Here is a 57,671-nt window from a genome sequence, read left to right as displayed (position 1 = left end):
GGCAAGCACGGGCATGATCACGTTCATCACTGCAATACCCGCACTGCCCACGATGGTACCCACGATCAGCCCAACCTCACCCAGCCCGCGGACGCTACAGCCAACGCTTAACAATATCAGCGCGAAAAACAGTGCACGTTCCTCTCCCAGCCATTGTCGCAGTCTCACGCCGGCCATGGAGAAAATGCCCAGTAGCGCCAGCGGCAAGGTCGTCACCAATAGGGTGGAAGTAAAGCCCAGTTGCAGGTTCTCCAGCAATGGCCCGACAGTTGTGAAGATCAGCCGCAGGTTCAGCGACACCAAGATAAAACCTGCCCACAGCAGCCATGATTGCGCAGCGGTGGCATTGACCTGTGGAGAAGCAATTGAAGTGTCCATGACTATTCCAGCTCCACCAGTACCAGACTCTTGAGGTGGCCCGCACAGGCTTCTTGCAACGCCAGCGGGGCCTGGTCCAGGCCTTTGACCATTGTGTGGGTAGTACGAATGCCCCCTTCGCGCTGCCAATCCGCCAGTTGCCGTATCCAGGCGTCGAACATTTCTGGCGCCTCTTCATCGGCGCTGAAACCACGCATCGTCACCCCCCTGAGAATAAGCTGGAAGGTGTCCAGTTCGACCAGCGCCTTCAAGGTGGCGTTGTGCGGGTTCAGCTCCGCCGACACGGCACCGAGTAGCACGCAGCGCGCACCATGTCGGGCGATCTCGAGCGCTGCGGCCAGTTGCTCGCCGCCCACCATGTCGACGATTACGTCGATGCCATCTGGCGCAACCTTGGCGAGTTGTTCACGGACCGAACCACCGTCGCGCGTGACCACTGCGTCATAACCCAGTTCAGCCTGCATCCACCGAGCTTTCTCCTGGTTACTGGTGGTGCCGATGACTCTCGTTGCCCCCAGTAGACGTGCGATCTGCCCAGCCATGGAGCCAATGGCGCCTGCGCCACTGGTGACGAAGGCAGTATCGCCTGGGCGCACTTGGATGGCTTTGACCAACGCGGCGTAGGCGGTCCAGCCATGCCCGAGCCAGGCGGCGGGATCAACGACGGGGCTGTCGATGAGCCTGCACTGTTCGGCCGGCACCACCGCATAATCCCTCCACCCCAGCGGATGCATTACAACGCTGCCTACGCTCAGGCCGGCCCCGGGGCCGGCTCGTACCACCTCGCCAATAGCTCCATCGGCCAGTGTGTCGCCAGGGTTGAGCGGCGGGAATGGAATACCTTTCACATCTTCGGTGCCCGCTTCGGCCATCAAACGGGTGGAGATAGATACTCGAAACCAGCGGTTGCGTACCAGCACTTGCCCTGGGCCGGGCTCTGCGCCTGCGGTTTCGACAACAGCGAAATGCTCGGCCTTGAGTTTGCCCGAGTTGTAACCGAGCAGTTTGACCTCGCGCACAATGCGTGTTTGTTCCGTCATGACCGGACTCCTGCTGTATTCATCTGGATGGTTCTTAGTCGGCATGTCTGTTCACTGCCGCTGAAGGCTGTAAATTGAAGTGATGCCGGGAGTTATGGGGGCTGTGCGAAGCAGATAAATCGCGGTGTTCAGGCGTCGCGAATTAAACGTTACGCTCCGCCTGCCCGAAGGAATTAAACCTATCAGGCACTGAGCCCAACCATGCGTCGTATCAGACCTGTACTTTCGCGGTAGTCGTAGTCCAGCACCAGGCGATCACGCAGCAGTGGTTCGCTGAGTGCGTGTTGCTCCTCGAACACCAATGCGCGTGTGGAGTGTTCACTGGCCGCCACATCCCATACCAGATTCATCAACAGGTTTTTTTGTTTGGCCCCAACGTTTTGCGTGTCAAGGAACCACGAGAATTTCTGGCCAAACGCAGCGTCGGCATCGAGATCTTTTTCATTGAACCTCAGGATCAAGCCCTGCCCACACAACTCTCTGAGTAAATGCAGTACGCGAGGCAATTTCTCCATGGCAAATACCCGCCCGGCCGCCAGTGCGTTGGGCCCCGGGAGCAATATATCGCCGTCAGACATCTCGGCCGTTTCGATAGAGGCGGTACACATGCCTTTCAGTATTTCTGAAAACTGCACGATCTCGCTGACCCGCTGGCGTACCACCGGAATACCTTCAAGCCCCAAGACTTCCATTATCACTTTAGCAAGTCCGGCATACAGGTCGGCCTTGGTTTCCAGGCGCACGAGGGTGTACCAATGGCTGTATGAGGTCCACAGGTTGAAGAAACCGGCGTTGGCCAGTTCCGGCGCGTTCGCCGCCATGATCCGCCAACGCGGGATGAACACGTTGTCGAACACGACCATCGCCTCTGCCTCTTCACCTTTGGAGGTGAGTGGGTGGTCGTAGGCAGAAGCCTGTGGCCGGGAGACGATCTCTCTGCAAAATATCTTCACGCCCCGTGCATTGGCCGGCACGTAAGCCCAAAAGGCCTCGTCAGGCACTGCGGGGTGCAAGCTGCCGACAAATATTTCATTGGACTGCGGCGCTACCGTGCCCACGCCTTTGATGCCGCTGATCCAGATGCCGTCTGCATTTTGCTTGTTAATTCTCATCACTGCACGGTCGGGCGGCGGCAGGTGGATGTCGGTACCATGAGTACGTGCCCTATAGCCCTGTGGATCGACGATGGCCTCAGATAAGTACAAACTGTTGCGCTCGGCGTAGTCATGGTAGTCAGCAATGTTTTCAGCATGCTCAGGGCATTTTTTTCTAAACGTTGGGAGATGTCCCAGCATGCCGACTGCGAAGCTGGCGATCATGTCCAGACTGCGACAGTGGGTACCCCAGGTTTTTTGCGCAACGTACTTGATCGCACGCCGCCGCCGCGCCAGATCTTCTTTGTTTCTGGGCGGCATATAGGCAGAAGAGGCTAGGTAACCGTCGGGACGAAGGTAAGTCAGAATGTCGTCGTGCTCACCCTTGAATTGCTCGTCATAGATTTCTGCAACTTGCGATATCCCGCCGGCAGTTGAAAAGTGCGTGGTAACGTCTTCAACCACCTCGCCCTGATAAATAACAGTACGGTCATCGCGCAGTGAAGCCTTGAAGGCCTCTGCACTTTTCAGATATTTACGCTTGTTTTGCAGATCTAGCATGATAGCGACCTCAATAATGTCTGACTCTTGCTGTAAGTATTGGCCTGTTGTCTTCTGTTGGATCAAGGACAACGCTCTATAGTCAGTATAAGATTCGGATAGGAACTAATCTCGTTACAGGCTTTGGTAATCCGGATTCTCTGTTTGGCGTTTCGGATGCGAGCTCTTTACCACTCGGTCTCTTCTCGTTTTGGTTGTGATCTATGGCCTCGCGAGTTACTGTTGAGGTCTCAACGCTGGAGCGAGCAAGGAACGTCGGAGCAAATGCATAGCCGTTTGCGACGCCGTCTCTACGGCTGCAACCTCCGGTGTCTCCATCCCTCTGCACTGCGGTCATAGCGCAACCGCTCATGCAACCGCTCGCTGCCGTTGGCCCAGAATTCAACTGACTCCAGGCACAGCTCGAATAGGCAGTAGCTCGGCGGACGCGGTAGCGGGCCGCCGCTTTCTGCCAGACGATGAGCTTCCGTACGTAGGGACTGGATGTCGGTGAGTTCTTCGCTCTGCCGCGAGGCAACCGACATGGGGTGGGTTGCGTACGGGCGGCTCAACCACTGGGCGTCGGCGCGCTCTTCCGGGAGGCGCTCGGCGATACCATTGAGAATGATCTGCTGGCTGGTTTCGCGCCAATACAGCACCCCCGAAGCCCAAGGGTTTTGCGTCAGTTCACGGCCTTTCTGGCTGTCGGCATGGGTGGCAAACACAACACCACGCTCGCTGATCTCACTGATCACCACGATCCGCGTAGAGGGCCGGCCCTGGCTGTCGGCTGTGGCGAGCGCCAGCGCCTTGGGCTCGCGAATGCCTACGCGGCGTGCGCGCTCCAGCCAGTTGCGCAGCACGGTCATGGGTTCGTCGGGCAGTGATTGGTATTCGGGAAACGGCGCATCCAGAGTGCCGGTGAGGGATTCCGACATGCCTTTACCCAGCAGCGGCTTGCCTTGTACTGAACTGTTCATAGAACGATGGTCCCCCGTCCGAACGTGACGCCATTGCCGGAGACTTCGACCCGCGTCAGTTGATCGGCGCGGCCCTCGGCCCTGGCGAACATCAGCGAAGGACGTCCGATTTCCACACCCTGGAGAATCTCGACCTGCTGGCCGAACTCGACCTGGCCATGGCGCGCCAGATGAATCGCCAAGGGCCCGGCAGCGGAGCCCGTGGCTGCATCCTCGACCACGCCATAGGCCGGCGAGAACATCCGGCTGCGCCAACGCCGTCCCGAGCCGGCAAAACAATTGATGGCCATGTCGTGGAAGCTGGACAGGGCGCGATGGTCAGGGTGCAGGGCCGACAATGCGGCGATGCTTGGCAGGCCGACAAACACATGGCGCGGGCCGTTGTGATAGATCTCGATGGGAAAGGTCGAGTCGCTGATACCCAGGGCCTTGAGCAATTCGGCGTCGCGCCCCAAGGCCGTCCAGGTCGGTATCGGCTGGTCCATGCTGGCGGCGATGACGCTGCCGTTCTGGCGCTCCAGTTCAAAGGCGATGGTGCCCATCTGGGTTTCCAGGTACAGCCGGTGATTGTCGGTGTGAGCGCCCAGGGCAATGGCCGTGCCCAGTAGCGGGTGCCCGGCGAAGGGCAACTCGTTGACCGGGGTGAAGATCCGGATCAGTGCATCACCGCCGTTACGTGGCTTGAGCACGAAGGTGGTTTCCGACAGGTTCATCTCCCGGGCGATGCGTTGCATTTGTATGGCCGGCAAGTCATCGGCGTCAAAGAACACCGCGACCGGATTGCCTTCCAGCGGGACGCTGGCAAAGGCGTCGATGATGACGTATTTGTGCATGGTTATCTCCCGGCGGCCGAAGCGTTGCTGTCGACAGGTGTGTGGATGAGGGCGTGGCGCAGCAGGTCGGCGATGATGCGCGGGCCTTCCTGGGTCAGTAGTGACTCGGCGTGAAACTGCATGGAGGCAAACGACGGCCCACGCAGGGCATGTACCTCGCCGGTCGCGCTGTCGCGGCTGATCTCGACGGTGCCGATACCGTTGATGTCCAGGCGGTCACTTGAGCTCTGGGCGGCGAAGGTGTTGTAGAAACCCACCCGTTCGGCGCTGCCAAACAGGTCGATTTGTTTTTGTACGCCCTGGTTGGGAATGGCCTTGCGTTGCAGCTCCAGGCCCAGGCACAGGCTCAACACCTGATGACTCAGGCACACCGCGAGGAACGGCCGCTGCTGGCTGAGCAAGGAACGGATGGCAACGTGCAGATGGTCGATTTTCGGCAGTTGGATACTGCTCGGGTTACCGGGACCGGGGCCCATGATCACCAGGTCGTAGCCATCAAAGCTGTAGTCGTCGCTGAAACTGCACACCGTCACCACCAGGCCCAGGGCCCGCAGTTGCTTGGCGATCATTGAGGTGAAGGTGTCTTCGGCGTCGACGATCAGCACCTGGCGCCCACTGAAGTCGGCCTGGGTCTGTTGCCGCTGCTGGCTGTCCATCAGCCAGAAGTCCGAGACGTAGGCATTGCGGCTGGCCAATGCCGCACGCACTTGCAGGTGGCTGCCGAAGCGCGAGGGCTGCTGGTTTTTCAGTGCGGCAATCAGGCCGGCGGCTTTGGCCCGGCTTTCGGCGGCCTCGGTCATCGGTTCGGAGTGACGTACGATGGTCGAGCCCACACTGATCCGCACCTGGCCGCTGTTATCGATGTCGGCGGTGCGAATCAGGATCGCCGAGTCCAGGGAGCGTCCGCCTTTGCCATCGCTGCCGATCAGTGCAGCCATGCCGCTGTAGTACGCGCGGCCTTGCGGCTCATAGCGCTGAATCACCCGGCAGGCGCTCTCCAGTGGGCTGCCGGTGACGGTGGGGGCGAACAGGGTTTCTCGTAGGATTTCCCGTACATCACGACGGGTCTTGCCTTCGATGAAGTACTCGGTGTGGGCCAGGTGTGCCATTTCCTTGAGGTAAGGGCCGAGGACGTGGCCGCCGTCTTCACAAATGCGCGCCATCATTTTCAGCTCTTCATCGACCACCATATACAGCTCGTCGGCCTCTTTGCGGTCGGCCAGAAAGTCCATGACTTCTGTTAGGTTAGGCCCGGCGGGCGGATAGCGGTAAGTGCCACTGATGGGGTTCATCACCGCGAGCCCATCCTTGACGCTGATGTGGCGCTCGGGGGACGCACCGACGAAGGTGCGGCTGCCGGTGTGGATGATGAAGGTCCAGTAGACGCCTTTTTCCCGCTCCAGCAGATGGCGAAAGAACGACAGCGCACTGGCCGGGCCGTACTCGCTAATCTCGGCCAGGAAGGTACGCTTGATCACGAAGTTTGCGCCTTCTCCTGAGCCGATTTCGTCAGCAATCACCTGGCTGACGATCTCGGCGTAGCTCGCGTCGCTGAGGTCGAAGCGTTCGCTGTTCAACTGGATCGGCACGTTGGGCAGCAACCCCAGCAACTGTTCGATACCGATGGATTGCTGCTCGGTGATTTTCATCGCCAGCAGCGGCGACTGATCGTCCACTGCCTCGAAGCCCCGTTCGGCAATCTGGCGGTAGGGAATCAGCGTAAGCACATCCAGGCGAGGTGCGCCGATCGAGGTGGCAGGCAAGTCGATATCGGCCAGGACCTGTGGCTCAGACATTTTCCCTATCAGCACATCCAGCAGGCCGGGTCCGTTGGATTCCGGGCGGTACAATAGGGCAAACGGCTCGGGGGCCGGTTGCAGGATACGCTCCATGAGGCGGGCGGCAGTTTGGCTCATGACACCACCTCGTCGGTGGTGATGACCATAGCGCAACGGCTGGCAGCGTATTCAATAGCCATCCAGTGGTGCGCCTTGCTGAAGTCGGCGATGGCGTCGGCAACGAGGAAGGGCTGGATATCGTTGGAGTAGGCATCCACGGTAGAAATCAGCACTCCGACATGGGCGTACACCCCGCACAGGATCAACTGATCGCGCTCGTTGGTGCGCATGTGCTCCAGCAAGTCGGAGTTGAAGAACGCGCTGTAGCGCCACTTGGTCAACAGCCAGTCACCGGGCTTGGGTGTCAGGGCGTCGACCACCTCGCGGTCGGTGGGGCTGGCCTTCATGCCTGGGCCCCAGAAGTCCTTGAGCAGCCCGCGTTGCTCCTCGCTCATGCTGCCGGGTTGGGCGGTGTAGGCCACCGGCACGCCGTTGTCGGCAGCCCACTGGCGAATGCGTGCGGCATTGCTCACCACTTCTTCACGCAAGGCGTCGGGCAAGGGCCGCAGAAAGTAGCGCTGCATGTCATGCACCAGTAGCACGGCGCGTTCAGGGTCGATGCGCCATTGTGCGAGGTTGGGGGGCAGGTCGCGGGAAGTAGGCAGCGCGTAAGGGACGATCGATGGAATGCCGGTCATGGCGACAAACTCCAGTCAAAGGGAGGCAAGGGTGGAGGAGGGCAGGTTTTTCCAGGCCATCACCGCAGTAATGGCCTGCCACGGATTCAGACGCGGGTCGCACAGGCTTTTGTAGTGGCTGGCGACCTGGCTAAGGCCGGCGGCATCGGAGGCGCACTCGCTGACGTCGTCAGGGGTGGTTTCCAGGTGCAGGCCAGCGGCCACGCCCCCGGCCGTGTTCACGGCGTGCTTGAAGGCGGTGATTTCCTCGGTGATGGTCTGCACCATGCGGGTTTTGTTGCCGCAGGGCGCGACGATGGTGTTGCCGTGCATCGGGTCGCTCAGCCAGATGATCTTGTGGCCGGCGTGGCGCACCGCTTCAACCAGAGGTGGCAGGCGATCGGCGACCTTGTGGGCGCCCATGCGGGCAATCAGGGTCAGCCGGCCAGGTTCGCGTTTGGGGTCCAGGCGCTCGCACAGGCTCAGCAACTGGTCTTGGGTGATGTCCGGGCCAACCTTGCACGCTACCGGATTGAGGACTTCACTGAGCAGTGCCACATGGGCACCCGTCAGTTGACGGGTACGCTCGCCGATCCATGGCCAATGCGTCGAACCGAGAAACACCCGGCCTTGTTCATCCCGGCGCAGTTGTGGCAGTTCGTAGTCGAGCACCAGCATTTCGTGGCTGGTCCAGGCGGGAGAGCCGTTGAGTTGCTCCTGGCCTGCCGGTTCTTTCCAGCCCAGGTGTTGCATGATGTCCTGCGCGGCGCGATAGCCTCGAACCAGGCGTTGCGCATCATGCTGGCGATGGCCGCAGACGGCCTCGCGGCCGTTGACCATGTCGCCGCGATATACTGGCAACTCGACATCGCCAATGCGTTCGCTGTTGTTGGAACGGGGCTTGGCAAACTGCCCGGCAATCCGCCCCACCCGTACCACCGGTTGCTGGGTCACCAGCCGGAACGCACCGGCCAGGATGTCCAGTACCGCGGCTTTGCAGGCTACATGGCTGGGAGCGCTTTCATCCATGTCCTCGGCGCAGTCACCGGACTGGATGATCATTGCTTCGCCTGCCGCTACACGCGCCAATGTGGCGCGCAGCACCAGGATGTCCTCTACTCGAATCAGTGACGCGCTGTCCCTGAGGTAGGCCTGCGCGTCATGCAGTTGTGAGGGCTCGCTCCATTGAGGCTGTTGGAACGCTTCACAACTTAGAACCCGTTTCAGTATATCTTCCATGATGCGATCACTTTCCTGAGTGATTAAGTAGGAATGCCTTCGCGCTTGATTTGGGGTACCGGAATACTCAGCGCGCGCAACTGTTGGAAAACATTCATGAATTCGCGATTGCGCTTGATCTTGCCATTATCCAGTTCGAAGGAATGCAGGAAGTGGTTCTCGTAGTACCCCTCGGGGTAGCCGGGAAAGAGGATCTTGCCGTGACCTTTGCACTCGACCCAGAAATAATTGGGGTCGTCGGTACCGAATATCTTGATGTCGTACCATTCCCAGTCGGGAAAACATTTGAGCGACCAGACAGCATGCTCCGCGAGTTTATGTTTGCCGCTGATCACAATCGGTGCGCCGGTATCGGTAGTCCATAAACCACCACTACCGTCCTCGAGGAACAACTCATGTCGACGCAGGCGGTCCTGACCCTTGGTATTCATGTAGGTCTCGACGGTGGTGCGATTCTTCTCGCGAAGTTCGGACGCGTCACTGAAGTCGGGTTGGCTGATTGTGTCAAACATTATCAATACTCCTTTGATGTCTAAGTGGGAATGCCGTCACGCTTTATCTGCGGCATGGGTATTCCTAGTGCATGAAACTTCTGCACCGAGTTCATGAATTCACGGTTGCGCCTGATCCTGCCGTTATCGAGTTCGAAAGAGTGGAGGTAGTGGTTCTCGCAATAGCCTTCCGGATAACCCGGGATAAGCACCTTGCCGCGCCCGTCGGACTCCACCCAAATATGATTCGGGTCGTCGGTCTCGAAGATCCGTACGTTGTGCCATTCCCAGTCGGGGAAGCATTTCTCGAGCCACTCGGCAAGTCGTGCCAAGCTATTCCAGCCCCGGAAAATCAGGGGCACGCCTGTTTCGGTGGTCCAGTTTCCGCCGCAGCCATCCTCACTGAACAAGGTGTGGCGCTGCAGTCTCTCGGCACCCTTCATGCGCATGTAATTCTCGACCGTTGTGCGATTGATCCGACGCAACTCCAGGTTGTCAGCGAACCCTTTCAGTCGTTTGTAGTCCTGCATGGTATGAGCCTCGACATCTACTGGTTCCGTGGGGGGGACCTTGGGGGTGTAATCGTGGACGGTAAGCTATGACCTGTTCGCCAAGACATGCCGGGTATAGCTGATGAAGTTGAAGTCGGGCCGCAACGCAATGTGCGAAGTTAGCGTTTGCACATCACGCCAGCTTTTCTGGATCAGGTTGCTGCTGTAGTGAGCTTGTGCGCCGCTCAAGCGGAAGATACGGTTGACGGCGTCCAGAAGCAGTTGCGCTGCGAAGGCCGCATCGCGGGCGCAACGTCCTATTTGCAGTGGCGGCAATTTGCCTTGGTCAATCGCCTGGCAGCTGTTGTGCAGCAACAGGTCACAAGCCTTCAGTGCACTCTCTGCGCTGGCATAAGCCATGGCCGTTTCGTCCGATGCCTCGGCGGGCAGACTGTCTCGCCACTGTTCGAGGCAATGCCATGCAGCCCCAAGACCACAGGCCAAAAACAACTGGGCGTCGGCGGCAATCGGTGAGGCCTGGTATTGCAGCCCTTGCGCATGGCGAGAACAGCCCCTGAGCAGATCGGCTCTAGCAAAGGTCATGTGGGCCGGTACAATTATCCCGTCCAAGTTGATCGAGCGACTGCCTGTGCCCCGCATACCCAGAGTTTGCCAATTGTCGAGCACCTCCCAGGTGTCGGCGGGAATCGCGGCAAAGAGTTGCTCCCCATCATCGACCTCAATGCACAGCAAGGCCCAATTGGCGAAGTCAATGCCCGACAGGTAATGCCATGTACCCGTCAAGCGCCAGCCACCCTCGACGGCCTCCACCTTACCGGTAGAGCGGAACGAGGCAGAGATGCGCACATCCTGGCTGTTCCCCCAAATCTCTCTTTGCGCCTTTACCGGAAGATACGCTGCCATGCGTCCTGCTACCGCTTGGATTACGGCATACCAGGCAGCGGAAGGGCATGCCTTGGCCAGCGTCATGACCCGATGCGAAAGGTCGGCAAAAGTGCCAGGTTGCCCGCCCTGTTCCCTTGGCACGAAGTAACGTGCAAAACCGGCGACCGTCAATGCATCGACTACTTCCTGGGCCAGCAAGCATTGCTGGTCAGCGTTTAACGCGTGCTGTGCCGCGACCTCACGGACACGCTCAATGGGAGTTAGTTGGGCGATAGCGCCCAGCGTTTCAAGCTGTTGCATCTGGTAGTCTCCTTGAAGAAGTCACGGTGTATTATTCAGCCGGCTGTGTGCGGGGCTTCAGGCTGTCTGGAGCAGCCTGTGCGCGACGGCTCCAGCCGAGCAGGTACGCCAGCATTAGGCCAAGGGAGGCCAATAGGTAGGCGAACATGCTGGAATAGCCCAAATGGTCCAGCAATACGCCGGCCAGTATTGGCAACAAGGTGCGACTCATCACGAACAGACTCGATTGGATGCCGTAATCCATCGCCAACAACCCTGGCCGTACGTGGTACATCATCAGGCCGAATACCAGGCCGTCCGAGGCACCCATTGCGTCAGGGCTCCAGCCCGGCAGCGTGCTTGCCGCCATCATCCCGAGTGCCAGCAGGTTGCAAGCATCAAACAAAGGCAACGCAACGCGTACTTCCCATTTGCACGATATGTAGCCACCAGCCAAACTGGGCACAGCAGCCACTATCCCTCCGCCCACGCCGACCAACTGTGCAATGCGTTCCGGGCTGAAACCCTGGTCGAGCTTCAGTGATTTGAGGAACACCCATACGGTGTCGATCAACGGGAAATAAAATATCAGTAGTACGGTCCAGACGCGGTGCCGGGGCACCTAAGACCACTCCAGCCATTGCCGGGCGCTTGTCCGTGGCATCGACATGTCGTGGCCTTCGGGGGGGAGGGGTGTTGAGGCCGGCTGCATAGAACGGACTGGCCCAGCCCATGTGGTTGTACAAGATCAGCATCAGACCACCGCCGACGATTGCACCCAGACAGGTAGCTGTCGAACGAATCGCACCAGCCTGCATGTGCTGAGTCTGCGGCAGAATTCGGATCGTCAGTGCGTTGACCGGCATATCGACCCAAGTGCCGAACAGGCTGACTGACATGGCGAGCACGAACGGCACCCCCGTCATCTGCATCAAACCTATCTGCGTGCCGCTCCAGTCGTGTTCGCGCATCATCAGCGGAAGGCCGATGAGCTGATAGATCAATGGCACCGTCAGTGCCAGATTGAGCCAATGAGTCAACAATTGTCGTGGCAACCAGGAAGCTGTATTCATCGCCGAGTCTCAGATGTGCCGTTGGTCGCGCCGTCCTGAAAGCTGTCGTAGGTAGTGTGGTTGAAGGCCAGTCCTCCGGTCATTTGCCAGCCGCCGCCGAGTAGACAGTCCAGGTCAAGGTCCACGCCCTTGGACGTGACCTTGGCGGCGCTGGCGGTGTAGATCACGCCCACTGCCGGCTGCATCTGCATGTTGTCGACTTTCATCACGTAGGCGGCGAGCGAGTAACGCAACTGTTTGTCCAGAGCCAAGCCTTTGAGCCCAGTTCTGTAAGACCAGATATCCTCCCGTGAATAAGAGGGGTAGTTCAGACTCGAGACAAAGATGTTGTAGCCAACTGCGCGTACCCCACGGCTAGCACTGATGTACCACTGGTTGGAGGGGGGGATCTGGTAATGCAGACTCAGCCTGGGAGAGACGTACGTCCAGCCTCGGCTACTGTGATCGACGCCGGTGGGGGTTATGTCCGCCGACATACGCTCGATACGCGCGCCTGCCGAGACGCTCCGGTCACCGCTGAGCGGTACGTTCCAGTGAGTGAACAGAGACACCGAATCAATCACCGCAACACTGGCCGGTACCATTTCCAGTGGTCGCTCGATCTTGTCGGCACTCGCGATCACAGAGGGCAGGGCAATGACGGTTGCATTTTCGGTGATATCCGAAGAGGTCTCTACAAACACTACCGCAGGGCAGGCAAGGACAGGCAAGGCAACGAAAACAGTGCAGAGCACCGCCTCGGGGGCATAACTCATGTGATAGCCAAGGCCGAAAGAGGCACTAATTAAGGTCGGGCCACTATAAAATGTCAGTGCGATTAAATCTTGTTACACTTATTTGGTGATCCGGATTATCTGTTTGGCATTTCGGATCCCCTGTGGTGGTCTAATAAAACCGGCACCCATTTCGGCGAGAATGCTCGCCAAGCCGAGGTGTCAGATGACCGCAACGCCGTGTGTTTTCCGCTGAATTCAAACGCGAGGCCGCGACCTCGTACTCAAGCAAAACTACAGTTTCATCGAAGCCAGCCGTTCATTCGATGTCGGCGAATCGGCCTTGCGCCGTTGGGTTGATCAAGTTCAGAAGGAATGCCAAGGCGTTACCCCACAGAGCAAAGCGCTGACACCGGAACAGCAGAAAACCCAGGAGTTGGAAGCCCGGATCGCTCGCCTTGAACGGGAAAAATCGATATTAAAAAAGGCTACCGCGAAGATCACGAGCGTTCGCGCTGATTGACCAGCTGAGCGTCCACGAGCCGGTTGCTTGGCTGTGCAAGGTGTTTGAAGTCACCCGCTTGTGTTCCTACGCCCAGCGTCTCAGACGCCGGACTCCTGATATTGAGCGGCTTGAAAGCTGACAACCTTTATTGGGGCAGTTTTCAATCAGCCCAACATGCTGTGGAAGGCTGGTTCGCGCAACTGGAAAGACGAGCGCTGTACCGGGGCGCTTTCGCCAGCGTTGCGGACCTGAAGGCAGTGACCAACCAATTTATCGAGGCTCACAATGAGCATTCAGCCAAGCCGTTCACATGAAATAAAACGGCTGAGATCATCATTAGCTCGGCGTATAAAGCGAAGCTGAGCGTGATGAAAAATAAATTAATGGATTAATCGCTCAGCTCACTAGGAGTCACTCGGTTCATGCACCTTTCGTCTTGCACTCAGCAATGACTTGGGTGTGAGCTTGTAATACTTTTCGAACGCAGTACTGAAGCTCGATAAGTGCTGAAACCCGACCTTGTATGCCACTGTGGAAACATACATCCCTGCCTCCAGAAGTTCCCAGGCCTTCCTCATCCGGATGTCTGTTAGCATACGGTGCGGGCTGGTACCAAACACCTTACGAAACCCCTCTTTGAGCTTGAATTCGTTGGTGCCCAGCGTAGCGCATAGATAACTCACGGTTAATGGCCGGTCGAATTGGCTCATCAAGATATCCCGCGCACTCAGCATCACGTCCTGATCTTTCGAATTGACCCTGCTCTGGGTGCGAGTTGGTGCAGGTGCAAACGGTCGGATTTGCTCGGACAATAGCCCGAGCGCGGTAATGTGGATATCAAGCAGCCCTCCAGAATGGTCGTGCAGGTGAACCAGCGAGTCGGCCAGCCTTTGCGTGGCCGCGCCATACTTGCCGCAGAATAGTTTTTTGGCCGACAGGTCTTTAACAGTACCGTCGAGCAAGTATTCCAGCCCGTACCGCTGTAGCAGCGGCGTCTTGGCGATCAGACGTAACTGGCGGATAGCCTGTTTGGCCGGATAGCTCCGCTCGCCACGCAAACTACCATAGGTGGAGACGGTGCTATGGCCGCAGATGAAGTCGAAACGCTGCCCGTCTTTGCCGGTACTACTTGATTGTCCCGAAAGAGCAATCGCCACCGTCAAGGAGCGCTCACCCTCAAACGAGCCGGTTTCCACTAAATCATCGTGGGGATTGAAATTGGAGTAGGCTACAGCCAAGCCGTCCTCGAACGTCAGATAGTCAGTAAAACAGGTTCCCAGGCTTTCCGGAAATTGAGAGCGTTGCCAAGGCGATTGACCCAAGCAAGAAGGTGCCTCCCTATCCGTGGAAGAAAATCGATAACTCATTTTCATCATTCCTTGTGTTGCTCTTATCCAAGAACGGGTGGGTGTAGTAGTCAACTAATCACGGACACGACGTTAAGTTTTTTCTCGGCCTGAGCTGGCGCGAGCCCAGCGTTGAATTGATGGGGCCGAATCCAGTTGTACCGATGCATCAAGAAATGACTGGTGTCGCGTTGGGCCTCTTGGGCCGTTCGGTAACCCGTGGTTGGTATCCATTCGGTTTTCAAACTCCGGAACACACGCTCCATCGGCGCATGTCCCAGCAATTTCCTCGCACCTTGAACCGGCTCAGTTGCTCACCGTCGTCACGCATCATCGACAAGATGCTGCGGCTGCCTGCAGCACTGCGACTTTCTGTGAATAATTCATTGACCCGACTGCGCAGCCGGGGCGGCGTTGATTGTGCCAGGGGACTTACGATAGAGGCCGACTGCCAATCCCAAAATGATGATCGCAATTGAAATCAAGTTAGGTGTCGAGATGTGTTCGCCGATAATCAGCATCGAACTGCCGATGCCGAATACCGGAATCAGCAACGATAGCGGTGCCACTGTTGAAACAGGATAAAGCTTCAACAGCGAGTTCCATCCCCAATAGGCAAAGTGTGTGGCCAGATAAACCTGGAAAATAATCGATAGCACAGCCGTCAGGTCGAGACTGCTTTGCAGGTTCTCAAAGGGCGCGGCACCCTGCATGAGCCAGGCGATGAAGAAGAGTGGGATGGGTGGAAACAGACTGGCCCAGACCATAAATGAAAAGATCTCTTTGACACCGGATTTCTTGATAATGACGTTGCCGATGCTCCATGCGACGGCACTCAGCACAATCAGCAGTACTCCAAGTATCGCGTGCTCCCCTTGCTGGGTAGAAATGATGCCTGCCAACCCAACCAATGCCAGCAGCGCACCGAGAAACTGAGCACCGCGAAGCTTCTCTTTGAACAGTAACGCCCCCCAACCCATGGTGAAGAACACGCTGAGCTGGATGATCAGCGAAGCAATACCGGGGCTGACGCCGACCTGAATGCCATAGTTGATCACGCCCCACATACCCAATCCAAAAATGAAGCCGTAGGCGGCGACATAGCTGAACTTGATGGCGGGGCGTTTTATGAAGAACACCAAGGGTATGGCGGCGAGTGCAAAGCGTATACCAGTTAACACAAAGGGATCGATCGAGCGTAATCCCAGCTTGGTGATTGGAAAGTTAACTCCCCACACCAGGGTGACCAATATCGCCAGCACCAAATGTTTTTTCTGCATGTTACTAGCCTCACGTTAAGCGGCATACCGCGGTAGCGGTATGCCGCATTCCAATCAGTTCAATGTGAACCGCTTTTGCATCAGGCAAAGCCCTGTGATTTCCATCAGAAGGTTATCTGCCGATGCACGCTGTGCCGGTGATAGCGAAGGCAGTTTGGCCAGCAGGCCGCGAACCTTGACCGGGTCGAAGAATGGAACCTGGCTCAGTGCCGGGCCGTTGAGTACGTCGTGCATCATTTCATACAGTTTCGACTGCGGGCTCTGGGCGGCAGGTGGTGCACGGAAGTACTGTTTCTTACGGTCATACACGGCCTGAGGAACGTATGGCCGCATAGCCTCACGCAGTGCGTATTTCTCAGTGGCGCCACGGACTTTCATCGAGACTGGGAGACGGCACGCAGCTTCGATCACCCGGTGATCGAGCAGAGGCGGACGACCTTCCAGGCTGCCAGCCATTTCCATGCGATCACCCAGGGAGGTCAGTACCACGTTGGGCAGACTGGATTTGGCGACCATGTACAGCGAACGGTTCACGGGTTCCCAACCATTGAGAGCTCTAGGGCTCAAACGGTCATAGAACTGGCGATAGGCATCCACGTCACAGAAACGCTCACGGAAGTCATCACTGTACAGTTGCGCAAGCGGGCTAAACAGCGCGGCCTGGGTTTCGAGCCAAGACACGCCGTGACCTAGCTCCTTGTGTACCCAGTCAACGCCGCCGGTGCCGCCTTCCAGGTAGCGGTTTTCGCTTTCATGCAGGCGTTTAGCCAATGCAGCGATGACGCCCGGGTCCTGATGCTCATGGTTGTAGAGCACCATATCGCGTCGGTAATGAGGATAACCGCCGAAAACCTCGTCGGCGCCTTCACCGGTAAGTACAGCACGCATGCCTTGTTTCTGAACAAACTTGCACAGCAGGTACTTGGCGACGCTGTGGGCATTGGCGAAAGGCATCTCCGCATGCCAGAGGGCGTTTTCGAAGTTATCGGCCATGTCGGACGAGTTGACCGACAACACATGCAGGTTGGCCCGATTATGCTGGGCGGCTATTTCTGCGTACTCGCGTTCGTCAAAACCTTCTGCGCCTTCGAAAGACAGGTGGAACGCCTCCAGAGGTTTGCCGGTCAGCTCGGTTGCGATCCCCAACATGGCCGATGAATCGAGGCCGCCGCTCAGGCACACGCCCACCGGTACGTCAGCGTGCAGTCGCAGACGTACCGACTCTTCAATGGTATGGCGCAGGGACTCGATCATCTGGGCTTCAGACTGGTTGCTGCCAGCCGTGTCGCTCGTAGGGAAGTCCCAATCCCAATACTGTTCGGTTTGTAGGCCACTGCTGTCCGCGATGATCCAGCAGCCCGGTTTTACGCTGCGGATATTCTTGAAAAGCGTCCGGTCTCGCAGGATGAAGCCCCGGTTGGCGTAGGCTTCATGGTCCCATTGCGCCGGAACACCGGCCGCGAGCAAGGCCTTCACTTCAGAGGCGAAATACCAGGCCCCCTCATGCTCGGTGTAATACAGCGGTTTGACCCCGACGCGATCACGCACGGCAAACAGCATCTTGCGCAGGCGATCGAAAATTAAAATGGTAAATTCGCCACGCAATTGCTTGAGACCGCGCACGCCGTGTCGACGGTACAGGTGCATCGCGATTTCACTGTCCGACGATGTCTTGAAGCGGCAGCCGACGCTTTCCAGTTCCTTGCGAATCCGTTGATAGTCGTAGAACTCCCCGTTGACCATCATTACCAGGTCGCCCTCGTCGGCGACGATGGGTTGAGTCCCGTTTCCAAGCCCGACCAGCCCTAGTCGCACGTAACCGAAGGCTGCTTGACCTTGCGGGTCAAACCATTGGCTCGAACTGTCCGGGCCACGGTGATGAATCGCTCGCAGGGCGGCATCGAACATGTTCGGGTTGAAAGCACGCGCTTGCTTGGAGAAGACCCCAATGTATCCACACATATGAATTACTCTAGATATTTTATAAGCGGCTAAAAGTTAGATGACGTTTAGACTGCAATTCAAGATTCTTTTGCAACGCTCGGGCTCGTGTGCCCGGCTGGCAATTGAGCGCCGATCGAGTTGAGGATGTCTGGCATGGCGGAGTAATCAGCTTCGCCGGATTCCTTGAACTGAGTGGGCAATGACAACGAATGATCGCCGTGTAACTCAAGCAGTTGCGGAAGGATGTTTCGCCACGCGGCTATTTCCCGCATCGGGAAAATACGAATGGCATTGGCGGTGCCCTCGGCGAACAACTTTTTTTGACGTTCACAAAAGTCAGCGTATATCCGCTGCACAAACATTGGGAAGATATGTTTGTGGACCACTTCGTCTTTTTTATGGAGTGCCACGGCGTGGCGGAACACGGGTTGTATCTGCGGCGAGTCACTCAGGTCGGACAGGTAATCGCTGATGAACGTTTCCGAGACCAGAGAAAAGGCCAGGCGATAGACTTTGAAATCGGCCTCCGACAGGGTGCCCTGAACCTGGTTCAGATGCCGTGTCAACTCAAGCTCCGGCCATTTGATGTTCATGCCACGTTGGGTAATGGCCAGTTCGCACATGTTGATTGAGAACAACGTATGAAAAGCTTCGTCCGCCAGAGTCTCGGAAATTGTTGCAGCGCTCGCATAACTAAGTCGCGGACCAAGGTGGAGCAAATCGATGCACGATGGACAAATAATCTCGGTTTCAATGGCTATCGTTTTCTGATTGTAGATAATCCACCCAGCCGAAAGAATGAGTAACTTCAATTCAACAGGGTATTGCCTATAGTTACTGTCTTCGTAGAAAGGAAGCAGTGTTTCCAGAAAGTCAGGAGCATTAAGATCAAGTTTGATCTCGGGGCGTTGAGAGTCGAGTTTTATCTGTGCTCGCTTGTGCCAGCTTCGTTCGATTTTGATCAGTCGTTCGTCAGAACTGTCATTGCTTCGATATAGGTCATCTTGAACACTATGTTGAAACATTTTTCACCAATTTTACAATTGTTTTATGGCCATCCATGGGCTTGCCGAATGCTTCGGCAACTATCACGTACGGGGATTACAGGGTGGGGGCAGTTTGAATTTTGTTATTTTTACGGTCGAGGAAGTCAGCAAGACGATCCTGGGTACGGGCATCCGATGAAACTACGGCGGCAATCAGCGCCTCGGTGACCAGACCATCTTGTTGACTTTGATCGACAATCCTCGGCAGGACGTGGGTCACTGCGTAGTTGGTCATTGGTAAGTTGCTTGCCACTTTGTTCGCCAATACGATGGCTTTATCAAGTACTTGGCCAGTGGGCACCAGGTATTGGGCAATTCCGCGCTCATAGCTTTCTTGAGCGTAAAGCGTGCGTCCGGTGAGCATCATGTCGGTCATCAGGGCAATGCCGGCAATCCTTGGAAAGCGGACCGAAGCACCAACGCCCACATACAAGCCACGCATGCCTTCAGGCAGAGAGAAGAAGGCACTGTCGTCCACTACGCGCAGACTGCAAGCCGTGGCAATTTCCAGCCCGCCCCCGATGGCTGCGCCTGTAATGGCGGCAATCACCGGTACTTTACCGAATTGGATAAGGTCAAACGTAGCGTGCCATTCACGGAAAGAATGCACACTGTCGATGACTGATAGGTCTCTGATTTCAGATAAATCGAGACCGGTGCAAAAGTGCTGACTGGTGCTGTAAATCACAGCAGCACCCACTCCATCGGGGATGTTGGAAAATGTTTCGCGCAGTTCGTGCATCATTTCCAGTGACATGGCATTGCGCTTTTGCGGTCGATTCAAACCTACCAGCAGAACAGCACCCTCTACTCTGACATCCAAGTAGTTCCTGACAACCGTCATTCGAATCTCCCTTCGAATTGCCCCATTTTTGGAGATGCGATTCTATGACTCAAAATTTTGGCCTGCTTGCTAAAGCAGGTCTATTTTTGTCAAAATCGGGCCATGTCGATAAATCAAACACTGGATCCCTACGAGCATGGAAGCCCCGATGCTGTGGTGAACCTGCGCAAGTACTCTTCGGGTACTGTTTTCGCGCGGCACACGCACAGTCGTGGTCAATTTGCGTACGCCTCGACGGGCGCGTTGAAGATGTTCACCGATCTGGGGAATTGGGTTGTCCCGCCTCAAAGAGCGCTTTGGGTTCCCGCATGCGTGTCGCATGAAATGCATATGCGCGGCGACGTCACCATGATCAATACTTACCTCGATGAGGCTGCTGCCAGTCGTGCTGGTTTGCCGGGGCATTGCCAGGTCTACGATGTTTCGCCGTTGCTCAGGCATCTGTTGGAAGCGGCGCTGGCCATCGACCCGGAGCAAGCGCCCAATATCCGAAGCCAGTCCGTACAGTCGCTGCTGGTGGATGAAATCGGCGCCATGTCGGAGCTTCCATTGAGCGCACCATTGCCTTCGGAACCTCGACTGGCCCTATCGTGCCATCGATTCCTGGATGCCCCCACGCAGAATATTTCCATCAGTGAAATGGCCAGTTGGTCGAGCATGAGCCGGCGAACATTCACGCGAAGTTTTCGGGAAGCGACCGGCATGAGTTTTGTATTCTGGCGGCAACAAGTCTGTTTGCTGGAAGCAACCTCCAGACTAAGCAATGGTTCATCTATCACCGAAGTGGCGATTGATCTGGGTTACAGCAGCCCAAGCGCATTTACCTCGGTATTTCGGCGCAACCTAGGGGATTCACCGGGGCGTTATCTGGCCAAGTCCAAAGGCGCATCGATGTTCTGAGCGGTTGACCGAGAGAAAACGACCGCCCCTTGGCAGTTCGATTCGCCATCTCAACGGAGTGAGAGTCACCATGCGAACAATGAGCGAGACAATCGAAGCGCTGAAGCACGGCAATGTCAGTGCACTGGAGCTGGTCCACGCGGCGCTGCGCAAGAATGAGATGGCAGAACATGTGTTCATATCCCTGCTCGAATCTCAAGCGCTCTCAGCGGCACGGCAATCCATGGCGCGCCGGCAACAGGGCGAGACGTTAAATGCTGCGGACGGCATTCCATTCGCGGTGAAGGATCTCATCGACGTGGCTGGTAGCCGTACCACCGCAGGCTCCCTTACCCGTAACGAATTGGCGCCAGTGACGCAGGATGCGCCGGTTATTGCTCGGCTGCGCAACGCTGGCATGATCCCGATCGGCAAAACCAACCTCACCGAATTCGCTTACTCGGGCCTGGGCCTGAACCCGCATTACGGCACGCCCACGGCGGATTTCAAACCGCTAGAGGCGCGAGCACCTGGCGGCTCTTCATCCGGGTCAGCGATTGCGGTTCAACGGGGTATCGTTTGCGTTGCCATCGGCACTGATACGGCGGGTTCCATTCGCGTGCCAGCGGCGTTCAACGGCCTGACAGGGTTCAAAGGCTCCAGTCATCGATACGACATGAGCGGGATTCATCCGCTGGCAGTCACGTTCGACAGCCTGGGCTGCTTTGCCCACAGCGTGCAGGACTGCGTGACATTGGATCGGCTTATGCGTGGCGTATCCGGGCCGAGCCACCCCTCGGTTGACCTAAGGGACGTTCATTTCGTAGTGGAAACTCAGATTCTCGAAGACCCAGAGCTCCAGCCTGCGGTCCGCGCAAATTTCCTGGCCACTCTGGATCTGCTTGAGCGCGCGGGGGCCCATCTTCATTACAGGGCTCTGGCTTCGGTTAGCCGGACTCGCGAGGCAATCAAACATCTGGGATGGTTGGGGGCCATTGAAGCCTGGCGCTTGCTTGGGGGGATAGTGGAAAGTCCGGACGGTTTACGGCTGGATCGTCGAGTTCGCAACCGACTGCTCGTCAGTGCAGCACTTCCTGCCACCATCGAAGCCGAGCTTCGGCTGTTGCGAAGCGAGTTGATGCAGAAACTCAGTGAGGAACTCAACGGCGCCATTTTGCTGATGCCGACCGTCAAACATGTCGCTCCACCGCTCGCTGCGCTGGAGGCAGATGATGCACTGTTCGCCACCACTAATCTGCGAACCCTGGCCTACACCATGATCGGCAGCTTCCTCGATATGCCAGGACTGGCCATTCCCTCTGGAGTTGACCCACAAGGGCTGCCGACATCGGTCCTTATCTCTGCACTCCAGGGCCGAGACGACGACGTACTGGGTGTCGGAATAGCCGTCGAGCTTCTTCAAAAGAACGGGTGAAGGACACTGCGGTAAAAAAAACGCGGGCAGTGCAACACCGTACCGCAAGGATGTTGCACAGTCGCCTCGTTGGTTTTCCGGAAATTCACGAACCGCAACAAGCTGGATGAACTGCTGAATCTCGCGATGTCAGAGAGTCGCATCTTGCAACTGAGCGAGTATGGCGCGGCGGCCGGCCGCGAGTTCGTCGCGCGCTTTGGCGCGCCGGGCCACGCCACTAGCATGAACTGGGAGAACCATCAACTGATCCGCTTGCGGCTCAAGTGAATGGACCTTGTCCCATACACTTCATCTGTCCGCAGTCTTACTGCATCGACTCGAGCACACCGAAGACTTTCCTCGGAGGATCCGCATAGTGCGCAATGTGATCGAGGCGTCCGATATCCGTAGACCGGAAATGCCTGGGCTTTTGGCTGATGTTCGACTCATCGTTGTGAATGGCATCCTCAAAGGTGTTTCTACTTTTAACGCTTTGCAGCGAGCGGATGAAAGGCGCAAGGCGATCTTCTTGGAAGCCTTTCCTGAGCTGCGCACCACGCTCCACAATCTGGAAGACCACCCGCTGCTTCGCGGTTGCATAGCTGTTTTCGACCTGGAGCCGACCACGCACTCAAGCGTTCTGCTAGAACGGGCCGAGGCATTCCACGCACTCTTCGACACCGATGAGCATTTGCTGGCCATTACTGGGGCGTTGCTTGCCATTGGCGACTATTCGCGCAGAGCTCCGAGGTGGGCAGGCTACAGTTTCTGCGATTTTGGCAGCTCTACACATTTGAAACCTTGGTGGAAGATCTTTACGGGTAAACCGGAAAAGCACCTGATCGATGTAGTGATGACGCTGCTGGATCTGGTGGCGGAACACCACCATGACCTAGCCAGCCTTCAACAAGTTCAGCAGGACTTCATCCTCGCATGCGAGGAAAGCGAACTCCTGGATTGGCGCTACAACCTAGTCAAATACCCGGTGATGCGCTCTGGAAAGTCGGGGCGCTACTCAATCCACTCGAATGGTTACAGCATCTGCATGCTTCACAAATTGCAGATGAATAGCTACTACCACGATCCCTATCTGACCGCCCTTTTCCATGAAGGCGTGCCTGGCTCTTCGGAGCAAAACTTCTGGTACTACGGCTATGAAATGGAATCACGGCGCATGCAAATTGAAGGTGGCATTGTCAGCATTCAGAGTGTTGACCTGGGCTGGCAGTTGTCTGATTTACCCAATGATCCGGCTCAAAGAGCCAGCTTTGACAAGGTTTGCGTGGAGTTGGGAATCGGAGCAGATCACCTGTATCGGATAAGCCAATCTGGCAAACTTGGCGCCGATGTGCGGGACGCAGTGTCAGAATGTTCGGCGACTCCGATTGATCATGTCGATCGACAACATGACCAGCAAGCGCATTGCGGTGGCAACGCTACCGTTGCTGCAGTCATCCAGTCGCAGCAGAAACCTGCCTAGGTCGGCTGGCCTTTCGATCGCCGGGTTGCTGGTGACGACGTGGCGGATCTTCAACTCCTCGATGTTGCTGACTGCCACGTTGCGCTCCACCCAGCCGCGCCCCTCGGCAAAGCCCAAAATTGCACGGATGATGGGGCGCACGCGCCGAGCCATGGCGATGGTGCGCTGGCGCCGCAGCTCGGTGATAATCGTGGTGATGTGCTCCAGCTTGATCTCGCTGACTGGCTTTTTGCCAATGGCAGGCAAGATGTGGTTGTTCAGAGCTCCGCGGAAACCCGCGATGGATTTGGTCACCAGTTCGGCAGACTTGAATGCCAACCAATGCTCGGCCACGTAGCCGAAGGTGCGCTCTTCGTTGAGCAACTGTGTCTCGATCTTGGCGGTCTTGGCGGTCTTGGCTTTGAGCGGGGCGATGTGGTTAGCCACGTCACGGCATGCACCGCGGGCAATGTCGCGCGCCTCCTTCAGCCCGATGTCGGGGTACGCACCAATCGAGAATCGGTTCTCCTTGCCGTGCAGCCGATACTTTAAGCGCCAGGACTTGGAAGGGGATTTTACGACCTTGCTCGACGCCCTCACCTCCAAGTAGAGACCAGGGACTTCGCCGTCGGCGTGTTTGCCGGGTTCGGTCAGCGAGCGGGAAGGCATCGCTGAGTTTTCGTCTGAAAACAGGCGCGTTATCTGGGGGCATCGGTGGGGGCACCGTTTTTTAAAAGTCGATATTTGCCCCTAATTATGCCCCCATAAGCTCTGAAATCCATTGGGTTCAGTGGACTGAGTTATCTATAACACCTTGTTATTAAATGGTTTTATGGATTTTGGTGGAATTCCATTACAGGCTATCAGGGTCCCCAAAGAACATCTGAATCCGCGACCTTAACCACCGCTCACCCGGATCATTATCCTGTGACCCGCGCCAAGCCATGTGCAATTCAAAACTGCGCACCGGCAACGGCGGATCTTCGGCTCGCACACCACCCGCCGCGGTCAACGCTTCAGCTGTGTAATCAGGCACGGTCGCAACAATATCGGTGCCGCTGATCAGTGTGCTCAACCCATTGAACTGCGGCACCGCCAGCACCACATGCCGTTTGCGCCCGAGTTTCTCCAGTTCTTCATCTATAAAGCCGCTCAGGTCGCCCGCGAATGAAACCAAAGCGTGGGGGCGGGCGCAGAAATCATCCAGGCTCAACGGCCCCGGCATGGTGTCGGCTCGCAACAATTTCGGCATGCTGCGGCGCAGCACTTTGCGCTTGGCGTTGGCTGGCAGGTCAGCGGTGTAGCTGACGCCGATGGAAATCTCGCCCGAAGCCAGCAGGCTCGGCATCAGAATGTAATTGGCCCGACGCACCACCAGCACGATCCCCGGCGATTCTGCGCGCAAACGCTTGAGCAGCATCGGCAGCAGCGCGAATTCAACATCATCCGACAGGCCGATGCGGAACACCGTGGTGCTGGTCGCCGGGTCGAATTCCGCCGCACGACTGACCGCGGTGGAAATCGAATCCAGGGCCGGCGAGAGCAGGGCGAAGATTTCCACCGCCCGGGCGGAAGGCTCCATGCTGCGGCCGGTACGCACGAACAACGGGTCGTCGAACAGCCCGCGCAGGCGCGAGAGCGCCGCACTGATGGCCGGCTGGCCGAGGAACAGTTTCTCCGCAGCGCGGGTCACACTGCGTTCGTGCATCAGTGTTTCGAAAACGATCAACAGGTTCAGGTCGACACGACGCAGGTCATTACGATTCATCTGGAGTCCTGGCAGATTCAGCAAACTTGACGTGAGCGGCCTTATGAGAACAATGGCCGGCGTGAATCTTACGGGCAAAGGCTGGTACTCTGCACAGAGTAATTCAGTTTTTTCTGAAAGGCTGCTTCGGTTTTTACGGCATTGGATGGTGTCGCCGTCGCTGCGGAATCAATGACAGGCATGTCGACTATTAATAGCCACTGATGGTCTTGGGTAGAAAGCCCAGATAGAGTTCAGGGCATTAGAGGTTACTTTGACGAGGTTTGCGATGTCCCGCACGATCCGTTTTCACAAGTTTGGTCCAGCCGAGGTGCTCAAATGCGAAGAGCATGCGGCCGCTCTGCCTGCGCCGGGCGAAGTGCAGGTGCGCGTCGAAGCGATAGGCATCAGCTGGTACGACATTCTCTGGCGCCAGAACCTGGCCTCGTCCCATGCTCGTCTGCCTTCAGGCCTTGGCCATGAAATGGCTGGCGTGGTCACTATGGTCGGCGAAGGCGTCGATGATCTGGCCGTTGGTGACAAGGTCGCCAGCTTCCCGGCCGAGAGTCCCAACGACTACCCGGTTTACGGCGAACAGATCGTTCTGCCGCGCTCGGCATTGACCCGTTACCCGGACGTGCTCAGCCCGATCGAAGCCAGCGTGCACTACACGCCGCTATTGATCGCTTATTTTGCCTACGCCGACCTGGCGCGAGTCAAACCCGGGCAATTTGCCCTGGTGACCGATGCCAGCCACTGCGCCGGGCCGTCGTTCGTACAACTGGGCAAAGCCCTCGGTGTGCGAGTGATTGCCGCGACCAAAACCGCGGATGAGCGTGAGTATCTGCTGTCCCTGGGCGCCGAAAAAGTCATCGTCACCGAGGAACAGGATCTGCTCATGCAGATCAACAAGATCACCGATAACCGCGGCGTCGATGTGGTGTTCGATGGCCTTGGCGGGCCGCAGATGTCGCTGCTCGGCGATGTGCTCGCACCTCGCGGCAGTCTGGTGCTCTATGGCCTGCAAGGGGGTAACCAGACGCCATTCCCGGCCTGTGCAGCGTTCCAGAAGAACATTCAGTTCTTCGTACACTGCATCGGTAACTTCACCGGCAAACCGGAGCTGGGCATCATCCAGGATCAGGCCGCACTGCAACGTGCCCTGCGCGATATCAACCAGTTGACCGCGGATCGTGTGCTGCTGCCGCTCAAGACCCGGGTGTTCCCGTTTTCCGAATTTGTCGAAGCCCACCGCTATATGGACGAATGCCCATGCCGCGAACGGGTTGCCCTTCAGGTCGAACCTGCCTGAGCCCTTCCTCTGCAAGAGTCCGTGAGAGCACGGACTCTTCTGCTGGTAGTCACTCCCAAATGAGACGTCCATCGATCTGTCGGTGGGCCGGTTCAGCAACTGAACTGGTTTTTGCTCTCGATCTGTATCTTCTAATCATTATATAAGCCCTGATAATTGAATGATTAATTTCATCTCAAGGAAAGAGTCATGGCCGTGTATCAGGCTGAAACTCCTCAATGCGCGCTGGTAATATATGCTCAACAAATAATGCGGCGTCGCTCAGTTGTCTTACATTCATGGGCAACTTCTTTCTTTATTTCTTGTGCTAAGTGTCTGTGGGACGCTGTCGGAAATTTCCTAGGAAAGCGCGCGGGAGCGCAGGGCGCCCATTCTACCGAGCGTTGCGGCGATCCTGATGTCCTGGGGGTACCCGTGACATGCAATTATTTCAAATAATTACACCGTGCTTAAGTGCTAGCATTTGAACAACGCCCCGGCACTTTCTTCATGACAGATACCTATTGCGCAATACACCTCGTTGTTTGCGTGGCATTGAACTTATGAGTCACAGGTAAATAATGATGACCGCTACCCATGATCAGGCAATGAACTATGTTTATCAGCAAATGCTGCAGCGTTTACTGAGTTTTTTTTCTCGCGCCGAGCGCACGGCATTGCAACTGATGATTCAGCGTTTGGTGATGTCCGCAGGAGGTATGGAACGTATCGGCGATTACAAGGTGCTGGCGATCCAGTCCGGGTCCCGCGACAGCTGCTACACCTTGGCGCTACTGCGCGCCGCGCAACTGAGTATCGCCGGCCGGGCACCGGCGACGTTTCAGCTGCGAGTGGCGACCTTGCGCTCGAACGGTGCGGCCTCGACGGCCCTGGAAAACATCCATCGCAGCTGCAGTGCGTTGTTTCTCTACGACGATCCCCGGGTCGAAGTGTTGATGGTCGATAATCGCGAAGTCCAGCCGTTCAACCATCTGGCGCCGATCTCCGAAGCCGGTCGCGAGTCGAATCGGCTTAATCTGCTGATGGTCGGGCACCGCCGTGCCTGGGACGGGCCGCTTGATCTGTGGGATGACGGGTACCTGGCGACCGGGGAGTTTTACGGACAAATCGCCCGCTGGGACCAGGGGGTCGATGCATTGGTCAGTAGCGATACGCCCCGCCGGCAGAAGCAGTTTCTCGAGGGATTGAATCGTGCAGCGGTCAAGGCTGGGCTCAAGGCGTCGGGCTGTCATGAAACGGGTTACGAGGGCCTGTTCGAGCGGCTCGATGAATTGGGCAACGATTGTTATCGCGAGTTTTATCCTGAGTCCGCCCAGGCGGCGTGGCGTCCCGCCGAGCATTTTGAAGAATGTCGCCGCACGACCTTCATCGATATTAACGACATGCTGGTCAGCAACCTGGAAGAGCGCTGGCCGTTGCTCACCGATTTCCTCGGGTTTCAACCTGACGAGTTGTCGGCCCATCTCAGTGATAACGACTACGTCAGCCTGTCGATATCCGCGCATCTTCGTGGCTTGCAAGCGTGTTTTGTACACGGTCGTACCTACGAGGCGGGCGTCAACGAGTTCTTGCAGCGGGCGCTGGTGATGATGCGTCGTAAACAAGTGCCGGAGCGCTTTTGCGAACAGGCCATGGAGACCTTCGGCAACCCGATGACAATGACCGACCAGCGCGCATTGGCGGCGGTCGAAGCACAAAAGAACCTCGGTTTGAGCGAGGCTCAGCTGGTGTGCCTGCTGTTCGCGCCTTTTGTTGATAACGGCGCGGCGCTTGAGCATTTTCTTCGTCAGTGCCATCCCGGTATGCTCGTCGCGTTACCGGACTTGCACCGGGCAATGCAGGGCGGCCCGGCACCCGAGCAGGTTCTGCAGTGGATGGTCGATGTCAGCGGGTTGCCTGTGAGTCTGATCGGTACGCTTTACCGCATGGCCCCGGTGGTTCGGGATGAGGGCAGGGGGCTCGGCATGGAAAGCGGCGACGTGGGTGGGCAAGCTGAAGTCGTGGAACCTGACAGTGAAACAACCGTGGCTGGCGAATGGTCGACGGGCCGGTGAAAGTGCCAGGTTTGACGGATTCGGCAAGGATGCTTCACGACGTTTGTAACCTGTTCGGCCGTTACCCATGAAAGGACCACGAGATACCGATTTTGCGTACCAGGCGGTGTACCGTTACCTGACTAACCTGATCAATGAGCCGGGCAGTGACGTGCAAGTACGCCTGCCCTCATTGCGACAGTTGGCGCACCGCCTGAGTGTGTCAATCTCGACCATCCAGTACGCCTATTCGCTGCTGGAAAAGGAAGGGCGCGTCTATTCAGTGGCCAAGTCCGGCTATTACGCACTCCCCGTGTCCTCAATCGGCATTCCCGGCAGCGGCAAGGACCTGCTCGAAACGGTTTATGTCAATGCCAGACGTCCCGGCATGCTGGTGCTGAGCGCCGATGAGCCTGCGTCATTACAACCCCTGGATAGCCCGTTGCTATTGCTGGAGCGAGAACTGCTGCGCCAGTATCCGCGCCAGCCACAACCGTCTTCGCAACCCTGCGGCGAACTGGAGCTGCGCACAGCCCTGGCGGCGCGCTACACCACTTCGCCGACACGCTGCTGGCATGCCGATGATGTCTATATCGGCGCCGACCTGCGGGGAGTCCTGGAAATACTGATTGCCGCCCTTGGTCTCAAAGATGCGGTGGTGGTGGTCGAGTCGCCGTGCGACTGGGTGATTCTGCGCCTGCTCCAGGGCGCGGATGTGAAGGTGATCGAATTGCCGTTGCAAGCCGATGGTGGTCTGGATCTTGAGCAGTTGAACCATTTGCTTGAGACCGAGCGGGTGCGGCTGGTGATGCTTTCATCGGGACTGAACATGCCCCGGGGCAGTGTGGCGCCTGACAGTAACAGGCAATCCACCGCACGGCTGCTGGAACGACATGGCAGTTGGGTGTTGGAAAACGATTGTTACGGCGAACTCGAATTCGAGCCGAACGGCCTGCGGTTTCGCGATCTGCTGGACCCTGACCGGCTGATCGTGTTTTCCACGTTCGAGAAAATCATCGGGTCGGAGGCGCCCTATGGCTATGTGCTTTCGCGACGGCTGCGCGTCGACCTGCAACGGCACTTTCTGCTACGCGCTTTCCGTCTGTCGCTGATTCGTCAGAAAGCCATTGCGCGGCTGTACAGCAACGGGCGCATCGATCAACACCTGCTGGTGTTGCGTCGACTGCTCAAGGAACGCATGGTGCAGATGACCCGGTTGCTTGAAGAGCGTCTGCCCGATGCGCTGCACTTCGTTGAACCCCAGGGTGGGGCGACGATCTGGATCCGCTCGTTGCGTCAGGTCAATGTGCATCGAGTGTTCGAGCGTTTGCTCAAGCAGCATGTGGTGATTGCGCCGGGAGAACTGTTCAGCCTGCAAGGATTGCATGGGCAGCATTTGCGCCTGAGTCATACCTTCGGTGGTCACCATGACCTCGCCGACGCACTGGGACTGTTGGGAGATGCCTTGCGCCTGGAGTCGATCGACTGAGCCGAGGCAAAATCCTCCCCGGAACCTGACAATCGATAACATCGCGCCAAGGGCAAACAGTCAGTAAACTGCGTTCTAATCCCGAACCACTCTTTCTCAGAGGTTTTGCATGACACTCAGTCCTTTTGCGGGCAAACCGGCACCGGCAGAACTGTTGGTCGACATCCCGCGACTGGTGACGGCCTATTACACCGGCCAGCCCGATGCAGCCATTTCTACCCAGCGCGTCGCCTTCGGCACGTCCGGACACCGAGGTAGCTCGTTCGATCTGAGTTTCAACGAATGGCACGTTCTGGCCATCAGTCAGGCGATCTGCCTGTACCGCGAAGCCCAAGGCATCGACGGTCCACTGTTCGTCGGGATCGACACCCATGCGCTGTCCACGCCGGCCGGTGCCAGTGCCCTGGAAGTCCTGGCGGCGAACGGCGTGACGGTGATGATCGCTGAAGGCGACGAGTACACGCCGACGCCGGCCATTTCCCATGCGATTCTTTGCTACAACCGTGGGCGCACCTCCGGCCTGGCGGACGGCATCGTCATCACGCCGTCCCACAACCCGCCACAAAGCGGTGGCTACAAGTACAACCCTACCAACGGCGGCCCGGCCGATACCCATATCACCAAGTGGATCGAAGCCAAGGCCAACGAGCTGCTGGCGGCCAAACTCGCTGGCGTCAAACGCATCAGCTACGAGCAGGCCCTGAAGGCCAGCACCACCCATCGTCACGATTACCTCAACACCTATGTCGCTGACCTGATCAACGTGATCGACTTCGACGCCATCCGCGATGCGAAGCTGCGTCTGGGCGTCGATCCGCTGGGCGGAGCAGGGGTGCGCTACTGGTCGGCGATTGCCGAGCACTATCGCCTGGACCTGGAGGTGGTGAATAAAGAAGTTGATGCGACATTCCGTTTCATGACCGTCGACTGGGACGGGCAGATCCGCATGGACCCATCGTCCAGCCACGCCATGCAAGGTCTGATCGGACTGAAAGAGCGTTTTGACGTGGCCTTTGCCTGTGACCCGGATCACGACCGACATGGCATCGTGACCCCGTCCGGTGGTTTGCTGGCACCCAACAACTACCTCGCGGTGACGATCGATTACCTGTTCCAGAATCGTCCACAGTGGCGCGCCGATGCAGCCGTGGGCAAAACCGTGGTCAGCAGTGGCTTGATCGATCGCGTTGCCAAGCGCCTGGGCCGTCGCCTGTACGAAGTGCCGGTCGGCTTCAAATGGTTTGCTGATGGCCTGTTCGACGGCTCCCTCGGCTTTGGTGGCGAAGAAAGTGCTGGCGCGTCGTTCCTGCGCAAGGACGGCAGTGTCTGGTGCACCGACAAGGATGGCTTGATTCCGGCATTGCTGGCCGCCGAAATGACTGCTCGCACGGGCCGCGACCCTAGCCAGGCCTATCGCGCGCTGACCGATGAACTGGGCGAACCTTTCTCGGTACGGGTCGATGCCAAGGCGAACCCCGAGCAGAAAGCGTTGCTGAGTAAATTGTCGCCGGATCAGGTCACCTCGACTCAGTTGGCGGGTGAAGCGATCCAGAGCATCCTCAGCCATGCACCGGGCAACGACCAGGCCATTGGCGGTCTGAAAGTCATGACCGAAAACGGTTGGTTCGCGGCGCGGCCATCGGGCACTGAGGATATCTACAAGATCTACGCGGAAAGCTTTGTCAGTGACGATCACCTGAAGCTGTTGGTGGCGGAAGCTCAGACCTTGGTGGATGGCGCGATTTCTGCGAAATAGGTGACGGCCCCTTCGCGGGCAAGCCTCGCTCCTACAGAAGTTAGTCGCCCATGTGAACGACACTATTCCTGTAGGAGCGAGGCTTGCCCGCGAAGGCGTCGCTACAGTTACCCAGGATTTCAACCACAAAAAAGGGGCGACCATTAACGGTCGCCCCCTTTTTTTGCCCTGCATTTACCGCATCAAGCCACATCAACCAACACAATCTCACTGTCCTCAATCGCCGTCACGCGCAACACCTGCTCATCGGCAATCGCGACACCGTCTCGAGCTTGTGCACGCAAGCCATTGACTTCAATGACCCCAGTGGCTGGAACCAAGTAAGCCCGACGGCCACTCTCCAGCTGATACTCCGCGGACTCACCGGCCTTCAGATTCGCCGCCACCAGACGAGCATCGGCGCGAATGTGCAGGCTTTGATCATCGCCGGCCTTGCCACTGGCCAGGGTCACGAAACCTTCGCGCTCGCCTTTGGGGAACGGCTTGGCACCCCACGACGGGGCCGAACCCACTTCGTTGGGGATGATCCAGATCTGAAAGATCCGGGTCTCGGTTGCTTCCAGGTTGTACTCACTGTGAGCGATTCCGGTGCCGGCGCTCATGACCTGCACGTCGCCCGCTTCGGTGCGGCCCTTGTTACCGAGGTTGTCTTGGTGGGTGATCGCGCCTTCACGAACGTAGGTGATGATTTCCATGTCACGGTGCGGGTGTTGCGGGAACCCGGTGCCGGCGGCAATCACGTCATCGTTCCACACCCGCAGGTTGCCCCAGTTCATGCGCTTGGGGTCGTGGTACTCGGCGAACGAAAAATGGTGATGGGCATCCAACCAGCCATGGTGTGCGCCGCCCAGCGAGTTGAAAGGTCTGAGTTCAAGCATGATCGTCTCCTGAAAGGTTCGTCATTCGGGCAGAACGCATAGGGCCATAAACGAGAACCGGTGGTTGATGGCGAGCATCATCTATCAGGTATTAATCGATAAAAAGCGTAAAAAATGCCTCAATACAATCGAATTAATTGATATCAAATATCCTCGAAACATTCTCACCCAGCCTTCACTTCATCGCATAAGCCAATGACCTGTAAGCATTTCACTAGAACTCAACGGAAAATGCAGACACCATAGCCCTCAACAGCCTCACACTCTGGAGTCCGTCAGCGTGCCGCAACACACCCCCGATCTTCCCCCCGAACTTCGTCCCTTGGCCGAGATGCCACTGCTCAAGCGCCTGGCCGCCCGGTTCTTTGGCCATGGCCTTACCCGATTGCGCGCGCAACACCGTGCGTCCTGGCTGCACGGCCAAGCCGACGGTTTTCGCAGTGGCCACAGCGCCGGTGTGGAGTACGGCTATAAGGAAGGCAAACTCGAGGGGTTGGAGGAAGGTCGGCAGGTTCTGTTGATTCGCGACTCGCGCTCGACCGAGCATCGACCGCCCAACGTCGATGACAATCTGTTCGACGATTGGCGGCTGCCATTGAGTGCTGAGCTGAAGAAGCGCATGAAGGCCGACGTGGCGCGATTACTGCCCGCGCACGCCCAGCCGAGCACCGCCCAATGGAAGATGATTTTCAGCGACACCCCCTCGACCTCGGTGATCGCCGGCGCGGGCGCGGGCAAGTCGACTACCCTGGTGCTGCGAATTCTGCTGCTCAGCCATTACCTGGGGTTTGAGCTGAGTTCGATGACCGTGGTGACCTTCACCCGCGAATCGCGCAAGGACTTCATTAATAAGCTGATCGAGCTGTTTGCAGTCTGGGGCCGGGGAATCAGCCTTAAGGAAGCGCGCGATCTGGTGCGCACTTTCCATTCGCGCATCCTGCCGATTGTTCGCAGCCTGCCGGGTTTCGAGCGGCTGCAAGCCTTCGAAAACCTCAGTCACCGCGTGCAAGGCGGCGATGAGGAGGTCGACAGCAACCCCTTCGATTTGCGCATCAACGATGCCCAGCGTCAGCAACTCAATGCCTGCTATCACAGCCTGTACAGCCGCGATGAGCGTTTCCGCGAGTTGATCAAGCCTTTGTCGCGTCATGCCTTGCAGCTCAAGGAACTGGAGCGTGATCACCCAGACGTGCAGAAGCGCATGGCGGTGACTGAACTCGCCGCCAAGCGCGATGAAGAACTGTGCGACACCATTGAGGACTTGTGGTTTCGCGCCGGTGCCTGGCCGATCAAGGGCATCGAACCGAATCGTCAGACCTTCGATATCAACGGTTCGACCTTTCATTGCCACGGCTACATTCCGACGCTGGATGCCTGGGTGGTGCTGGGTTTCGATCCTCGGGAAAATCCCCTGGTCAGCCGTCCGAATGCCAAACTTTCAGTGCGCGCAGAATGGGCAGTAAAGCGCACCCTGTTTCAAGCTTTCTGTCGTAAGCCTTTGATATGGCTAGACAGTTATGAATCTTCAAAGCGTGTTTTGGCATCGCTTGCCGGGGACGCCAGCGCCGGGCCGGGCTTCGATTACAAGGTCAAGGGCGAGCTCGGTTCTGCGCCGTTGCTGGACTGTTTTGTCGCAGCGGCCGGGTTTATTGAAAACCTCGGCCTGGATGTGCCGAATGCCGTGGGCCAGATGAGTTTCGCCAAGGATGACCCGGACCGGTTCTTCTTCGAGGCCTTGAGTCTGTTCTGGCGAGCGCTGGAAGATCATCTGCTGGATCAATCGCCACCGGTGATGACCTACAACCGGATGTTCGCCTTGTTCAGTGAACATTCGCCGGAGAATCTCAAGCTGCTGAGCGATGAGCTGCTCAGGCCAATGTCGCACTTGATGATTGACGAGTTTCAGGACGTGTCGCCGCAGATCGTTTCGTGGATTCGCGCCAGCCTGGCGGAGATCCGCAGTCGCGGGCCGGCCATGCATGTCGGGCGCGGCGCGCAGCGTTCGTCATTGCTTTGTGTCGGTGATGACTGGCAGTCCATCTATGGCTGGCGCGGCAGCTCGCCGACTTACTTCATGGAATTCAACAAGGAATTCCCGTCGCCGAGCACGACCAAAGTGATGCTCAGCGACAATTACCGCAGCCATCAGCACATCATCGACGCGGCGGAGCATATCGTCCGCGCGGCTCCGGCGATCGCTGGCAAGAAGGCCAAGGCTAGCGGTGAACCCAAGGCACTGCTGCCGGTGAATGTGCTCGATCGGGATGACCAGGGCATGGCCCAGCACCTGATCGAGCACTACAGAAAAGGCGATTCGATCTTGATGCTTTATCGAAAAAGCAGCGATAAGTTGTTGATAGAAGAGCATATTCAGTCTGTAGTTAATGTGGATTCTAGCTTGCCATACGACGCCCGACGGCTCAAACAACTGACCTATCACAGCGCCAAAGGCCTGCAGGCGGATGCGGTATTTCTGCTGGGCGATTGCCAGCATCTGACCAGTTCACCCTACAAGAACCAGGTCTATCGCATGGCCGGGCTCGGCAAGGCTGGCGACAGCGAAGCTTACGACAGCGCACAGAAAGACGAGATTCTGCGACTGGCTTACGTGGGCATCACCCGGGCAGTGAGCCATTGCTATTGGTATGTCGATGGCCAGGATACCTCGGCTGCGAATATGCCCAAGGCCTCCGACCGGATCGGCAAGGGCAAGGCGTTTTTTGCGGATCATCGTCAGGGAAAAGTGCCGGCCTGATTTAAGAGAGTCTTGAGCCAGAGACAGTACCGACTGGCTGCGAAAAGTTGCGGGGGGCGTAATCCCGGCCTATGGTCCAAGGCGAGGCTTTGCTTGCGACTGGCGCGCAATGATTCGCCGCAGGTCGCTGTCCATCCAGTGCGGATACAAGCAGCGAGGTGACGACATGCCGAACGACTCCCGTCCTGCCGTGCTCGAACTGATCGGTAATACGCCGCTGGTGCGTGTCAGCCGCTTCGATACCGGTCCGTGCACGCTGTTTCTCAAACTCGAATCGCAAAACCCCGGTGGCTCGATCAAGGATCGCATCGGCCTGGCAATGATCGACGCCGCCGAGCGCGATGGGCGCCTGCGCCCCGGCGGCACCATCGTCGAGGCCACCGCCGGCAACACCGGTTTGGGCCTGGCGCTGGTCGGTCGGGCCAAGGGATATCGGGTGGTGTTGGTGGTGCCGGACAAGATGTCCACCGAAAAGGTCCTGCACCTCAAGGCGATGGGCGCCGAAGTGCACATCACCCGTTCCGACGTCGGCAAAGGTCATCCCGATTATTACCAGGATGTCGCTGCGCGGTTGGCGCAGGAAATTCCCGACGCCTTCTTCGCTGATCAATTCAACAACCCGGCCAACCCGCTGGCCCACGAGTGCAGTACTGCTCCGGAGATCTGGGCGCAGACTCAGCATGATGTGGATGCCATCGTTGTCGGCGTCGGTTCGGCCGGCACGTTGACCGGGCTGACCCGTTTCTTTCAGCGCGTACAACCGAATCTGGAAATGGTGCTGGCCGACCCGGTCGGTTCGGTGATGGCCGAATACAGCCGCAGCGGCACCCTTGGTACGCCCGGTTCCTGGGCGGTGGAGGGTATTGGCGAAGACTTCATTCCGTCGATTGCCGACCTGTCCAGCGTGCGAAAGGCCTATTCGATCAGCGACGAGGAAAGCTTCGATCATGCGCGTCAACTGTTGCGCGCGGAAGGGATTCTCGGCGGCTCCTCGACCGGCACATTGCTGGCGGCGGCATTGCGTTACTGCCGCGAGCAAACCGAGCCGAAGCGGGTGGTCAGTTTCGTCTGCGACACCGGCACCCGCTACCTGTCGAAGGTCTACAACGACCAGTGGATGAACGATCAGGGGCTGCTTGCGCGCAAGCGCTACGGTGATTTGCGTGACCTGATCGCGCGGCGTTTCGAGGATGGCCGGGTGGTCAGCGTGGGCCCGGACGACACGCTGCTCACCGCGTTCCAGCGCATGCGCCTGGCGGATGTGTCGCAACTGCCGGTGCTGGTGGACGGGCAGCGGCTGGTCGGTGTGATCGACGAGTCCGATATCCTGCTTGGCGTGCACGAAGACGCTTCGCACTTCCGTATGGCAGTGAGCAGTGCGATGACTGACAAGCTGGAAATCCTGCCACCCGGCGCCAGTCTGGCTGAACTGGAGGCGAAGCTCGACCGTGGATTGGTGGCGATGATCGCCGACGCCTCGGGTTTCCACGGGCTGATTACCCGCGTCGACATGCTCAATTACCTGCGGAGATCCCTTGCATGAGTCAGCACGATGAAACCGCCAAACCACGTGCCTTCGCCACCCGTGTGATCCATGCCGGACAGACGCCGGACCCGTCCACCGGGGCGCTGATGCCGCCGATTTATGCCAACTCCACCTATCTGCAACAGAGCCCGGGTGTGCACAAGGGCTTCGATTACGGGCGCTCGCATAATCCGACGCGCTTTGCGCTGGAGCGTTGTGTGGCGGACCTCGAGGGTGGTACCCAAGCCTTCGCCTTCGCTTCCGGGCTGGCGGCGATCGCCAACGTGCTCGAATTGCTCGATGCTGGCGCCCACATCGTCTCTGGCAATGACTTGTACGGCGGTACATTCCGCCTGTTTGACAAGGTGCGCCAGCGCAGTGCCGGGCATCGTTTCAGCTTCGTCGATCTGACTGACCTGGCTGCATTCGAGGCGTCGCTACAGGACGACACGCGGATGGTCTGGGTCGAGACGCCGAGCAATCCTCTGCTGAGCCTGACTGATCTCGCCGCCGTCGCGCGCACCTGTCGCGAGCGAGGCATCATTTGTGTGGCCGACAATACCTTTGCCAGCCCGTGGATACAGCGCCCGCTGGAGTTGGGCTTCGACATCGTGCTGCACTCGACGACCAAGTACCTGAATGGTCACTCCGACGTGATCGGCGGCATCGCGGTGGTCGGGCAGAACGCTGAACTGGCTGAGCGCCTGGGGTTTCTGCAGAACGCGGTGGGGGCTATCGCCGGGCCGTTCGATGCTTTTCTCACGTTGCGCGGGGTGAAGACCCTTGCGCTACGCATGGAGCGCCATTGCCGCAACGCGCTGGAGCTGGCGCAATGGCTGGAGCGTCAGCCGCAGGTGGCGCGTGTCTATTATCCAGGCCTGCCATCGCACCCGCAGCACGAACTGGCGCGGCGGCAAATGCGTGGATTCGGCGGAATGATTTCCCTCGATTTGAACTGCGACCTGGCTGGCACCAAGCGCTTCCTCGAGAGTGTGCGGATCTTTGCCTTGGCCGAGAGCCTGGGCGGGGTGGAAAGCCTGATCGAGCATCCGGCGATCATGACCCATGCCAGCATCCCCGTCGAAACCCGGGCACAACTCGGCATCGGCGATGCGCTGGTGCGTTTGTCAGTGGGGGTCGAGGATGTCGAAGACCTGCGCGCTGATCTGGCGCAGGCCCTGACGAAGGTCGGTTAAACACTATCCATGTAGGAGCTGCCGAAGGCTGCGATCTTTTGATTTTGGCTTTGTTGATTGATCGGGTTCAGGCAAGGGCAAGATCAAAAGATCGCAGCCTTCGGCAGCTCCTACACATCAGGCATAACTCCTGAGAGCCTCCGGCGGAATGAACGCCTCCAGCTCATCTTCCACAGCTTCAATGATTCGTTCTACATCCGCCGCATTCATGACCGTTGCGCAAGGAATACCGGCAATGGCGATCATGGTTTCGCCACTGGCGCGGTCGAACAGCCGGGCAACCATACTGCCCGGTGCATCCATGGTCGCTTCGAAACCCATGGGATGAAAATGCCAGCGCATCAGCTGGCAGGCATTTGGAAAAGTGACCTTGCTGAAAGACGCTTTATTCATGTGTTGCCCACCTTCATCATCGAGCGCTTCCTTTAGCTCATGTTAGGAGGGAAGAGCCTTCAATGGCTCAACCGGTGACTGTCTTTAAAAGTAGCATCCAGATGTGAAAGTCATGTGGATTTTTTCAGTCCGTTTAGCGATTGGTTCATTTTTTTTTGACGCAGATCACGAGACACCGATTTTGTGGCGACAGGCCAATATTGCCGGGGCATTCCACGGGGGCATTGAAGCCTGGCGAGAACTTCGGCAAGCTCGGTTTTTTCTCATTGAGTCCTTTATGCACGCCGATGATGATGCTCCGTTGCAAACCCAGGTCACGGGCGAGACGGTCATGCGTTACCACCTGCGCTGGAAGCACCGGGATCTGGATGGCGTCATGGCGCTTTATCATCCGGATATTCAGTACAACGATTTTTTCCAGAACCGCATGATGGGGCTGGATGAGTTGCGCGAGTATGTGCGCGACAGCATGCCCCGCGATCCGGATGAAGCCCTGGAGCATTCGGACCGTATTCGCCTGGACGACGACACGGCGTTTATTCAGTACCGCATCACCCTTCGCGGCGGCGAGGGACTGGTGTCGTTTCGGACCAGCGAGGCAATTACCGTACGTGACGGGCTGATCTGGCGGGTCAATGAATACGCCACGCTCGTACACGAACAAGCGACCGGCAAAACCGCCCGCAACCTGCGCCCGGCGGTCAGTCGACTCGGGCTGTCACCGCGGCAGCTGAGTTTCATGGCCGAAGATTTGCTGCAGTACTTCCAGCGCCAGCAACCTTATCTGGATCCCGAGCTTGATCTGCAACGGGTGGCGAAGGAGTGCGGGTACAGCCGCAACCAGATTTCCTATCTGCTGAATCAGGTGCTGGGCCAAAGCTTCTACCGTTACGTCAATCAGGCGCGGTTGCAGCATTTGCTTACCGCACTGGACGCCGCCACACCGCCACTGCGTATCGACGAACTGGCCTTCGCGGCTGGCTTCAATTCGTTGTCGGCGTTTTACAGCTGTTTTCGCCGCCACACCGGCCTGTCGCCCAAGGCTTACGCCAAACAAATTTCTTTGCGGGCACGCGCGCAAGACAATCCCTGACCCCACGCACTAGGATCGACGCCATCGAAGTTTTGAGTGGCGGAGTCTTGCATGTCGGCGTGGCGCACGATCAGTTTGTGGATGGATCAACTCGACGAGCCATTGCTGGCGCGCCCGGCGCTGGAACAGGATCTGGACGTCGACGTGGCCATCATTGGCGCGGGGTACACCGGGCTCTGGACCGCGTACTACCTCAAGCGTCTGGCACCGGGGTTGAACATTGCCATCGTCGAAGCAAACATCGCGGGTTTCGGCGCGTCGGGCCGTAATGGCGGCTGGTTGATGGGCAATCTGCCGGGCGAAGATCGCTTGCTTGCCGATTTGCCGGCCGAACAGCGCCGCGCTTCTTTCGATCTGCTGCACGGAATCCCTGATGAAGTAGAAATCGTCCTCGAACGAGAAGGTATCGACTGCGATTATCGCAAAGGCGGGGTGCTTTACTGTGCTGCGCGTTATCCAGAGCAGGAAGCCAGCCTGCGCCATTATCTGGACACGCTCTTCCGCCAAGGGCTGACCGAAAACGACTACCGCTGGCTCAGTCCCGAGCAATTGGCGCAACAGATCAGAATTGCCAAACCTTATGGCGGTATCCATGCACCGCACGTCGCGACCATTAACCCGGCAAAGTTGGTCCGAGGTCTGGCACGGACGGTGGAGCGAATGGGGATCAACATTTATGAGAACAGCCCGGTCACTCAATGGCAGTCGGGCAGTTTGCGTACCGCCAAGGCTCAGGTCCGCAGCCGCTGGATCGTGCCGGCGGTAGAAGGGTATGCGGCCACATTGCCACCGCTGGATCGTTATCAGTTGCCGGTCCAGAGTTTGCTGGTGGCGACCGAACCGCTGTCCGCCGCGACCTGGGACGAAATCGGCCTCAGCCATGGTCAGGCCTTCAGTGAAAGCAGCCGCCAAGTCACCTATGGCCAGCGCACGGCGGATAACCGCTTGGTGTTCGGTGCTCGTGGCGGTTATCAATTTGCTGGCAAATTGCGCCGTGACTTCGACCTGACCACCAGCGAAATAGAGTTGCGGCGCTACCTGTTCAGTGAACTTTTCCCGCAGCTCAAGAACGTCCGAATCACCCATGCCTGGGGCGGCAACCTGGGTATGTCTCGGCGCTTCAAGCCGCACATGCTCTGCGATCAGGCCAGCGGCATCGCCGTGTCCGGCGGTTATGGCGGGGAGGGTGTCGGTGCCAGCAACCTCGGCGGGCGAACCCTGGCCGACCTGATTCTTCAGCGCGATACCGAGTTGGTCCGCCAGCCGTGGGTTATTCCTCAGGGCGGTCTCGACGCGCTCAAAGCCTGGGAACCCGAGCCCTGCCGCTGGCTGGGTTACAACGCGATCATCCGCAGCTTCGTCCACGAAGACCAGACCCTGGCCAACCCGGCCACCGCGCCCTGGCGACGCAAACTGGCCAGCCGGGTGGCGGGGTTCATGGAGGGTTTCATGCACTAAACGGCGACGCTCTGAGTTGCCAGCCGTGCGCAAGACCTGCGTTTTGATCTTCTGATTGCGCGTTGCGCCCCCGATAGACGGGGCGCGCTTCGCTCAACCGTCCCAAACCTGAAACGCAGAGATAGACTTGCCCAGCACTATCGCAACTAACTGATCGTTTAATTTATTTGATGGCAATGCGCTGGCACTTATATTAATAAGTCCGAAAATGAGAACTCATCTACAGAAAAACAACTTACCCATATTTAATATTTAGATAGCAGATTGTCAGACAATCCGGCTAAAACCTTTAACTGCAAACTATATTTCGACAGCGCGCGCACTGTTTACTGGAGTTCGCCGGAGCGACTCAATTTGACGTCAAAAAAAATGTAGACGTTTGATTTCGAATTGTGTCAGTTTTTATACGCCTTCATTGGGCGAGTGATAGGACGATCTCGCCAGAGATTGTCGTATCGGACAAAAACTGTTCCATTGCTAAACAAGGAAGTGTGTTTATGTCGAAAGTAAAAGACAACGCTATTGATCTTGCCGAACAGGGCTTTGCGCCATTCCCAGCGCTGGCTGCACCAAGTTCCGCCTACAACCAGATCGATAGTTTCAGCCATCAGTATGATCGGGGTGGCAATCTCACGGTCAATGGCAAACCCTCCTTCTCCGTCGACGAGGCTGCTACCCAGCTGCTGCGTGACGGCGCTGCCTACCAGGACAAGGACGGCAGCGGCAAAATCGAACTCACCTACACGTTCCTGACCTCGGCCTCGTCGAGCACCATGAACAAGCACGGTATCACCGGGTTCAGTCAGTTCAGCGCGCAACAGAAAGCACAGGCCGCACTCGCCATGCAATCCTGGGCCGACGTGGCCAATGTCACCTTCACCGAAAAGTCTTTTGGCGGTGACGGTCACATGACCTTCGGTAACTACAGTGGTGGGCAGGATGGCGCGGCAGCATTCGCCTACCTGCCAGGCACCGGTCCAGGTTATGACGGTACTTCGTGGTATCTGACGGGCAGTGGCTACAACGTCAACAAGACGCCGGACCTGAACAACTACGGTCGTCAGACCCTGACCCATGAAATCGGTCATTCCCTGGGCCTGGCTCACCCTGGCGACTACAACGCCGGTGAAGGTGCGCCGACCTACAACGACGCGACCTACGGGGAAGACACCCGCGGTTACAGCCTCATGAGTTACTGGAGTGAAAGCAATACCGACCAGAACTTCAGCAAGGGGGGGGTGGAAGCCTATGCGTCCGGTCCGCTGATGGACGATATCGCTGCCATCCAGAAACTCTACGGTGCCAACACCACCACCCGTACCGGTGACACCACCTACGGCTTCAACTCCAACGCCGGTCGCGACTTCCTGAGCGCGTCTTCGTCGTCGGACAAAGTCGTGTTCTCGGTCTGGGATGCGGGCGGCAAGGACACCCTGGATTTCTCCGGTTTCACCCAAAACCAGAAGATCAACCTCAATGAAGCCTCGTTCTCCGATGTTGGCGGCATGGTGGGCAACGTGTCCATTGCCAAAGGCGTCACCGTCGAGAACGCGATTGGCGGTTCGGGTAGCGACCTGCTGATCGGTAACACCGTCGCCAACGAGCTGAAAGGCGGTGCCGGCAACGACATCCTCTTCGGCGCGGGCGGTTCGGACAAACTGTGGGGCGGTTCGGGTTCGGACACCTTTGTGTTCGCGGCCAGCAGCGACTCCAAGCCAGGTGCGGTCGACCAGATCCTCGATTTTGTCAGTGGCCTGGACAAGATCGACCTGACCGGAATCACCAAAGGCGCGGGCCTGCATTTCGTGAACTCGTTCACCGGTGCGGCAGGCGATGCGGTATTGACCACTTCGGGCGGCAATAGCCTGTTGTCGGTGGACTTCTCCGGGCACGGCGTGGCTGACTTCCTGGTCAGCACCGTTGGCCAGGCGGCATTCTCGGACATCGTGGCCTGATTCAAGGCAAAAAGGAGGGCGGCGTTTGATGCGCCGCTCTCTGTCCCTTGAACGACGATCCAGAGTAAAACGCCCTATGATCCAGAACGTTTTTACCTACAAAGCAACCGCGTGGCTGTTGGCGACGCTGATGATGTTTCTTGGAGATGTAGCCATGGCACGCAGCCTGAAATTAGCCGATCCGTCGGAACTCGCCGGGAAATGGCAGGCCACCTTGAACACCGCGCAAGACTCGCCCGAGTCCCAGGCGCTGCAGGACAAACCGTCGAATGTCTGTTCGATCGAGCTCAAATCGGACCAGACCCTGGGTGAGGGTGCCGACTGCCTCGGCGCCTGGCTGAACGAGTCGGCGATCGGCTGGTTCCCGGAGCCGGATGGCATTGCCGTGACCGGTAAAGAAGGCTCAAGAATTGTGTTTTTCAGCCGACAGAATGAGGGGCTTTATAAAAGCGCCTTGAAGTCAGGTCTGATCATTACGCTCGAGCGCGCAGCGCAAAAGTGAACAATGCCGGACCGGCGTCAGGTGTTGAATATAAAATTCGTTATTGCCGTTATCAGCAGTCATTAAATAACCGGAACTCTTTAAAGAACACAAAGAGTTGTTATTAATGTGTAAGCGATAACCGGCAAAAGAATGTCTCGGCCATGTGCGGACAGTTAATTGGAACCTCGCCAAGTAGGTGAGGGTTAATACCTCAGGAAAAACCAATGAAGATGGCGAAGAGCCCGGGCACCGCACCGTTATTCAAGGCACTGGGCGACTATAAAAGCATCCTGATCAGCGTCGGGTGTTTTACCGCACTGATTAATGTGCTGATGTTGGTCCCGTCGATTTATATGCTCCAGGTCTATGACCGGGTACTGTCTTCGCAAAACGAAACCACCCTGGCGATGTTGTCGTTGATGGTGGTCGGATTTTTCGCTTTCATCGGCCTGCTGGAGATCGTGCGTAGCTTCATTGTCATCCGTATCGGCAGCCAACTGGAGCGGCGTTTCAACCTGCGGGTGTATCAAGCTGCTTTCGAGCGCAACCTGTTCAAGGGCGAGGGCAACGCGGGGCAATCCCTGGGCGACCTGACCCATATTCGCCAATTCGTCACCGGCCCGGCGCTGTTTGCCTTCTTCGACGCACCGTGGTTTCCGGTCTATTTGTTTGTGATCTTTCTGTTCAACGTCTGGCTCGGCGTATTGGCCACCGCAGGCGCGGTGCTACTGATCGGGCTGGCCTGCCTCAACGAGGCGATGACCAAAAAGCCCTTGGGCGAAGCCGCGGGGTTTTCCCAGAAATCCAGCCAACTGGCCACCAGTCACCTGCATAACGCCGAAACCATTCAGGCCATGGGCATGCTCGGGGTCTTGCGCAAGCGCTGGTTCCAGGTGCACTCGCGTTTTCTCGGCTTGCAGAATCAGGCCAGCGACACCGGCGCGGTCATCAGTTCGCTAAGCAAAACCCTGCGCCTGTGCCTGCAATCCCTGGTGCTGGGACTGGGCGCGTTGCTGGTGATCCAAGGTGACATGACCGCCGGGATGATGATCGCCGGTTCCATCCTGATGGGCCGGGTACTGAGCCCCATCGATCAGTTGATCGCTGTGTGGAAACAGTGGAGCGGCGCCAAACTCGCTTACCGCCGTCTCGACGCCTTGCTGCAAGCCTTTCCACCGACTGAGGAGGCCATGGCGCTGCCGGCGCCGAAAGGTCAGATCACGTTTGAACAAGTCAGCGCCGGCCCGCCAGGGCAACGAGCAGCGACTTTGCACATGGTCAATTTCAACCTGGGTGCCGGGGAAGTGCTGGGCGTGCTCGGGGCATCCGGTTCCGGTAAATCGACCCTGGCCCGGGTGCTGGTCGGTGTCTGGCCAACGCTCGGCGGCACGGTGCGCCTCGACGGCGCGGACATTCATCGCTGGAACCGCGACGACCTCGGCCCCTACATCGGTTATCTGCCCCAAGACATCGAACTGTTCAGCGGCAGCATCGCCGAAAACATCGCCAGATTCCGTGAGGCGGATCCGCAAAAAGTGGTCGAAGCCGCGCAACAGGCCGGCGTTCATGAACTGATTCTGCGCATGCCGCAAGGCTACGACACCGTGCTTGGCGAGGACGGCAGCGGCTTGTCCGGTGGCCAGAAGCAACGTGTGGCCCTGGCTCGCGCGCTGTATGGCAATCCGAGTCTGGTGGTGCTGGATGAACCGAATTCCAACCTCGACACCGTCGGCGAAGCGGCACTGGCCGGCGCCATCGCGCAGATGAAGGCCCAAGGCACCAGCGTGATTCTGGTTACCCATCGTTCTTCGGCGCTGGCCCAAGCCGACAAGTTGCTGGTGCTCAACGAAGGTCGCTTGCAGGCCTTCGGCCCAAGCCAGGAGGTACTCAAGGCGCTGTCCGGCGCCCAGTCCGCCAATCATGAACAGCAACGTGAAAAACCCGCGCAAGCACCGGGCGGGCTCAGCATGAGCCGGCAGTATCAGCCCACGACAAGGAATTCGGGTGTATGAGCAGCACACGCATGAACGACGACAGCGAAGCGACGATGGAACACGACTACATCGCCGAACGTCCTGAGCGCGACGCACGTTTCTTCGCCCGCATGGGCTGGATTCTGGCGATTGTCGGTGCCGGTAGTTTCTTCACGTGGGCGAGCCTCGCGCCGCTCGATCAAGGCATTCCGGTGCAGGGGACCGTGGTGGTCTCGGGCAAGCGCAAAGCCGTGCAATCGATGAGCAGCGGCGTGGTCAGCCAGATTCTGGTGCGCGAAGGGCAGGTGGTGAAGCAGGGCCAGCCGCTGTTCCGCCTCGACCAGACCCAGGTCGCGGCCGACGTGCAATCGCTGCAGGCGCAATACCGCATGGCGTGGGCCAGCCTGGCGCGCTGGCAGAGTGAACGGGACAACCTCAAGCAGGTGAATTTCCCCGCCGAATTGAGCAACGATCCGGACCCGCGCCTGGCCTTGGTGCTCGAAGGCCAACGGCAATTGTTCAGCAGCCGTCGCGAAGCGTTTTCCCGTGAGCAAGCCGCCCTGCGCGCCAACATCGAAGGCGCCAGCGCGCAACTGGCCGGCATGCGCCGCGCGCGCACCGACCTGACGGCTCAGGCCAGCTCCCTGCAACAACAGCTGAGCAATCTTCAGCCCTTGGCGGACAACGGCTACATTCCGCGCAACCGCTTGATGGATTACCAGCGTCAGTTGTCGCAAGTGCAGCAACAGTTGGCAGAGAACACTGGCGAAAGCGGCCGGGTGGAGCAGGGCATCCTTGAATCCCGCTTGAAACTGCAACAGCACAGCGAGGAATACCAGAAGGAAGTCCGCAGCCAACTGGCCGACGCGCAGCTCAAAAGCGTGACCCTGGAAGAGCAACTGACCTCCGCCGGTTTCGACCTGCAACACAGCGAAATCATCGCCACCGCCGATGGCATCGCCGTCAACCTTGGGGTTCACACCGAAGGCGCCGTTGTACGTCAGGGCGACACCCTGCTGGAGATTGTCCCGCAAGGCACCCGTCTGGAAGTGGAAGGACACCTGCCGATCAACCTGATCGACAAGGTCGGCACGCACCTGCCGGTGGACATTCTGTTCACCGCGTTCAACCAGAGCCGTACCCCGCGAGTCCCCGGCGAAGTCAGCCTGATCTCCGCCGACCAGATGGTCGATGAGAAAACCGGCGTGCCGTATTACGTGCTGCGCAGCAGCGTCAGTGACCAGGCCATGGAAAAACTCAACGGTCTGGTGATCAAGCCCGGTATGCCTGCGGAAATGTTCGTGCGTACCGGTGAACGTTCACTCCTCAACTATTTGTTCAAACCGCTGCTCGACCGGGCAGGCTCCGCGTTGACCGAGGAATAAGGATGTTCGGCTGTATGAATAAGTTTTCTTTGCTCGCAGCGACCGTGGCGTTGCTGACGTGCAACAGCGCGATGGCCATGGGGCCGTTCGACATTTATGAGCAAGCGTTACGCAATGATCCGGTGTTTCTCGGCGCCATCAAGGAACGCGATGCGGGCCTTGAAAACCGTACCATCGGCCGCGCCGGGCTGCTGCCCAGGATTGGTTACAACTACAACAAGGGGCGTAACACCTCCAAGGTCACTCAGATTAATGAGGGGAGACCCGACTTCACCGAGGACCGCAACTACACCAGTTACGGCTCAACCTTGACGCTGCAACAGCCGCTGCTCGACTACGAGGCTTATGCGGCGTATCGCAAAGGCGTGGCGCAATCGCTGTTCGCCGATGAAAACTTTCGCGGCAAGAGCCAGGAATTGCTGGTTCGCGTACTGGAGAATTACACCAAGGCGCTGTTCGCTCAGGACCAGATCGATATCGCGCGGGCCAAGAAAAAAGCCTTCGAACAGCAGTTTCAGCAAAACGAGCAGATGTTCCGCCAAGGGGAGGGCACGCGCACCGATATCCTCGAAGCCGAGTCACGTTACGAACTGGCGACCGCCGAGGAAATCGAGGCACGGGACGAACAGGATGCGGCCCTGCGTGAACTGGGCGCACTAATTGGCGTGCAGGCCATCGACATAGGCGACCTGACGCCGCTGGATCAGAACTTCCAGACCTTCACCCTGCAACCGGCCAATTACGACACCTGGCACGAGATGGCGGTGGCCAATAACCCGAACCTGGCCTCCCAGCGCCAGGCGGTGGAAGTGGCGCGCTACGAGGTCGAACGCAACCGCGCCGGCCACTTGCCAAAAGTCAGTGCCTACGCCTCGGTGCGCCAGAACGAATCGGAAAGCGGCAACACCTACAACCAGCGATACGACACCAACACCATCGGCATTGAAGTCAATGTGCCGCTGTATGCCGGCGGCGGGGTCTCGGCCTCGACCCGGCAAGCCAGCCGAACCATGGAACAGGCCGAGTACGACCTGGACGGCAAGACCCGGGAAACCTTGATTCAGTTGCGCCGTCAGTTCAGCGCCTGCTTGTCGGGGGTCAATAAATTGCGGGCTTATCAGAAGGCATTGGTGTCGGCCGAAGCGCTGGTGGTTTCAACCAAGCAAAGCATTTTGGGCGGCGAACGGGTCAACCTCGATGCGCTGAATGCCGAACAACAACTGTTCACCACCCGCCGGGATCTGGCCCAGGCGCGTTATGACTATTTGATGGCCTGGACCAAGTTGCACTACTACGCCGGGACTTTGAGCGAGCAGGACCTGGCCAAGGTGGATGAGGCTTTCGGCCAAGGCGCGAGGACCCAGTAACACCCAAGGTAAATCGCACATCCCCGTAGGAGCTGCCGAAGGCTGCGATCTTTTGATCTTCCGGTGTCTTGCTGACACTAAAAGATCGCAGCCTGCGGCAGCTCCTACAAAAAACAAGAAAAGCGAGAGTCATGAACATGGACGTACAGAACAAGCCGATGTCGGTCGGCACGCTATTGCTCTTGATTTCATCAGTACCAGGCTCAGCCCAGGCGCTTTACCTGGAAACCGGCACCCTCGGCGATCCCGCCAGTTGGCGCTCGACGGAGTTCCAGCGCGATTGGGGCCTGGCGCGCATGCAGGCCGATCAAGCCTATGCCGCCGGCATCACTGGCAAGGGCGTGAAAATCGGCGCACTGGATTCCGGTTTCGATTCCAGCCATCCCGAATTTGCCGCCGACCGTTATCACGCAGTGACCGCCAGTGGCAGCTATGTCGACGGCTCAGCATTCAACGTCAACGGCACGCTCAACACAAACAACGACTCCCACGGCACCCACGTCACCGGCACCATGGGCGCTTCGCGGGATGGCACTGGCATGCACGGCGTGGCGTACAACGCGCAAATCTATGTCGGCAACACCAACAAGAACGACAGTTTCCTGTTCGGTCCCACCCCCGATCCTCGCTACTTCAAAGCAGTCTATGACGCCCTGGCGGACGCCGGTGTTCGCGCGATCAACAACAGTTGGGGCAGCCAGCCGCCGGACGTCAGCTACCGAACCCTCGACGATCTGCACGCCGCCTATGCCCAGCACTGGAACAAAGGCACCTGGCTCGATGCCGCCGCCGACGTTTCGCGGCGCGGCGTGATCAACGTGTTCAGCGCCGGCAACAGCGGCTACCCGAATGCCAGCGTGCGTTCGGCCTTGCCCTATTTTCAGCCGGATCTGGAAGGCCACTGGCTGGCAGTGTCGGGGCTGGATCAAAGCAATCAGCAAAAATACAACCAGTGCGGGATTGCCAAGTATTGGTGCATCACCACGCCGGGCGCAAAGATCGACAGCACCATTCCCGGCGGCGGTTACGCGATCAAGTCCGGCACTTCCATGGCCGCGCCGCATGCCACCGGGGCACTGGCGCTGGTGATGGAGCGCTATCCGTACATGAACAATCAGCAGGCGCTGGAGGTGCTGCTGACCACCGCGACCCAGCTCGACGGTTCGATCACCGAGGCACCGAGCGCGCGCATCGGTTGGGGTGTGGCCAACCTTGAGAGGGCGATGCGCGGGCCGGGGCAATTGCTCGGGTCGTTTGACGCCAATCTGGGGGCAGGGCAAAGCGATGTCTGGAGCAATGACATTTCAGACAAGGCGTTGATTCAGCGTCAGGCCGAAGACGCCGCCGAACGCAGCGCCTGGCAACAGACATTGAAGGACAAGGGCTGGGAGAACGGTGTCCCGGTCGGCGCCAGTCAGCAGGATCAAACCGATTACGCAGTGGGCACAGCGCGCGATTCCGCTGCCGCCAACCGAGTCTACGAAGGCAGCCTGATCAAGTCCGGTGCCGGGCGGTTGATGCTCACTGGCGACAACACTTATCGCGGCCCGACGACGGTCAACGGTGGTTTGCTGGCGGTGAACGGCTCGCTGACGTCGGCGGTCACCGTCAATGACAGTGGCACCCTCGGCGGGAACGGACGGATCGCTGCCTTGACTGCCAACGCCGGTGGCACCGTGGCGCCCGGTAATTCCATCGGTACGTTGCAGGTCAGCGGTGATGTGACGTTTGCGCCGGGTTCCACCTATGCCGTCGAACTCTCGCCGACTAGCAGCGACCAGATTATTGCCGGCGGTACGGCCACGATCAGCGGCGCCACCGTGAGCCTGTCCCTGGAAAACAGCCCGACCTTGCTCAGCACCCAACAAGTGCAAAGCCTGCTGGGCAATCAGTACAACATCCTGCAAGCGGCGGGAGGGATTCAAGGCCAGTTCGGCGCGGTGCTGCCCAACTACCTGTTCATCGGCGGCAGCCTTGATTACGCCGCGACCGGCATTCAGCTGAGCGTGGAGCGTAACGCCACGACCTTCGCCAGCGTCGGGCAAACGCCGAATCAGCGTTCCGTCGCCGCCGCAGTGGAAGGGCTTGGAGCGGGTAACACGGTCTACGAAAGCCTGCTGCTGTCGCCGACCGCCAGTTCGGCGCAACAAGCGTTCCAGCAATTGTCGGGGGAAATCTACCCGGCGCTGGGATCGGTATTGATTAACGACAGTCGCTATCTGCGCGATGCGGTCGGTGAGCGTCTCAATGAAGCCAACGGTTCCCGAAACAACGGCTGGATCAAGGCATTGGGCGCCTGGGGCAAGACCGATGACAGTCACGACACTGCCGGCTACACCACCTCGATTGGCGGTTTGCTGGCGGGTGTCGATGGCGCGGTGGATGACCAAACCCGTGTCGGCCTGGTCGCCGGTTATAGCGACAGTTCGGTCAGCATGGGCTCTGGAACTCACTCATCAGCGCAGGTCGACAGTTATCACTTGGGTGCCTATGCCGGCCACGAAATGGGGGCGTGGCGTCTGAGTGCCGGTGGTGCCTACAGCTGGCATCGGGCCGACGTCAAACGTGACCTGCAATACGCTGACGTCAGCGCCAAACAGAAAGCCAAGGTCGATGCCGGGACCACTCAGGTGTTCGGCGAAGCGGCCTATCGCCTGAACCTGCAAGCACTGGCTTTGGAACCGTTCGCCAATCTGGCTTACGTGCATCTCGATACCGAGGGCTTCACCGAAAAAGGTGACGCCGCCGCGCTCAAAAGCAGCGGCGACCGGCGTGACGCAGTACTCAGCACCTTGGGCGTACGCGCGCTGAAAACGCTGACGCTGTCCGGTCAGCAACAGCTGGACCTGAGCGGCAGCCTCGGCTGGCAACACAACCTGAGCAATACCGATTCCGAGCAACACCTGGCGTTTGCCAGCGGTGGCACTCCGTTCGTGGTGGAAAGCTCGCCGCTGGTTCGCGATGCGGCGTTGGTGGGCGCCCATGCCAGCCTGGCCTTGAGCCGGGATGTTCGGTTGAATCTTGATTACACCGGCCAACTGGCCAGCCGCGAGAAGAGCCACGGCGTCGGGCTGAGTCTCAATTGGCAGTTTTAATGCGGTCAAGGGCTGGAACACCGCAACCCCTGTAGGAGCGAGGCTTGCCCTAATGCCAGTCAGTTAAGGGTAAATCGGACCTGTAGGAGCCAGGCTTGCCGGCGAAGGCGTCCTTAAGAGCGCCTTCGCCGGCAAGCCTGGCTCCTACGAAAAGCGGTTCATTCGCTTAACTGACCGGCATTAAGGCTTGCCCGCGAAAGGGCCGTGACACGCAGCATTGATGTTGACTGACACACCGCCTTCGCGGGCAAGCCTCGCTCCTACAGGAATTGAGGCGCGCGCCCCCTGGCCACAAGGATTTTGGCAACACAACTAAGGACGGTAGTTCGATGAATAATAAGTACAACAATATTGCCTTGCTCTGCGCATTGGCCACACTGGGCACCGCACACGCGGACCCCTACGTGGAAAACGGCAGGACAGGCAATGCCGATAGCTGGCGCAGCTCGGAGTTCAACGCCGACTGGGGCCTGGGGGCGATTAATGCTCAGGATGCCTACGCCGCCGGTTACACCGGCAAAGGGGTGAAACTGGGGATCTTCGATCAACCGGTTTACGCCTTGCACCCGGAGTTTTCCGGGGCCAATAAGGTGATCACGCTGGTCACCAGCGGCATCCGCGAATACACCGACCCGTACATTCCGGTCAAAGCCGGGGATACCTTTCTCTATGACGGTTCGCCCTCGGTGGGCTCCAACGGCAAACTCGGCGCCCACGGCACCCACGTTGGCGGGATTGCCGCGGGCAGTCGCGATGGCGGCCCGATGCACGGCGTCGCTTTTGGCGCGCAAATCATCAGCGCCGACAACGGCGACCCGGGCCCGGAAGACGGGATCATTCGTGGCAATGACGGCGCGGTGTACAAGGCCGGTTGGGATGCCCTGATCGCCAGCGGCGCGCGGATCATCAACAACAGCTGGGGCATCGGCATCACCGACCGCTTCGACCTGGGTGGTCGGGATCCGGCGTATCCGCACTTCACCGTGCAGGACGCACAACTGCAATTCAACGAAATCCAGACTTTGCTGGGGACCAAACCCGGCGGTGCCTACGACGGCGCCATCGCGGCGGCCCGCAGTGGCATCGTGACGATCTTCGCCGCTGGCAACGACTACAACCTCAACAACCCGGACGCCATCGCCGGCCTCGGTTACTTCGTCCCTGAGATCGCGCCGAACTGGATGACCGTCGCCGCGTTGCAGAGAAACCCGGACACCAGCAGCCCCGACCCTTACAACATCAGCACCTTCTCGTCGCGCTGCGGCTACACCGCGAGTTTCTGCGTGTCGGCGCCGGGCAGCCGGATCTACAGCTCGATCATCAGCGGCACCAATGCCGCTGACCTGACCACCGGCTACGCCAATTACAACGGCACCTCCATGGCGGCGCCGCACGTTGCAGGCGCGGTGGCGGTATTGATGGAACGCTTCCCGTATATGACCGGCGCGCAAGTCGCCAGTGTGCTGCGCGCCACCGCCACCGACCTCGGTGCACCCGGCGTCGACTCGCTGTACGGCTGGGGCATGATCAACCTGCGCAAAGGCATCGATGGCCCGGCGATGTTCGTGACCGAGCAGGACATTCCCGAGGAGTTCCGCATCGAAGGCGCCTACGGCTCCAGCCAGTTTGTCGCGGACTTGCCGGGTATCGGCGCGATCATCGATGCCGGCAAACCCACCGAGCGTGTGTGCAATGACGTGCACTGTGGACTCGACGTCTGGCGCAACGACATTTCCGGCCATGGTGGCCTGACCAAGCAGGGCATCGGCACACTGGTGCTGACCGGCGCCAACACCTACGCCGGCCCGACCCTGGTCAATCAGGGCCGATTGGCCATCAACGGTTCGCTGCTGTCGGCCGTCACCGTCAATGACAGCGGCATCCTCGGTGGTAACGGCAGCATCGCGGCGCTGACCGCGAAAAGTGGCGGTACCGTGGCGCCCGGCAACTCCATCGGCACCTTGCAGGTGGCGGGCGACGTGACTTTCGAGCCCGGCTCGACCTACGCCGTAGAGCTGTCGCCCACCAGCAGCGACCAGATCATCGCCAGCGGCAAGGCGATCATCGAAGGCGCAACGGTCAGCCTGTCCCTGGAAAACAGCCCGACATTGCTGACCACCAGCGAAGCGAAATCCCTGCTCGGCAATCAGTACAACATTCTGCAGGCGGCCGGCGGAATCGAAGGGCGCTTCGGTGCGGTGGTGCCGGACTACCTGTTCCTCGGCGGCACTCTCGACTACTCGGCTAGCGGCATTCAATTGGCTGTGGAGCGCAACGCGACATCCTTCACCAGCGCCGGGCGGACTCCGAACCAACGCGCCGTGGCCGCTGCCGCCGAGCAATTGGGCGCCGGCAATCCGCTCTACGAAACCCTGCTGCTGTCACCGACCGCCGCTGTCGCGCAACAAGCGTTCCAGCAACTCTCTGGTGAGATTCATCCGGCAATCGGCACGCTGCTGATCAATGACAGCCGTTACCTGCGTGATGCAGTCGGCGAGCGTCTGCGCGAGCACGATCTGTTCGACGCCGCGGCACCCACCGATGACCGCAGCAACGCCTGGCTCAAAGTGCTCGGTGCCTGGGGCAAGAGCGATGGCGGGCATGACAACGCCAGTTCCAACAGCTCCATCGGCGGGCTGCTGGCCGGTGTCGATGGCTTGATCACTGAAGATACGCGACTGGGTTTCGTCACCGGTTATAGCGACAGTTCGTTGAGCATGGGCGACGGCACACATTCGTCAGCCTCGGTCGACAGCTACCACTTGGGTGCCTACCTGGGCCATGAAATCGACGCGCTGCGCCTGAGCGTCGGTGGCGCTTACAGCTGGCATCGCATCGACGTTAAACGTGACCTGCAATTTAACGGCGTCAGCGGCAAGCAGAAATCCAAACGCGATGCGACCTCCGCGCAGCTGTTCACCGAAGCGGCGTATCGCCTGGACCTGCAACCGATCGCTCTGGAGCCATTCGTTAACTTGGCTTACGTGCACTTGAACACTGAAAGCTTCAGCGAAAAAGGTGATGCCGCCGCGCTCAAGGGTGGTGAAAACAACCGCGACGTGGTGCTTTCGACCCTTGGCCTGCGGGCGAGCAAAGCCATTGCGTTGTCCGACCAGCAACAGCTGGAACTGTCCGGCACGCTCGGCTGGCAGCACAACCTGAGCAACACCCGTTCCGAAGACCACTTGGCCTTCGTCAACGGCAACACCGCGTTCAGCGTGCAAAGCGTGTCCATGGACCGCGATGCCGCGGTGGTCGGTGCCCGTGCCGGATTGGCGCTGGGCCGCGATACCCGTTTGAACCTGGATTACAACGGGCTGCTCGGCTCTCGGGAAAAAGACCACGGTGTGGGCCTGACCCTGGACTGGCAGTTCTGATTTGACGCTAAGGAAGCAGGAACATGGGACTGTTTGATTACAAAAATGCCGGCAGTGAGGCCGGCAAGGCGCTGTACTCCGATGCGATCGCGCTGACGCTCTACGCGTACACGCCCACCGGCCAGCCACTGCCGGCGACCGCGTGGGCGCCGATTGGCGCGGCAGCGTTGGGCTATCAGGGCAACGTCGGCGCTCAAGGCACCTTCTATGGCGAGAAGGAAGGTTTCACCAGTGCTGAAGCCGAAGTGCTCGGCAAATACGATGGGGCAGGGAAGCTGATCGGCATCGGTATCGCCTTCCGTGGCACCGGTGGCCTGGGGTACAGCGACACCTTCGGCGACATGAAAAATAACCTGTTGGCCGCGGTCGGTCCGGTGGATTACGCGACGAACTACGCGAAAAACGCCTTCGACACTTTACTGAAAAGCGTCGCCGCGTTTGCCATTGCCCATGGCCTGAGTGCCAAGGACGTATTGGTCAGCGGGCATAGCCTCGGCGGGTTAGGGGTTAACAGCCTGGCGGAGCTGAGCGGGAACAATTGGGGCGGTTTCTTCAAGGACGCCAACTACATTGCGTTCGCCTCGCCGACCCAAAGCGCCACCGGCAACAACGTGCTGAACATCGGCTACGAGAATGACCCGGTGTTTCGAGTGCTCGACGGCACCACCTTCAGCAGTGGCTCGCTGGGCAAGCACGATGGTCATCAGGATTCGGCGACCAACAACATCGTCAACTTCAATGACCAATACGCCTCCACCGCGCAGAACCTGGTGCCGTTCAGCATCCTCAATCCGCTGAACTGGTCGGCCCACGGTTCATTGGGCTACGCCGACGGCTTGAACCGGGTGATCGACTCGCGCTTCTACGACCTTACCGACAAGGACTCGACGCTGATCGTGTCCAACCTGTCGGAATCGTCTCGAGGCAGCACCTGGGGCGAGGACTTGGGCCGTAGCGGTGAACCCCACACCGGCAGCACGTTCATCATCGGCACCGACAGCAATGACTTGCTCAAGGGCGGCGCGGGCAATGACTTCATCGAAGGCCGTGACGGTAACGACCGGTTCCGCGATGACGGTGGCTACAACCTGCTGCTGGGGGGCAAGGGCAGCAATACCTTCGAACTGCAGAAGCCGTTGCAGAACTTCAGCATTGCCAATGACGGCGACGGCACGCTGTATGTGCGCGATGCCTACGGCGGCATCAGCATGACCCGCGACATCGGCGCGCTGGTGAGCAGGGAGTCGGGTTCGTGGTGGGGGAGCAAGGACATCACCTACAACGTCACCGCCAATGGCCTGCTCCATGGCAGCGAACTGACGCACTACAACCATTCGATCAACGGCGATGCCTACGGCAACACGCTGGTGGCCAGCGTCGACGGTGACTGGCTGTTCGGCAACGCCGGCGACGATCTGCTGCGCAGCGACAAAAGCGACGTGACCTTCGTCGGTGGCGCAGGCAATGACGTGATGCATGCCTCGGGGGGCGGCAACACCTTCCTGTTCAGCGGCGCCTTCGGTTTCGACGCGATCAATGGCTACCAAGGCAGCGACAAACTGGTGTTCATGGGCGTCCAGGGCGCGGGGCAGGGGTATGACTTCACTCAGCACGCATCACAGGCCGGCAACGACACTGTGCTCAAGATTGGCGATTACGCCGTAACGCTGGTGGGCGTAGGTCTGGATAATCTCTCCGCTTCGGGAATTACGTTTGCGTAAAGGCTGCATGCACTGAATGCTCCGGGGCGCCTCGTCAGTGAGGCGTCCTGGTTGTGAGCTATCTCTGACAATTCCAACAAAGAGAGAGGCAATACCAATGGGTGTGTATGACTACAAGAACTTCGATACAGCAGACTCCAAGGCGTTGTTCAGCGACGCCATGGCGATCACGCTGTATTCCTATCACAACCTCGACAACGGTTTCGCCACCGGTTACCAGCAGAACGGCTTCGGCCTGGGCTTGCCGGCAACCCTGGTCACCGCGCTGATCGGCGGCACCGATTCCCAGGGCGTCATCCCCGGCATCCCGTGGAACCCCGACTCGGAGAAAGCCGCACTTGAAGCGGTGCAAAAGGCCGGCTGGACGCCGATCACCGCCGCGCAACTGGGCTATGACGGCAAGACCGACGCTCGTGGAACCTTCTTCGGCGAGAAGGCCGGTTACACCAGCGCCCAAGTGGAGATCCTCGGCAAGTACGACGCCCAGGGGCATCTCACCGAAATCGGCATCGCCTTTCGCGGCACCAGCGGCCCGCGAGAAATCCAGATCGGCGACTCCATCGGCGACGTGATCAACGATCTGATGGCCGCGCTAGGGCCCAAGGATTACGCAAAAAACTACGCGGGCGAAGCCTTCGGCAATTTGCTCGCTGACGTTGCAGCATTTGCCCAGGCCAATGGCTTATCGGGCAAGGACGTGCTGGTCAGCGGCCACAGCCTCGGCGGATTGGCGGTCAATAGCCTGGCGGACTTGAGCAGCGATAAGTGGTCCGGGTTTTACCAGGACTCCAACTACATCGCTTACGCCTCGCCGACCCAAAGCAGCACCGACAAAGTGCTGAACATCGGTTATGAAAACGATCCGGTATTCCGTGCCCTCGATGGCTCGTCGTTCAACCTGTCCTCGGTAGGCGTGCACGATGCCGCCAAGGATTCGACGACCGATAACATCGTCAGCTTCAACGACCACTACGCCTCGACGGCGTGGAATGTGCTGCCGTTCTCGATCCTCAACATTCCCACCTGGATTTCGCACCTGCCAACCGCTTACGGCGACGGCATGAACCGGGTGATGGAGTCGACGTTCTACGACCTGACCAGCAAAGACTCGACCATCATCGTCGCCAACCTCTCGGACCCGGCGCGCAGCAACACCTGGGTCCAGGACTTGAACCGCAACGCCGAAACCCACAAGGGCAGCACCTTCATCATCGGCAGCGACGGCAATGACCTGATCCAGGGCGGCAAGGGCAACGACTACCTGGAAGGCCGCGACGGTAACGACACCTTCCGCGATGGCGGTGGCTACAACATTCTGTTGGGCGGCAAGGGCAGCAACGTTTTGGACCTGCAGCAGTCGGTGAAGAACTTCGTCTTCGCCAATGACGGT

The 57,671-nt window shown here is 58.5% G+C and carries 44 protein-coding genes and 4 pseudogenes (2 of these 48 cut by a window edge); 24 read left to right on the top strand and 24 right to left on the bottom strand.

Going from position 1 to position 57,671, the window contains the following annotated elements; all coding sequences use genetic code 11:
- The 14 genes from TU81_RS04010 to TU81_RS03950 all read right to left on the bottom strand — a co-directional run.
- Window positions 1–378: the 5' end (the start) of an MFS transporter gene (locus tag TU81_RS04010; RefSeq protein WP_050682525.1), read on the bottom strand. It extends 819 nt beyond the left edge of the window; the window shows 378 of its 1,197 coding nt (coding positions 1–378); the start codon lies at window positions 376–378; its stop codon lies beyond the left edge, outside the window.
- A 2-nt stretch (window positions 379–380) separates the two neighbouring features.
- Window positions 381–1,418 (bottom strand): MDR family NADP-dependent oxidoreductase, encoded by a 1,038-nt coding sequence (locus tag TU81_RS04005; RefSeq protein ID WP_038983374.1) that lies wholly within the window; start codon window positions 1,416–1,418, stop codon window positions 381–383.
- A 182-nt stretch (window positions 1,419–1,600) separates the two neighbouring features.
- A complete protein-coding gene (locus TU81_RS04000; protein ID WP_038983743.1) occupies window positions 1,601–3,073 on the bottom strand; it encodes a 4-hydroxyphenylacetate 3-hydroxylase N-terminal domain-containing protein in 1,473 nt (490 codons plus the stop codon).
- A gap of 290 nt (window positions 3,074–3,363) precedes the next feature.
- Complete coding sequence (phzG, locus tag TU81_RS03995; protein WP_173667546.1) at window positions 3,364–3,990, bottom strand: phenazine biosynthesis FMN-dependent oxidase PhzG; 627 nt, start codon at window positions 3,988–3,990, stop codon at window positions 3,364–3,366.
- A 38-nt stretch (window positions 3,991–4,028) separates the two neighbouring features.
- Window positions 4,029–4,865: a PhzF family phenazine biosynthesis protein gene (locus TU81_RS03990; RefSeq protein WP_048393492.1), complete on the bottom strand. Its 837-nt coding sequence runs from the start codon at window positions 4,863–4,865 to the stop codon at window positions 4,029–4,031.
- Between the two features lie 2 nt (window positions 4,866–4,867).
- Window positions 4,868–6,757, bottom strand: coding sequence for an anthranilate synthase family protein (locus TU81_RS03985; protein ID WP_390176078.1), 1,890 nt, complete (start codon window positions 6,755–6,757; stop codon window positions 4,868–4,870).
- Window positions 6,758–6,777: 20 nt separating this feature from the next.
- Window positions 6,778–7,401, bottom strand: coding sequence for an isochorismatase family protein (locus TU81_RS03980; protein ID WP_048393490.1), 624 nt, complete (start codon window positions 7,399–7,401; stop codon window positions 6,778–6,780).
- A gap of 15 nt (window positions 7,402–7,416) precedes the next feature.
- Entirely contained in the window at window positions 7,417–8,619 is a 1,203-nt protein-coding gene (locus TU81_RS03975) for a 3-deoxy-7-phosphoheptulonate synthase (RefSeq protein WP_048393487.1), read from the bottom strand.
- A gap of 23 nt (window positions 8,620–8,642) precedes the next feature.
- Window positions 8,643–9,131, bottom strand: a complete 489-nt coding sequence (locus TU81_RS03970) for a PhzA/PhzB family protein (RefSeq protein WP_038983368.1) — start codon at window positions 9,129–9,131, stop codon at window positions 8,643–8,645.
- A gap of 20 nt (window positions 9,132–9,151) precedes the next feature.
- Window positions 9,152–9,640, bottom strand: a complete 489-nt coding sequence (locus TU81_RS03965) for a PhzA/PhzB family protein (RefSeq protein ID WP_038983367.1) — start codon at window positions 9,638–9,640, stop codon at window positions 9,152–9,154.
- 66 nt (window positions 9,641–9,706) lie between these two features.
- Window positions 9,707–10,807 carry an acyl-CoA dehydrogenase family protein gene (locus TU81_RS03960; RefSeq protein WP_050682527.1) on the bottom strand — a complete coding sequence of 367 codons (1,101 nt, stop codon included), beginning with the start codon at window positions 10,805–10,807 and terminating at the stop codon, window positions 9,707–9,709.
- A gap of 31 nt (window positions 10,808–10,838) precedes the next feature.
- Window positions 10,839–11,159, bottom strand: a complete 321-nt coding sequence (locus TU81_RS30200; RefSeq protein WP_151152195.1) for a hypothetical protein — start codon at window positions 11,157–11,159, stop codon at window positions 10,839–10,841.
- Between the two features lie 25 nt (window positions 11,160–11,184).
- A complete protein-coding gene (locus TU81_RS30195) occupies window positions 11,185–11,859 on the bottom strand; it encodes a hypothetical protein (RefSeq protein WP_151152196.1) in 675 nt (224 codons plus the stop codon).
- Entirely contained in the window at window positions 11,856–12,614 is a 759-nt protein-coding gene (locus TU81_RS03950) for a TonB-dependent receptor domain-containing protein (protein WP_038983366.1), read from the bottom strand. Before TU81_RS03950 ends, TU81_RS30195 begins: the two co-directional genes overlap by 4 nt.
- A gap of 200 nt (window positions 12,615–12,814) precedes the next feature.
- Between TU81_RS03950 and TU81_RS30640 the strand changes: the two are divergent.
- Window positions 12,815–13,207, top strand: a pseudogene (locus tag TU81_RS30640) (transposase); the annotation flags it as partial.
- Between the two features lie 43 nt (window positions 13,208–13,250).
- Window positions 13,251–13,469: pseudogene (locus tag TU81_RS29260) on the top strand (IS630 family transposase); the annotation flags it as partial.
- Window positions 13,470–13,481: 12 nt separating this feature from the next.
- On the opposite strand, the gene TU81_RS03940 reads toward TU81_RS29260, so the two are convergent.
- From TU81_RS03940 to TU81_RS03915, 6 genes and pseudogenes are all read right to left on the bottom strand, one after another.
- Window positions 13,482–14,444, bottom strand: a complete 963-nt coding sequence (locus TU81_RS03940) for a helix-turn-helix transcriptional regulator (RefSeq protein WP_048393485.1) — start codon at window positions 14,442–14,444, stop codon at window positions 13,482–13,484.
- A 50-nt stretch (window positions 14,445–14,494) separates the two neighbouring features.
- Window positions 14,495–14,715 (bottom strand): annotated as a pseudogene (locus tag TU81_RS03935) (integrase core domain-containing protein); the annotation flags it as partial.
- A gap of 91 nt (window positions 14,716–14,806) precedes the next feature.
- A complete protein-coding gene (locus tag TU81_RS03930; RefSeq protein WP_038983364.1) occupies window positions 14,807–15,703 on the bottom strand; it encodes an EamA family transporter in 897 nt (298 codons plus the stop codon).
- 54 nt (window positions 15,704–15,757) lie between these two features.
- Complete coding sequence (asnB, locus tag TU81_RS03925) at window positions 15,758–17,665, bottom strand: asparagine synthase (glutamine-hydrolyzing) (protein WP_038983363.1); 1,908 nt, start codon at window positions 17,663–17,665, stop codon at window positions 15,758–15,760.
- A gap of 59 nt (window positions 17,666–17,724) precedes the next feature.
- The gene (locus TU81_RS03920; RefSeq protein ID WP_048393482.1) at window positions 17,725–18,672 is read right to left on the bottom strand and encodes a diiron oxygenase; all 948 of its coding nucleotides are present in this window, start codon (window positions 18,670–18,672) and stop codon (window positions 17,725–17,727) included.
- Window positions 18,673–18,748: 76 nt separating this feature from the next.
- The gene (locus tag TU81_RS03915) at window positions 18,749–19,537 is read right to left on the bottom strand and encodes a crotonase/enoyl-CoA hydratase family protein (protein ID WP_048393480.1); all 789 of its coding nucleotides are present in this window, start codon (window positions 19,535–19,537) and stop codon (window positions 18,749–18,751) included.
- A gap of 102 nt (window positions 19,538–19,639) precedes the next feature.
- Between TU81_RS03915 and TU81_RS03910 the strand changes: the two genes are divergently transcribed.
- From TU81_RS03910 to TU81_RS30190, 4 genes are all read left to right on the top strand, one after another.
- Window positions 19,640–20,437 carry an AraC family transcriptional regulator gene (locus tag TU81_RS03910; RefSeq protein ID WP_038983361.1) on the top strand — a complete coding sequence of 266 codons (798 nt, stop codon included), beginning with the start codon at window positions 19,640–19,642 and terminating at the stop codon, window positions 20,435–20,437.
- A 79-nt stretch (window positions 20,438–20,516) separates the two neighbouring features.
- A complete protein-coding gene (locus tag TU81_RS03905; RefSeq protein WP_233427261.1) occupies window positions 20,517–21,851 on the top strand; it encodes an amidase family protein in 1,335 nt (444 codons plus the stop codon).
- Window positions 21,852–21,977: 126 nt separating this feature from the next.
- Window positions 21,978–22,118 carry a hypothetical protein gene (locus tag TU81_RS03900; RefSeq protein WP_156877856.1) on the top strand — a complete coding sequence of 47 codons (141 nt, stop codon included), beginning with the start codon at window positions 21,978–21,980 and terminating at the stop codon, window positions 22,116–22,118.
- A gap of 88 nt (window positions 22,119–22,206) precedes the next feature.
- Window positions 22,207–23,310 (top strand): hypothetical protein, encoded by a 1,104-nt coding sequence (locus TU81_RS30190; protein WP_151152197.1) that lies wholly within the window; start codon window positions 22,207–22,209, stop codon window positions 23,308–23,310.
- Here TU81_RS30190 and TU81_RS03890 read toward each other — a convergent pair.
- Window positions 23,227–24,001: pseudogene (locus TU81_RS03890) on the bottom strand (tyrosine-type recombinase/integrase); the annotation flags it as partial. The gene TU81_RS30190 and the pseudogene TU81_RS03890 sit on opposite strands and share 84 nt — an antisense overlap.
- A 141-nt stretch (window positions 24,002–24,142) precedes the next feature.
- Window positions 24,143–25,057, bottom strand: coding sequence for a LysR family transcriptional regulator (locus TU81_RS03885; RefSeq protein WP_038983357.1), 915 nt, complete (start codon window positions 25,055–25,057; stop codon window positions 24,143–24,145).
- Between the two features lie 268 nt (window positions 25,058–25,325).
- Here TU81_RS03885 and TU81_RS03880 point away from each other — a divergent pair, with 268 nt between their 5' ends.
- The 4 genes from TU81_RS03880 to pgm all read left to right on the top strand — a co-directional run bounded on the left by TU81_RS03880 (window position 25,326) and on the right by pgm (window position 31,626).
- A complete protein-coding gene (locus TU81_RS03880; RefSeq protein WP_008006061.1) occupies window positions 25,326–26,348 on the top strand; it encodes a zinc-dependent alcohol dehydrogenase family protein in 1,023 nt (340 codons plus the stop codon).
- 563 nt (window positions 26,349–26,911) lie between these two features.
- Window positions 26,912–28,402, top strand: a complete 1,491-nt coding sequence (locus tag TU81_RS03875) for a hypothetical protein (RefSeq protein WP_048393472.1) — start codon at window positions 26,912–26,914, stop codon at window positions 28,400–28,402.
- A gap of 67 nt (window positions 28,403–28,469) precedes the next feature.
- Entirely contained in the window at window positions 28,470–29,870 is a 1,401-nt protein-coding gene (locus TU81_RS03870) for an aminotransferase-like domain-containing protein (protein ID WP_048393471.1), read from the top strand.
- A 109-nt stretch (window positions 29,871–29,979) separates the two neighbouring features.
- On the top strand, window positions 29,980–31,626 hold the full coding sequence (gene pgm / locus TU81_RS03865; protein WP_038983354.1) for a phosphoglucomutase (alpha-D-glucose-1,6-bisphosphate-dependent): 1,647 nt from the start codon (window positions 29,980–29,982) through the stop codon (window positions 31,624–31,626).
- Between the two features lie 182 nt (window positions 31,627–31,808).
- Here the strand turns inward: pgm and TU81_RS03860 are convergent, their stop codons facing one another.
- On the bottom strand, window positions 31,809–32,504 hold the full coding sequence (locus TU81_RS03860) for a pirin family protein (protein WP_038983353.1): 696 nt from the start codon (window positions 32,502–32,504) through the stop codon (window positions 31,809–31,811).
- A 280-nt stretch (window positions 32,505–32,784) separates the two neighbouring features.
- Here TU81_RS03860 and TU81_RS03855 point away from each other — a divergent pair, with 280 nt between their 5' ends.
- The 3 genes from TU81_RS03855 to TU81_RS03845 all read left to right on the top strand — a co-directional run bounded on the left by TU81_RS03855 (window position 32,785) and on the right by TU81_RS03845 (window position 37,980).
- Window positions 32,785–35,259, top strand: a complete 2,475-nt coding sequence (locus tag TU81_RS03855) for a UvrD-helicase domain-containing protein (protein ID WP_038983352.1) — start codon at window positions 32,785–32,787, stop codon at window positions 35,257–35,259.
- Window positions 35,260–35,425: 166 nt separating this feature from the next.
- On the top strand, window positions 35,426–36,802 hold the full coding sequence (locus TU81_RS03850; protein ID WP_048393469.1) for a pyridoxal-phosphate dependent enzyme: 1,377 nt from the start codon (window positions 35,426–35,428) through the stop codon (window positions 36,800–36,802).
- Window positions 36,799–37,980: a cystathionine gamma-synthase gene (locus TU81_RS03845; RefSeq protein ID WP_038983351.1), complete on the top strand. Its 1,182-nt coding sequence runs from the start codon at window positions 36,799–36,801 to the stop codon at window positions 37,978–37,980. Before TU81_RS03850 ends, TU81_RS03845 begins: the two co-directional genes overlap by 4 nt.
- 117 nt (window positions 37,981–38,097) lie before the next feature.
- On the opposite strand, the gene TU81_RS03840 is transcribed toward TU81_RS03845, so the two are convergent.
- The gene (locus tag TU81_RS03840) at window positions 38,098–38,373 is read right to left on the bottom strand and encodes a DUF1652 domain-containing protein (RefSeq protein ID WP_048393468.1); all 276 of its coding nucleotides are present in this window, start codon (window positions 38,371–38,373) and stop codon (window positions 38,098–38,100) included.
- 277 nt (window positions 38,374–38,650) lie between these two features.
- Between TU81_RS03840 and TU81_RS03835 the strand changes: the two genes are divergently transcribed.
- From TU81_RS03835 to TU81_RS03785, 11 genes are all read left to right on the top strand, one after another.
- Window positions 38,651–39,466 (top strand): AraC family transcriptional regulator, encoded by an 816-nt coding sequence (locus TU81_RS03835; RefSeq protein ID WP_038983349.1) that lies wholly within the window; start codon window positions 38,651–38,653, stop codon window positions 39,464–39,466.
- 51 nt (window positions 39,467–39,517) lie between these two features.
- Window positions 39,518–40,924 carry an NAD(P)/FAD-dependent oxidoreductase gene (locus TU81_RS03830; protein ID WP_048393466.1) on the top strand — a complete coding sequence of 469 codons (1,407 nt, stop codon included), beginning with the start codon at window positions 39,518–39,520 and terminating at the stop codon, window positions 40,922–40,924.
- Between the two features lie 497 nt (window positions 40,925–41,421).
- Window positions 41,422–42,879 carry a serralysin family metalloprotease gene (locus TU81_RS03825; protein WP_038983347.1) on the top strand — a complete coding sequence of 486 codons (1,458 nt, stop codon included), beginning with the start codon at window positions 41,422–41,424 and terminating at the stop codon, window positions 42,877–42,879.
- Window positions 42,880–42,955: 76 nt separating this feature from the next.
- Window positions 42,956–43,381, top strand: a complete 426-nt coding sequence (locus TU81_RS03820; RefSeq protein WP_038983346.1) for an AprI/Inh family metalloprotease inhibitor — start codon at window positions 42,956–42,958, stop codon at window positions 43,379–43,381.
- A gap of 206 nt (window positions 43,382–43,587) precedes the next feature.
- Window positions 43,588–45,375, top strand: coding sequence for a type I secretion system permease/ATPase (locus TU81_RS03815; RefSeq protein WP_048393465.1), 1,788 nt, complete (start codon window positions 43,588–43,590; stop codon window positions 45,373–45,375).
- On the top strand, window positions 45,372–46,721 hold the full coding sequence (locus TU81_RS03810) for an HlyD family type I secretion periplasmic adaptor subunit (RefSeq protein ID WP_007902362.1): 1,350 nt from the start codon (window positions 45,372–45,374) through the stop codon (window positions 46,719–46,721). The genes TU81_RS03815 and TU81_RS03810 overlap by 4 nt, the downstream gene beginning before the upstream one ends.
- A 2-nt stretch (window positions 46,722–46,723) precedes the next feature.
- On the top strand, window positions 46,724–48,088 hold the full coding sequence (locus TU81_RS03805; RefSeq protein WP_038983344.1) for a TolC family outer membrane protein: 1,365 nt from the start codon (window positions 46,724–46,726) through the stop codon (window positions 48,086–48,088).
- A 137-nt stretch (window positions 48,089–48,225) separates the two neighbouring features.
- Window positions 48,226–51,183, top strand: coding sequence for an autotransporter serine peptidase EprS (gene eprS, locus TU81_RS03800; RefSeq protein WP_048393661.1), 2,958 nt, complete (start codon window positions 48,226–48,228; stop codon window positions 51,181–51,183).
- Window positions 51,184–51,512: 329 nt separating this feature from the next.
- A complete protein-coding gene (locus TU81_RS03795; protein ID WP_048393464.1) occupies window positions 51,513–54,560 on the top strand; it encodes an autotransporter serine protease in 3,048 nt (1,015 codons plus the stop codon).
- Between the two features lie 23 nt (window positions 54,561–54,583).
- A complete protein-coding gene (locus TU81_RS03790; RefSeq protein ID WP_048393463.1) occupies window positions 54,584–56,281 on the top strand; it encodes a polyurethane esterase in 1,698 nt (565 codons plus the stop codon).
- Between the two features lie 97 nt (window positions 56,282–56,378).
- Window positions 56,379–57,671, top strand: partial view of a polyurethane esterase gene (locus tag TU81_RS03785; protein ID WP_048393461.1) — the 5' portion only. The gene runs 561 nt beyond the window's last position; only the first 1,293 of its 1,854 coding nucleotides appear in the window; the start codon lies at window positions 56,379–56,381; the stop codon falls past the right edge of the window.

The organism is Pseudomonas lini (assembly GCF_001042905.1).
Classification (GTDB): Bacteria; Pseudomonadota; Gammaproteobacteria; order Pseudomonadales; family Pseudomonadaceae; genus Aquipseudomonas; species Aquipseudomonas lini.
Note: the sequence above shows the minus strand (reverse complement) of the source record. Positions and strands in the feature narration are given on the sequence as shown.

What these genes read in the sequence shown, in the direction of transcription:
- TU81_RS03880 (WP_008006061.1), top strand. Translation starts at nt 25,326, where the DNA reads ATGTCCCGCACGATCCGTTTTCACAAGTTTGGTCCAGCCGAGGTGCTC.
- TU81_RS03790 (WP_048393463.1), top strand. Translation starts at nt 54,584, where the DNA reads ATGGGACTGTTTGATTACAAAAATGCCGGCAGTGAGGCCGGCAAGGCG.
- TU81_RS03970 (WP_038983368.1), bottom strand. Translation starts at nt 9,131, where the DNA reads ATGTTTGACACAATCAGCCAACCCGACTTCAGTGACGCGTCCGAACTT.
- TU81_RS03980 (WP_048393490.1), bottom strand. Translation starts at nt 7,401, where the DNA reads ATGACCGGCATTCCATCGATCGTCCCTTACGCGCTGCCTACTTCCCGC.
- TU81_RS03820 (WP_038983346.1), top strand. Translation starts at nt 42,956, where the DNA reads ATGATCCAGAACGTTTTTACCTACAAAGCAACCGCGTGGCTGTTGGCG.
- TU81_RS03825 (WP_038983347.1), top strand. Translation starts at nt 41,422, where the DNA reads ATGTCGAAAGTAAAAGACAACGCTATTGATCTTGCCGAACAGGGCTTT.
- TU81_RS03940 (WP_048393485.1), bottom strand. Translation starts at nt 14,444, where the DNA reads ATGAGTTATCGATTTTCTTCCACGGATAGGGAGGCACCTTCTTGCTTG.
- TU81_RS03900 (WP_156877856.1), top strand. Translation starts at nt 21,978, where the DNA reads ATGTCAGAGAGTCGCATCTTGCAACTGAGCGAGTATGGCGCGGCGGCC.
- TU81_RS03835 (WP_038983349.1), top strand. Translation starts at nt 38,651, where the DNA reads ATGCACGCCGATGATGATGCTCCGTTGCAAACCCAGGTCACGGGCGAG.
- TU81_RS03875 (WP_048393472.1), top strand. Translation starts at nt 26,912, where the DNA reads ATGACCGCTACCCATGATCAGGCAATGAACTATGTTTATCAGCAAATG.
- pgm (WP_038983354.1), top strand. Translation starts at nt 29,980, where the DNA reads ATGACACTCAGTCCTTTTGCGGGCAAACCGGCACCGGCAGAACTGTTG.
- TU81_RS04000 (WP_038983743.1), bottom strand. Translation starts at nt 3,073, where the DNA reads ATGCTAGATCTGCAAAACAAGCGTAAATATCTGAAAAGTGCAGAGGCC.
- TU81_RS03950 (WP_038983366.1), bottom strand. Translation starts at nt 12,614, where the DNA reads ATGAGTTATGCCCCCGAGGCGGTGCTCTGCACTGTTTTCGTTGCCTTG.
- TU81_RS03990 (WP_048393492.1), bottom strand. Translation starts at nt 4,865, where the DNA reads ATGCACAAATACGTCATCATCGACGCCTTTGCCAGCGTCCCGCTGGAA.
- TU81_RS03860 (WP_038983353.1), bottom strand. Translation starts at nt 32,504, where the DNA reads ATGCTTGAACTCAGACCTTTCAACTCGCTGGGCGGCGCACACCATGGC.
- TU81_RS30195 (WP_151152196.1), bottom strand. Translation starts at nt 11,859, where the DNA reads ATGAATACAGCTTCCTGGTTGCCACGACAATTGTTGACTCATTGGCTC.
- TU81_RS04005 (WP_038983374.1), bottom strand. Translation starts at nt 1,418, where the DNA reads ATGACGGAACAAACACGCATTGTGCGCGAGGTCAAACTGCTCGGTTAC.
- TU81_RS03930 (WP_038983364.1), bottom strand. Translation starts at nt 15,703, where the DNA reads ATGCAGAAAAAACATTTGGTGCTGGCGATATTGGTCACCCTGGTGTGG.
- TU81_RS03975 (WP_048393487.1), bottom strand. Translation starts at nt 8,619, where the DNA reads ATGGAAGATATACTGAAACGGGTTCTAAGTTGTGAAGCGTTCCAACAG.
- TU81_RS03885 (WP_038983357.1), bottom strand. Translation starts at nt 25,057, where the DNA reads ATGAATCGTAATGACCTGCGTCGTGTCGACCTGAACCTGTTGATCGTT.
- TU81_RS03795 (WP_048393464.1), top strand. Translation starts at nt 51,513, where the DNA reads ATGAATAATAAGTACAACAATATTGCCTTGCTCTGCGCATTGGCCACA.
- TU81_RS03910 (WP_038983361.1), top strand. Translation starts at nt 19,640, where the DNA reads ATGTCGATAAATCAAACACTGGATCCCTACGAGCATGGAAGCCCCGAT.
- TU81_RS03810 (WP_007902362.1), top strand. Translation starts at nt 45,372, where the DNA reads ATGAGCAGCACACGCATGAACGACGACAGCGAAGCGACGATGGAACAC.
- TU81_RS03920 (WP_048393482.1), bottom strand. Translation starts at nt 18,672, where the DNA reads ATGTTTCAACATAGTGTTCAAGATGACCTATATCGAAGCAATGACAGT.
- TU81_RS03805 (WP_038983344.1), top strand. Translation starts at nt 46,724, where the DNA reads ATGTTCGGCTGTATGAATAAGTTTTCTTTGCTCGCAGCGACCGTGGCG.
- TU81_RS03905 (WP_233427261.1), top strand. Translation starts at nt 20,517, where the DNA reads ATGAGCGAGACAATCGAAGCGCTGAAGCACGGCAATGTCAGTGCACTG.
- phzG (WP_173667546.1), bottom strand. Translation starts at nt 3,990, where the DNA reads ATGTCGGAATCCCTCACCGGCACTCTGGATGCGCCGTTTCCCGAATAC.
- TU81_RS03960 (WP_050682527.1), bottom strand. Translation starts at nt 10,807, where the DNA reads ATGCAACAGCTTGAAACGCTGGGCGCTATCGCCCAACTAACTCCCATT.
- TU81_RS03815 (WP_048393465.1), top strand. Translation starts at nt 43,588, where the DNA reads ATGAAGATGGCGAAGAGCCCGGGCACCGCACCGTTATTCAAGGCACTG.
- TU81_RS03840 (WP_048393468.1), bottom strand. Translation starts at nt 38,373, where the DNA reads ATGAATAAAGCGTCTTTCAGCAAGGTCACTTTTCCAAATGCCTGCCAG.
- eprS (WP_048393661.1), top strand. Translation starts at nt 48,226, where the DNA reads ATGGACGTACAGAACAAGCCGATGTCGGTCGGCACGCTATTGCTCTTG.
- TU81_RS03830 (WP_048393466.1), top strand. Translation starts at nt 39,518, where the DNA reads ATGTCGGCGTGGCGCACGATCAGTTTGTGGATGGATCAACTCGACGAG.
- TU81_RS03915 (WP_048393480.1), bottom strand. Translation starts at nt 19,537, where the DNA reads ATGACGGTTGTCAGGAACTACTTGGATGTCAGAGTAGAGGGTGCTGTT.
- TU81_RS03850 (WP_048393469.1), top strand. Translation starts at nt 35,426, where the DNA reads ATGCCGAACGACTCCCGTCCTGCCGTGCTCGAACTGATCGGTAATACG.
- TU81_RS03870 (WP_048393471.1), top strand. Translation starts at nt 28,470, where the DNA reads ATGAAAGGACCACGAGATACCGATTTTGCGTACCAGGCGGTGTACCGT.
- TU81_RS03845 (WP_038983351.1), top strand. Translation starts at nt 36,799, where the DNA reads ATGAGTCAGCACGATGAAACCGCCAAACCACGTGCCTTCGCCACCCGT.
- TU81_RS03985 (WP_390176078.1), bottom strand. Translation starts at nt 6,757, where the DNA reads ATGGAGCGTATCCTGCAACCGGCCCCCGAGCCGTTTGCCCTATTGTAC.
- asnB (WP_038983363.1), bottom strand. Translation starts at nt 17,665, where the DNA reads ATGTGTGGATACATTGGGGTCTTCTCCAAGCAAGCGCGTGCTTTCAAC.
- TU81_RS30200 (WP_151152195.1), bottom strand. Translation starts at nt 11,159, where the DNA reads ATGATGGCGGCAAGCACGCTGCCGGGCTGGAGCCCTGACGCAATGGGT.
- TU81_RS03965 (WP_038983367.1), bottom strand. Translation starts at nt 9,640, where the DNA reads ATGCAGGACTACAAACGACTGAAAGGGTTCGCTGACAACCTGGAGTTG.